The sequence below is a fragment of the Streptomyces sp. NPDC054932 genome, assembly GCF_053610205.1.
Genome location: NZ_JBSGXU010000027.1, coordinates 1 through 57,671, shown reverse-complemented (window position 1 = coordinate 57,671; position 57,671 = coordinate 1). Strand labels below are relative to the sequence as shown.

General features: G+C 72.1%; 43 protein-coding genes, 3 pseudogenes and 2 riboswitches (1 of these 48 running past the window's edge). Of the genes and pseudogenes, 27 read left to right on the top strand and 19 right to left on the bottom strand.

Annotated features, from left to right (window positions below):
- Positions 1-1,182 carry the 5' portion of a serine hydrolase domain-containing protein gene (locus ACWGE1_RS10780; protein ID WP_453420174.1) on the bottom strand. The gene continues 24 nt to the left of window position 1, outside the view, so 1,182 of the gene's 1,206 nt are visible here — the first part of the coding sequence; it begins with the start codon at positions 1,180-1,182; its stop codon lies off the left edge, out of view.
- 222 nt (positions 1,183-1,404) lie between these two features.
- Here ACWGE1_RS10780 and ACWGE1_RS10775 point away from each other — a divergent pair, with 222 nt between their 5' ends.
- Together ACWGE1_RS10775 and ACWGE1_RS10770 are read left to right on the top strand one after the other, a co-directional pair.
- Complete coding sequence (locus ACWGE1_RS10775) at positions 1,405-1,938, top strand: GNAT family N-acetyltransferase (protein WP_453420173.1); 534 nt, start codon at positions 1,405-1,407, stop codon at positions 1,936-1,938.
- 208 nt (positions 1,939-2,146) lie between these two features.
- The gene (locus ACWGE1_RS10770) at positions 2,147-2,566 is read left to right on the top strand and encodes a hypothetical protein (protein WP_453420172.1); all 420 of its coding nucleotides are present in this window, start codon (positions 2,147-2,149) and stop codon (positions 2,564-2,566) included.
- Between the two features lie 558 nt (positions 2,567-3,124).
- Here the strand turns inward: ACWGE1_RS10770 and ACWGE1_RS10765 are convergent.
- Positions 3,125-4,819 (bottom strand): annotated as a pseudogene (locus tag ACWGE1_RS10765) (discoidin domain-containing protein); the annotation flags it as partial.
- A 92-nt stretch (positions 4,820-4,911) separates the two neighbouring features.
- Positions 4,912-5,703 carry a type 1 glutamine amidotransferase domain-containing protein gene (locus ACWGE1_RS10760; RefSeq protein WP_453420171.1) on the bottom strand — a complete coding sequence of 264 codons (792 nt, stop codon included), beginning with the start codon at positions 5,701-5,703 and terminating at the stop codon, positions 4,912-4,914.
- A gap of 219 nt (positions 5,704-5,922) precedes the next feature.
- Between ACWGE1_RS10760 and ACWGE1_RS10755 the strand changes: the two genes are divergently transcribed.
- The 7 genes from ACWGE1_RS10755 to xdhC all read left to right on the top strand — a co-directional run bounded on the left by ACWGE1_RS10755 (position 5,923) and on the right by xdhC (position 17,410).
- On the top strand, positions 5,923-6,981 hold the full coding sequence (locus tag ACWGE1_RS10755; protein WP_453420170.1) for an AraC family transcriptional regulator ligand-binding domain-containing protein: 1,059 nt from the start codon (positions 5,923-5,925) through the stop codon (positions 6,979-6,981).
- A gap of 112 nt (positions 6,982-7,093) precedes the next feature.
- Positions 7,094-7,156, top strand: a riboswitch (guanidine-III (ykkC-III) riboswitch).
- A gap of 75 nt (positions 7,157-7,231) precedes the next feature.
- Positions 7,232-7,687: an Ohr family peroxiredoxin gene (locus ACWGE1_RS10750; protein WP_453420169.1), complete on the top strand. Its 456-nt coding sequence runs from the start codon at positions 7,232-7,234 to the stop codon at positions 7,685-7,687.
- Positions 7,674-8,129 (top strand): hypothetical protein, encoded by a 456-nt coding sequence (locus ACWGE1_RS10745; RefSeq protein ID WP_453420168.1) that lies wholly within the window; start codon positions 7,674-7,676, stop codon positions 8,127-8,129. Before ACWGE1_RS10750 ends, ACWGE1_RS10745 begins: the two co-directional genes overlap by 14 nt.
- Positions 8,130-8,402: 273 nt before the next feature.
- Positions 8,403-12,251, top strand: coding sequence for a hypothetical protein (locus ACWGE1_RS10740; RefSeq protein WP_453420167.1), 3,849 nt, complete (start codon positions 8,403-8,405; stop codon positions 12,249-12,251).
- Positions 12,252-12,682: 431 nt separating this feature from the next.
- Entirely contained in the window at positions 12,683-14,176 is a 1,494-nt protein-coding gene (locus ACWGE1_RS10735; protein WP_453420166.1) for a xanthine dehydrogenase small subunit, read from the top strand.
- Positions 14,173-16,542: a xanthine dehydrogenase molybdopterin binding subunit gene (gene xdhB / locus ACWGE1_RS10730; protein WP_453420165.1), complete on the top strand. Its 2,370-nt coding sequence runs from the start codon at positions 14,173-14,175 to the stop codon at positions 16,540-16,542. The genes ACWGE1_RS10735 and xdhB overlap by 4 nt, the downstream gene beginning before the upstream one ends.
- Position 16,543: 1 nt before the next feature.
- A complete protein-coding gene (gene xdhC, locus ACWGE1_RS10725) occupies positions 16,544-17,410 on the top strand; it encodes a xanthine dehydrogenase accessory protein XdhC (protein ID WP_453420182.1) in 867 nt (288 codons plus the stop codon).
- Positions 17,411-17,551: 141 nt separating this feature from the next.
- On the opposite strand, the gene ACWGE1_RS10720 is transcribed toward xdhC, so the two are convergent.
- From ACWGE1_RS10720 to ACWGE1_RS10705, 4 genes are all read right to left on the bottom strand, one after another.
- Positions 17,552-18,406 (bottom strand): NmrA family NAD(P)-binding protein, encoded by an 855-nt coding sequence (locus ACWGE1_RS10720; RefSeq protein WP_453420164.1) that lies wholly within the window; start codon positions 18,404-18,406, stop codon positions 17,552-17,554.
- Positions 18,407-18,490: 84 nt separating this feature from the next.
- On the bottom strand, positions 18,491-18,955 hold the full coding sequence (locus ACWGE1_RS10715; protein WP_453420163.1) for a hypothetical protein: 465 nt from the start codon (positions 18,953-18,955) through the stop codon (positions 18,491-18,493).
- A 150-nt stretch (positions 18,956-19,105) separates the two neighbouring features.
- Positions 19,106-19,627 carry a MarR family winged helix-turn-helix transcriptional regulator gene (locus ACWGE1_RS10710; protein ID WP_453420162.1) on the bottom strand — a complete coding sequence of 174 codons (522 nt, stop codon included), beginning with the start codon at positions 19,625-19,627 and terminating at the stop codon, positions 19,106-19,108.
- Positions 19,628-19,669: 42 nt separating this feature from the next.
- Entirely contained in the window at positions 19,670-20,278 is a 609-nt protein-coding gene (locus ACWGE1_RS10705) for a TetR/AcrR family transcriptional regulator (protein ID WP_453420161.1), read from the bottom strand.
- 95 nt (positions 20,279-20,373) lie between these two features.
- Here ACWGE1_RS10705 and ACWGE1_RS10700 point away from each other — a divergent pair, with 95 nt between their 5' ends.
- The 4 genes from ACWGE1_RS10700 (at position 20,374) to ACWGE1_RS10685 (ending at position 23,363) form a co-directional block, all read left to right on the top strand.
- Positions 20,374-20,802 (top strand): nuclear transport factor 2 family protein, encoded by a 429-nt coding sequence (locus ACWGE1_RS10700; protein ID WP_453420160.1) that lies wholly within the window; start codon positions 20,374-20,376, stop codon positions 20,800-20,802.
- Complete coding sequence (locus tag ACWGE1_RS10695) at positions 20,799-21,665, top strand: NmrA family NAD(P)-binding protein (protein WP_453420159.1); 867 nt, start codon at positions 20,799-20,801, stop codon at positions 21,663-21,665. The genes ACWGE1_RS10700 and ACWGE1_RS10695 overlap by 4 nt, the downstream gene beginning before the upstream one ends.
- 126 nt (positions 21,666-21,791) lie before the next feature.
- Positions 21,792-22,721, top strand: coding sequence for a 5'-nucleotidase (locus tag ACWGE1_RS10690; protein WP_453420158.1), 930 nt, complete (start codon positions 21,792-21,794; stop codon positions 22,719-22,721).
- 99 nt (positions 22,722-22,820) lie between these two features.
- Positions 22,821-23,363 carry a GNAT family N-acetyltransferase gene (locus ACWGE1_RS10685; RefSeq protein ID WP_453420157.1) on the top strand — a complete coding sequence of 181 codons (543 nt, stop codon included), beginning with the start codon at positions 22,821-22,823 and terminating at the stop codon, positions 23,361-23,363.
- Between the two features lie 42 nt (positions 23,364-23,405).
- Here the strand turns inward: ACWGE1_RS10685 and ACWGE1_RS10680 are convergent, their stop codons facing one another.
- On the bottom strand, positions 23,406-24,695 hold the full coding sequence (locus ACWGE1_RS10680) for a DUF2716 domain-containing protein (RefSeq protein ID WP_453420156.1): 1,290 nt from the start codon (positions 24,693-24,695) through the stop codon (positions 23,406-23,408).
- A gap of 145 nt (positions 24,696-24,840) precedes the next feature.
- Here ACWGE1_RS10680 and ACWGE1_RS10675 point away from each other — a divergent pair, with 145 nt between their 5' ends.
- A complete protein-coding gene (locus ACWGE1_RS10675; protein ID WP_453420155.1) occupies positions 24,841-25,077 on the top strand; it encodes a hypothetical protein in 237 nt (78 codons plus the stop codon).
- 311 nt (positions 25,078-25,388) lie between these two features.
- On the opposite strand, the gene ACWGE1_RS10670 is transcribed toward ACWGE1_RS10675, so the two are convergent.
- On the bottom strand, positions 25,389-25,784 hold the full coding sequence (locus ACWGE1_RS10670) for a RidA family protein (RefSeq protein WP_453420181.1): 396 nt from the start codon (positions 25,782-25,784) through the stop codon (positions 25,389-25,391).
- A gap of 136 nt (positions 25,785-25,920) precedes the next feature.
- Between ACWGE1_RS10670 and ACWGE1_RS10665 the strand changes: the two genes are divergently transcribed.
- The 8 genes from ACWGE1_RS10665 (at position 25,921) to ACWGE1_RS10630 (ending at position 39,442) form a co-directional block, all read left to right on the top strand.
- The gene (locus ACWGE1_RS10665; RefSeq protein WP_453420154.1) at positions 25,921-26,901 is read left to right on the top strand and encodes a helix-turn-helix transcriptional regulator; all 981 of its coding nucleotides are present in this window, start codon (positions 25,921-25,923) and stop codon (positions 26,899-26,901) included.
- Positions 26,902-27,137: 236 nt separating this feature from the next.
- The gene (locus tag ACWGE1_RS10660) at positions 27,138-27,842 is read left to right on the top strand and encodes a delta-60 repeat domain-containing protein (RefSeq protein WP_453420153.1); all 705 of its coding nucleotides are present in this window, start codon (positions 27,138-27,140) and stop codon (positions 27,840-27,842) included.
- A gap of 162 nt (positions 27,843-28,004) precedes the next feature.
- Positions 28,005-30,491 (top strand): SpoIIE family protein phosphatase, encoded by a 2,487-nt coding sequence (locus tag ACWGE1_RS10655; protein ID WP_453420152.1) that lies wholly within the window; start codon positions 28,005-28,007, stop codon positions 30,489-30,491.
- 85 nt (positions 30,492-30,576) lie between these two features.
- The gene (recQ, locus tag ACWGE1_RS10650; protein WP_453420151.1) at positions 30,577-32,613 is read left to right on the top strand and encodes a DNA helicase RecQ; all 2,037 of its coding nucleotides are present in this window, start codon (positions 30,577-30,579) and stop codon (positions 32,611-32,613) included.
- Positions 32,614-33,097: 484 nt separating this feature from the next.
- Entirely contained in the window at positions 33,098-33,337 is a 240-nt protein-coding gene (locus ACWGE1_RS10645) for a hypothetical protein (protein WP_453420150.1), read from the top strand.
- A gap of 99 nt (positions 33,338-33,436) precedes the next feature.
- Complete coding sequence (locus ACWGE1_RS10640) at positions 33,437-34,243, top strand: HlyD family efflux transporter periplasmic adaptor subunit (RefSeq protein WP_453420149.1); 807 nt, start codon at positions 33,437-33,439, stop codon at positions 34,241-34,243.
- Positions 34,240-36,531 (top strand): NHLP family bacteriocin export ABC transporter peptidase/permease/ATPase subunit, encoded by a 2,292-nt coding sequence (locus ACWGE1_RS10635; RefSeq protein WP_453420148.1) that lies wholly within the window; start codon positions 34,240-34,242, stop codon positions 36,529-36,531. The genes ACWGE1_RS10640 and ACWGE1_RS10635 overlap by 4 nt, the downstream gene beginning before the upstream one ends.
- A 49-nt stretch (positions 36,532-36,580) precedes the next feature.
- Positions 36,581-39,442, top strand: a complete 2,862-nt coding sequence (locus ACWGE1_RS10630; RefSeq protein WP_453420180.1) for an NHLP bacteriocin export ABC transporter permease/ATPase subunit — start codon at positions 36,581-36,583, stop codon at positions 39,440-39,442.
- A gap of 71 nt (positions 39,443-39,513) precedes the next feature.
- Here ACWGE1_RS10630 and ACWGE1_RS10625 read toward each other — a convergent pair whose 3' ends face one another.
- Together ACWGE1_RS10625 and ACWGE1_RS10620 are read right to left on the bottom strand one after the other, a co-directional pair.
- Positions 39,514-40,116 (bottom strand): HAD family hydrolase, encoded by a 603-nt coding sequence (locus ACWGE1_RS10625; protein WP_453420147.1) that lies wholly within the window; start codon positions 40,114-40,116, stop codon positions 39,514-39,516.
- A gap of 11 nt (positions 40,117-40,127) precedes the next feature.
- A complete protein-coding gene (locus ACWGE1_RS10620; protein WP_453420146.1) occupies positions 40,128-41,378 on the bottom strand; it encodes an MFS transporter in 1,251 nt (416 codons plus the stop codon).
- A gap of 170 nt (positions 41,379-41,548) precedes the next feature.
- Between ACWGE1_RS10620 and ACWGE1_RS10615 the strand changes: the two genes are divergently transcribed.
- Positions 41,549-42,319 (top strand): DeoR/GlpR family DNA-binding transcription regulator, encoded by a 771-nt coding sequence (locus ACWGE1_RS10615; RefSeq protein ID WP_453420145.1) that lies wholly within the window; start codon positions 41,549-41,551, stop codon positions 42,317-42,319.
- 7 nt (positions 42,320-42,326) lie between these two features.
- On the opposite strand, the gene ACWGE1_RS10610 is transcribed toward ACWGE1_RS10615, so the two are convergent.
- From ACWGE1_RS10610 to ACWGE1_RS10595, 4 genes are all read right to left on the bottom strand, one after another.
- Positions 42,327-43,088 (bottom strand): hypothetical protein, encoded by a 762-nt coding sequence (locus tag ACWGE1_RS10610; protein WP_453420144.1) that lies wholly within the window; start codon positions 43,086-43,088, stop codon positions 42,327-42,329.
- A 134-nt stretch (positions 43,089-43,222) separates the two neighbouring features.
- Positions 43,223-43,696 (bottom strand): nuclear transport factor 2 family protein, encoded by a 474-nt coding sequence (locus tag ACWGE1_RS10605; protein ID WP_453420143.1) that lies wholly within the window; start codon positions 43,694-43,696, stop codon positions 43,223-43,225.
- Complete coding sequence (locus tag ACWGE1_RS10600; protein WP_453420142.1) at positions 43,693-44,427, bottom strand: SDR family oxidoreductase; 735 nt, start codon at positions 44,425-44,427, stop codon at positions 43,693-43,695. Before ACWGE1_RS10600 ends, ACWGE1_RS10605 begins: the two co-directional genes overlap by 4 nt.
- 126 nt (positions 44,428-44,553) lie before the next feature.
- On the bottom strand, positions 44,554-46,602 hold the full coding sequence (locus ACWGE1_RS10595) for a UvrD-helicase domain-containing protein (RefSeq protein WP_453420141.1): 2,049 nt from the start codon (positions 46,600-46,602) through the stop codon (positions 44,554-44,556).
- A gap of 324 nt (positions 46,603-46,926) precedes the next feature.
- Here ACWGE1_RS10595 and ACWGE1_RS10590 point away from each other — a divergent pair, with 324 nt between their 5' ends.
- The gene (locus ACWGE1_RS10590; RefSeq protein ID WP_453420140.1) at positions 46,927-47,820 is read left to right on the top strand and encodes a hypothetical protein; all 894 of its coding nucleotides are present in this window, start codon (positions 46,927-46,929) and stop codon (positions 47,818-47,820) included.
- A gap of 261 nt (positions 47,821-48,081) precedes the next feature.
- Here ACWGE1_RS10590 and ACWGE1_RS10585 read toward each other — a convergent pair whose 3' ends face one another.
- Complete coding sequence (locus ACWGE1_RS10585; RefSeq protein WP_453420139.1) at positions 48,082-48,744, bottom strand: deoxynucleoside kinase; 663 nt, start codon at positions 48,742-48,744, stop codon at positions 48,082-48,084.
- Between the two features lie 540 nt (positions 48,745-49,284).
- On the opposite strand from ACWGE1_RS10585, the pseudogene ACWGE1_RS10580 reads away from it, so the two are divergent.
- Positions 49,285-49,771: pseudogene (locus ACWGE1_RS10580) on the top strand (DUF4430 domain-containing protein).
- A 70-nt stretch (positions 49,772-49,841) separates the two neighbouring features.
- Here ACWGE1_RS10580 and metE read toward each other — a convergent pair.
- Positions 49,842-52,166, bottom strand: a complete 2,325-nt coding sequence (gene metE / locus ACWGE1_RS10575; RefSeq protein ID WP_453420138.1) for a 5-methyltetrahydropteroyltriglutamate--homocysteine S-methyltransferase — start codon at positions 52,164-52,166, stop codon at positions 49,842-49,844.
- Positions 52,167-52,342: 176 nt separating this feature from the next.
- A riboswitch (cobalamin riboswitch) is annotated at positions 52,343-52,566 on the bottom strand.
- Between the two features lie 277 nt (positions 52,567-52,843).
- Positions 52,844-53,800 (bottom strand): MerR family transcriptional regulator, encoded by a 957-nt coding sequence (locus ACWGE1_RS10570; RefSeq protein ID WP_453420137.1) that lies wholly within the window; start codon positions 53,798-53,800, stop codon positions 52,844-52,846.
- Positions 53,801-53,986: 186 nt separating this feature from the next.
- On the opposite strand from ACWGE1_RS10570, the gene ACWGE1_RS10565 reads away from it, so the two are divergent.
- Complete coding sequence (locus ACWGE1_RS10565; RefSeq protein ID WP_453420136.1) at positions 53,987-55,624, top strand: carboxylesterase/lipase family protein; 1,638 nt, start codon at positions 53,987-53,989, stop codon at positions 55,622-55,624.
- Positions 55,625-55,694: 70 nt separating this feature from the next.
- Here the strand turns inward: ACWGE1_RS10565 and ACWGE1_RS10560 are convergent, their stop codons facing one another.
- On the bottom strand, positions 55,695-56,915 hold the full coding sequence (locus ACWGE1_RS10560; RefSeq protein ID WP_453420135.1) for an MFS transporter: 1,221 nt from the start codon (positions 56,913-56,915) through the stop codon (positions 55,695-55,697).
- Between the two features lie 368 nt (positions 56,916-57,283).
- Between ACWGE1_RS10560 and ACWGE1_RS10555 the strand changes: the two are divergent.
- Positions 57,284-57,671, top strand: a pseudogene (locus tag ACWGE1_RS10555) (saccharopine dehydrogenase); the annotation flags it as partial.

Sequence of the window (57,671 nt, the reverse complement as noted above, 5' to 3'; positions counted from 1 at the left end):
CAGGCGCTGGGCCACCGCCAGGGCACCATTGCCGGGGGACGACGACGTGCCGATCGCGTACACCGCGCGCCGGTTGAGGTCCGGGGAGGCGAAGACGCCGCTGCGGTATCCCGGATCGGAGCCCGTCTTGCCCCACAGGACCGATCCGTCGGGCAGCGGCACGGACATCAGGCCGACGCTGAAGCAGGCCGTACCCCTGGCGGGACCGGTGTTGCAGTTGGAGCCGTCGGCGTACGGCAGCGGCTTGCCGTCGGTGCCCTTCGGCACGGCGAACAGCTCCGCGGCCTGTTCCGGATGCAGCAGCCGACCGTCGAACAGGCCCGAGATGAAGCGGTCCAGGTCACCCGTGGTCGAGGTCATGCTGGCGGGCAGCCCGCCCTGCACGTTGACATCGACCGGCTCGCCGGTGCTCCGGGACATGTAGCCCGGCAGGTAGGGCGCGGGCACGGGCGTACTGCGGCCCGGCACGGCGGCCCTGGTTTCCCGCATCTTCAGCGGCTTCAGGATGCGGGCGGTCACCTCGTACTGGTACGAGTGCTTGGTGATCTCTTCGATGAGCTTGCCTGCGACGCGGTAGCCGAAGGAGTTGTACTCCTGCCGGGTACCCGGCAGGAAGCGCGGCCCCGGCGCCGGCCTGCCCACGGGGCGGAGCGTCTGCTCGATGACCTCGTCGAAGGAGAGATACTCGAGGCGGCGCTCGATCGCCTCGTCCGCCGAGGTGGCCGGGGAGCCCTCGAAGTCCTGGGGCAGGCCACTGGTGTGGTTGAGCAGCTGCCGGACGCTGATCGGCTCGGCGAACCGGTTCTCCGGCAGCAGCCCGGGCAGGTAGTGCTGGATGCTCCGGTCCAGGTCCACGCGTCCCTCGGCGGACAGTTGGAGGAGAATCACCGCCTCCATGGGCTTGCTGATACTGCCGATCCGGAAGTGCGCATCGGGGCTGATCGGCTTGCCTGTGGTGACGTCCCCGGACGTACCGCGCCACCTCTGCCCGTTCTTGCGCACGTCGGCCACGACACCGGCGGCACCGTCGTCCGGCTGCACGGCAATCGCCTTGCGCAGGGCGCCGCGGTCGAGGCCCGTGGCGGTATCGGCGTGCGCGGAGGCAGCGGAGGCGGCCTGCGCGGGGGCGATGACGCCGAACGCCAGGGCGGTGGTCAATAACAGGGCCGGGGAACGGCGCATGGGGGAAACTCCACTTGGAACGTGGTGATCAAGTTCAGGTGAGTCTGCCCGCCCGGGCCTGCCCTGTTCATCGGGGATCACCCTGGCCGGGCCCTGGTCGGACCCTGACTCCGCATCAGGGATCAGGGGTCGGTGCGACCGCCCGGCCCGAGGGACGCGCATGAATCACCGACCCTGAACGGTTCCGTGATCGATTACGGTTGCGCGATGTTCGAAGGAAACTTGGTAAGACTGCGTGCGCTGCGCGCTGAGGACGCGGAGCATCATCTCCGGTGGCGCAACGACCCGGAGGTGGTGCGCCTGGCCGCGGCCGGTGATCCGTGTTTCGGCCCGGTCACGGCGGAGGCGGTCGGGCTCGGCTTCGACACCATGCTGCGCCTGAGCCCGAGAGAGTCGGCCGTGTTCATGGTCGAGGACCTGGCCGGCGGAAGGGTGATCGGCATGGCCGACTACCGGGACCTGGACCCGTACGCCGGAGTGGCCACGCTGGGAATCACCATCGGCGAGCGGGAGTTCTGGGGTAGCGGCCACGGTAGTGACGCGTTGCGGCTGGTCATGGACCACCTGTTCGGCGCGTACGGCCTGAGCCGGCTGGAGCTGGACACCTGGAGCGGCAACGAGCGCGCCGTGCGCGCCTTCAGCAGGCTGGGCTTCCGCGAGGAAGGCCGCCGCCGGTCGGCGGTGCTGGTGGAGGGAGAGCGCTACGACCGTGTGCTCTTCGGGATGCTCCGCGAGGAGTGGGCGAACCCCGCGTGACGCCGTAGAAGTTCGACGGGCCCCGGCCGCGACCGCGACCACCCGGTTCGGATCCCCCTCGACGTCCGCCCGGTGCGGCCGAGGAACGTCTCCCCCGGACGGGGGAGCAGGCTCCCTCTGCCGCACGATGGCTGCTGCGCCCCCGGCACCTACGGTTCACGGCATGGGAAGTGAATCCGGACGTCAAGTGCGTTGGCCCGCTTGTGCAATGGCGGTGCTCCTTCTCGGCTACGGCATCGGCAAGGCCGTCTTTGCCGCGCAGGGCAAGCTGGGGTTCCCGGGCGGTCCAGCGGCATCCGCCGAAGACTACGAGAGCTTCGCCCGCGACATGATGGACGTGACCACGGCGCAGTGGCTCGCGGCGGCGAACGGCCTGCTGGGCGCCGTACTCGTCATGGCGACGGTGGTCGGCGTGGGACGCCGGGTGCCGCGCGTGCTGATGCTGACGGCCCTCGCGGTCACGTCGGTCGGCGTCGGCGCAGGCATGGTGATCATGATCGCGGACGGGTTCGTCGGCCTCGGTGCGGGCTGGCAGTGGTACCACGGTGTCCTCGGGATCGTCGTGCTGGGCCTGCTGATGACGTCTATCTGGTCCTACGTCCGGGCTCCCCGGCACGTCACGGCCTGAGTCCAGGCAGGGGGCCGGGCCCGCAGCCGGGGTGCCGCCAAGACACCCTCTGGGGGGCGGGGTGGGTGCTGCGGGGTGCGCAACCGGCTGCTCGCCCGCGACCCGCTGTGCGTGGCCGGAACACCGGAGCAAGGGTGCCCCCCGGGCCGCACGCGCCGGGGGGCACCCTTGCTCCGCGCCCTACGGCGCGGATGCCGGCATGGCGTGGCCGAGCAGGCCCTCCCTCACGTACGGCCCCTCGCAGTCGGGGCGGTTGGAGATGAAGTGGTCGAACACGGACGGTATGTAGCACCGGTAGAGGGGTACCGAGCCGGGCACCGCCCTGGTGTACACGTATCCGACCGCGCCGAGGGGCTGTTGGCCCTCGCACCCCGGGTCGGGCGTCAGCAGCGAGTGGTTCGCCACCTTGCACTCGTAGAGCCGGACGGTGCCCGGCGCCGGGTCCCGCAGTACCTTCCAGACCGCCTCGTGGGTGAATCCGGCGGGCAGGGGGCGTGAGGAGGCCAGGTGCCCGGCGTGCGGGCGGTAGCCGCGGACCAGCGGTGCGTAGGGGGTGGTGTGGCCGCGGGTGCGCTCCCACGTGCGCAGATAGCCCTCGGCACCCTGCATGAGCTCGTCCACCACGTCCTGGCCGCCGGTGACCCGGATGTCCTCGATCCAGTCCGGCACGAGGCCGTAGTGGGTACCGCCGCCGTCCGTGTTGACGTCCCAGACGCGCGATCCGGTGACCTGCCGGTCGAGGACCGAGCCGCCGTCGGGGCTGCGGAAGGGGTAGCGGACGGGATTTCCGGCCGCGGCCCGGGGGCCGGGGAGCCAGGCGAAGCCGTTCATGTCGGTGCCGATGCCGTATCCGGCGCCGTACTTGGCGCGCAGGGCGGCGTGTTCGCGCGCCTCGGCGGCGAACGCGGGGGCCTCGTACATGTGGCCGGTGATGAAACCGCCGAGGCGGTAGACCCGCTCGGTCCAGTTCTCGTCCATCCAGCCGTGGGTGGACAGGACTCCGGAGTAGCGCTCGGCCTCGAGCACGCGCAGCGCCTGGTTCGCCGCCTTGACGCTCATGTGGTCGATTTCCAGCATCATGTTGCGCTTCGTCATGCCCAGCACCGCGTACTCGCCGAGGGCGGTCAGGCCGCGGCGGTTGCACTGGGCCGCCTGCAGGGAGGCGCCGTACTGCGGGAGTTCGACTCCTTCCGGCAGGGCTCCGCGGATCCGGGCCTGCGCCTCGGCATCCGGTCCGGCGGTGAGCCCGAAGCCGATCGGGTTGTCGTGTTCGGCGCCGGGGCAGGGCTCCGTGCTCCAGAAGGTGCCCGTCGACAGGAACTGGCCGACGTTGATGGCCATGCCCTGGGTGCCCGAGTCGAACCGGACACCGCACAGGGCGTTGTCGAACTTGTGGCACAGGAACATGCTGCGCACGCCCAGGCGGTGCAGTTCGTCCAGGCCGCGGTCGATGTCGGCCATGGTGCAGCGGGCGCCGTCCAGCACCTGCTTGCAGCCGAACGGTTCGGAGGTCTCCACCCCGAGGACGACGGCGAGCTTGCCCTCCTCGATCACCCTGCGTGCCTGGTCGGGCTCGGTGACGACCCGGAACCAGCCCTTGCCCGCGCCGCCGTACATGGCGTCGACGTAGTCCTGGAGTTCGTAGGTCTTCTGGATCTGGAGCCTGATCGCGGTCATCTCGTCGCAGCCGCGGTCCTTGAAGAAGTAGAGCGAGCAGATGACTCCGTTGGTGACCATGTCGTTCACCAGGATCCGCTGGCCGCCCCGTCAGGCCCGCTCCACCCAGGCGTAGTAGGTCTGCTGGTGGGTGGCGGAGTCATGGGCCGGCCAGTCGCGGAACGCCGGCCAGCCGTTCGGGTCGTGCCGGCCGTCGCCGCCCTTGGTGATCATGTCGAAGAGGGCGAGGACGCCGTTCGGGTAGTGCTCGGGGCAGTCCTTGAGCGCGTCCGCCGCCCCCGCCGTGGAGAAGACCTTTCCGCAGACCAGGCGTCCTCCGAAGCCCTCGTTGGACATCAGGTGGACGTGCCCGTCGACGTATCCGCGGACCCGGCCCCGGTCGTCCGTCCCGGTGAACGGCTCTCCCGTGACGTTGATCTGCGAGTCCGGGGCCGGGCGCGCCACGGGCTCCCACCACTGCGGGCCCGCCGACGCGCCGGCGGCCGTGGGGCCGAGCGCCAGGGTGAGCAGCGCGAGGACCAGGCCGCACAAGAGGTACCGGCTTCGTCCGAAGGCTCTTCGTCGATTCATCCCCATCCCTTTCACGAAGCGTTCATGACACTGCGGAGATGGTCTGCGGCCCCGGGAGCCGGCCAGCGCGGTGCGGGCCTGCGCTGTGCCGGCCGGGCTCAGCCCGGGCGGTGCGCCGCTCCCGTCGCGTGCGCGCGGACCAGGGCCAGGTAGTCCGCCGCCAGGCGGTGGCAGTCGCCGGGCCACCGCGCGGAGACGTAGTTGCCGTCCTTGACGGTGAAGCCTCGTCCGGGCCGGGCGGCCGTGTCGCGGACGGGCAGCGGCGGACCCGCGAGGAAGTGACGGGGATCGGCGAGAGCCGCCGTGACCTCCTGCTGCACGGTGGTGCGGTACGTGCGGTAGTAGCGCCCCAGCCAGAGCCGGGTGAGGTTCCATCCGGTCAGCTCCAGCAGGGACGTCAGCGCCGTCGTCCGCCGGCCGTGGAGGACCGAGCGCCCGGTGGCGGGGTCCGTGGCCCGGGCGGCGAGCAGCACGCCGTGGCAGACGGCGCCCACCGGCAGCCCCCGGGTGAAGACCCGGGCGAACAGCCGCTGCGCGGTGGCGTCCTCGAGCAGCGTCCGCATGCCCGCCGCGTGGCCGCCGGGTACGAACAGGCCCGTGATCCCGGCCGGGTCCGCATCCGCGTCCTGCGCGTACTCCTCGTACGAGGAGGGGGCGAGGAAGTGCGGGTCCTGGGTGAGGCGCCGGTAGGCGGCCAGTTCGGCCCGGCGGGTCATCAGCCACGGCGACAGCCAGGAGAAACCGAGGTCCGTGAGCCTCGGGTCGGCGAGCGCGACCTTCCCGCCGGGAGTGGCGAACCGCACCTCGAAGCCCGCGTCCCGCAGTGCGGCCCAGGGCACCGCCGCCTCGGTGGGGTCGTAGTCGCCTGCGGGAAGCAGGAAGAGAATCACGGCGTACTCCTCTGAGCGGTGGTGGTCAGGGCAGCACGCTTCCCCGGCACTCCGTGGGCCCCTGATCCCCTCGGTGTCCGAAGGACGACCCTAGGAGCGGCCCGCGGCGCCGTCATTGACTCCGGCGGCCAAGGCGTTGACTCCCCGGACCCACCCCTCTCGGCCACCGTCCCGCGGAGGGTGTTGACGGGGGTGGTGCACCCGCATTGACTGGCCGCCGTGTCCCCCGCCGAGCCTCCCTCCGTCACCGCGTCCTACGCCCTCGCCGTCCTGAGCGCGGCGGCAGAGGGCAACGGCGGCAACGGCGGACCGTCCGGTTCCTGGGCCCTGCCCACGGACCGGCTCGAGTACGGCGAGATGCGCGCCCTGTGGGACGGGGTGCTGGGCGCCCGGGATGCCGGCCCGCACACCGGGCTCCTCGTCGGCGAGCGCATCCGGCCCGAGGGCCTGCACATCCTGGGCCATCTCGTCCTCACCTGCGCCAGCCTCGCGGACGCCGCGCAGGCGGCCGAGCGCTACCACCCCCTGGTGAGCCAGGCGGGCACGGTGACCCTGCACCGTGGTCGCGGCGGCTTCGGCCGGATCTGCTACCGGCCGACCGTCGGCCCGGCCGCCATGCACCCCCAGCAGGTGGAGGCGGTCGTCAGCAGCATGGTGCGGGCGGCCCGCTGGATCGCCGGCGACGACTGGACGCCCCTGTCCGTGTCGTTCGCCCATCCCCGCGCGGGCTCGCCCGAGCCCTACGCCCGCGTCCTCGGCTGCCCCGTCGCCTTCGACGCCCCGGAAAACGCGATCACGGTCGCCGACGAGGACCTCGACAGGCGCCGCCCCCTCTACGATCCGGCGCTCAACGCCCTGCACCGGGCCTACGCCGACCGGCTCCTGCACCAGCTGTCCGCGGCCGGGACCGTGGCCGTGGCCGAGCGCGTGCGGCAGTGGCTGGAGCGGGCCGCGCTCGAGGACGCGGGACCCGAGGGACCGGCCGGGGAGCTCAACCTCAGCGTCCGGACGCTGCGCAGGGCCCTGCACGCGGAGGGCACGTCGTGGCGCACGCTCCTCGACACCGCCCGCCACGGCCGGGCCCGGCTGCTGCTGGAGACCACGACCCTGCCGCTGGACCGGATCGGCCCCCTCGTCGGCCTGAGCGGCGCGACGGCCCTGGTCCGCGCCTTCACCCGGTGGGAGGGCATGCCTCCCGGGGCGTACCGCAGCCGGCACCGGCCCGCGCCCCCGGACCGCGACGGGACCGGCGCCGACGCCGGCGCGGGCGCCGGGTGAAGCGCCGGGTGAGGCGCCGGGTGAGGCGCCGGGTGAGGCGCCGGGTGAGGCGCCGGGTGAGGAACTTCACCGGGGGCCGGGACCCGGCAGGCTGCCGCCGTTGCTAGATTGTCCGGCGGCCGGTCCAAGGCCCCGGACGAGATGCGCCGTACCCGGTTACGCACGACGACGCGCGCGGTACTGCACGAGCAGCGCCGTCCGCTGTCCGCACCCGGGCGGCGTCCTCGTCGAGCAGGATGGACCCCACGTCATGACCGTGCCACTCACCCGCAGCCTGTACCGGACGACCGCGCACGCCGCGGGCGGCCGTACCGGATCCGTCCGCACGGACGACGGGCGCCTGGACGTACGCCTCGCCCCGCCGCGCAAGAAGGTGCCCGGCACCACCAACCCCGAGCAGCTGTTCGCGGCCGGTTTCGCCGCCTGCTTCACCTCCGCGCTCGCGGAGGTCGCCGCCGAGTTCGGGGCGGACGCCTCCGCCGCGCGCGTGGCCTGCGAGGTACAGCTCGGCACCACGGACACGCCCGCGGGATACGGCCTCGCGGTGGCCCTCACCGTCAGCCTGCCGGGGTGGCGGGCCGCGGACCTCCAGCCCCTGCTGCACCGGGCGGACGCGGTCTGCCCGTACTCGCAGGCCGTGCGCGGCAACGTACCGCTGACGCTCCTGGCCGTGGACGACGACGCTGCCGCCGATGACCGGGCCTGAGACCGGGCCGGCGGGGCACGCCCCGGGCGGCCCCGGCGTCCCGGTACCCGAGCACGGTGCCTGGCTGCGGCGCGGCATCAGCCGCAACGGCGGCCCCCTTCGCGAGGAGGGGGACCGCGAAGTGGTGTGGCTGCAGGTCGGCTCGTACTACGCCGACAGCCGGGGCTTCGCCGGTACGACGTCCTTCGACGGCTCGCAGGTCCGCTTCCACCACCTCACGGGCGAGCCCGGCGAGGACGTCGGCGCCTTCCGCCGGGAGGGTGCGAACCTCGTCGAGCGGGGCACCAACCCGGACGGCAGCACCTTCCTGGAGATCTGGACCCCCCTGCCCGACGCCGACGCCGACGTCGGCTCCTGGTCCGGTCCGGACCACCACGTGGTTCGCGTCGGCCGGCACGTGGTCCACGTCGATTCCCGCGCGGGCACGTACTGGCGGCTGTGACCTCGGCGGGCGTCAGTTCTGCAGCCACCAGATGACGTAGCCGGCCAGCCCGCCCCCAGCGGCGTAGCAAGCGCCGCGTACCAGACTGAACAGTGCGGCGCGGCCCAGGCGGCGAACGGTTCGTGTCGCTGTCTTCGGCATCTTCGTATCCCCCTACGGGTTCGCCCGGCCCCTGCGGCCGCGGCGTCCGTTCCAGATTCCGCGCCTGGAGGGGTTGTTGTCCGAAAGAGCGGGCGGTGCGGGAGATCCGCCGCTACGGTGCAGGTCAGCGGGGTGCCCGCACTGCCCGCAGCGGGCGGCGGGCAGGCCGGTGTGCGACGGGAGCGGGGGCGGGCAGTGCGGACGGACGGGTCTCGTGAGCTGTACGAGGCGCTGCGCGCCCTGGAGGCCAGGGCCGCCTCCGCGCGGAGGAAGAGCGGCGCTCCGGCCTCCCGGCGGGAGGCCGCCCGTCTCGCCGGGGAGGACAAGCTCGACCGTCGGATCTGCGAGTGGCTGCACAAGGACCCGGCCAGGGCGAAGGTGCCCGACACCTCCAGCAGCGAACAGCTCATGGCCGTCGTCCGGGTCTGGAGTGATTGGGCCGGGGAGGACCTCGACGAGCGCTACTGGCGGACCCTGCTCGACGACGCGCAGCCCGTACGCACCCCGAGGTCCCGCACCGGCCCGGGCGGTGCCGGACCCGATGACCCGCAGGGCGTGTTCCGCAGCCATGCGGCATGGACCGAGCAGTACGTCCTGCCCGCCCGGCTGCGCGACCGGGAGGGCGAGCTGCAGGAGCTGGAGGACTTCTGCACCGCCCCGGACACCGACGACGCCCCGGGGTACGCGTGGTGGCAGGCCGGGCCGTGGGCGGGCAAGTCCGCTCTGATGGCCGAGCTGGTGCTGCGCCGCCGCCCGGCGGGCGTGGACTTCGTGAGCTGCTTCATCGGTGACCACCTCGGCAACAACGACCGCGACTCCTTCCTGCAGACCGTGAACCGGCAACTGTCGGTTCTGGCCGGCCGGGGAACGCAGCCCGGCAACGGCCGCGCCGAGGAGGAGTTCCTGCTGCTGCTCACCGAGGCTGCCGAGGCCTGCCGAGGACGCGGAGCGCGGCTGGTTCTGGTGGTGGACGGGATCGACGAGGACCGGGGCTCCGGCCCCGACGGCCTGAGCATCGCGGCTCTGCTGCCGACGAGGCCGCCCGCCGGCATGAGGGTGATCGTCGCGGGCCGCCCCAATCCGCCGGTGCCCGACGGGGTCCGTCCGGACCACCCCCTGCGCGAGGTCGGCATCGTCCGGCTCCTGGCCCCGTCGCCCTTCGCCTCGAACGTCAGTGACCGGGCCCGGCGGGAGCTGCACAAACTGCTGAGCGGTGGGCCTGTCGGGCGTGATGTCCTCGGCCTGGTGACGGTCTCCCGGGGCGGGCTGACGGCCGAGAACCTGGCTCACCTGGCGGGCACGATTCCGCACGAGGTGGACGTGCTGCTGCGCGGCGTCACGGGCCGCGGCTTCCTCCCCGGGGACGGGGACCGGAATCACCTACCGGAACGAGTGACCGGCGGTGGCTCGCGGACGCGGGTGCTCGGCCACACGGAGTTGCACCGGGAGGCCCTCGCCCGGCTGGGGAAGGCCGCAGCAACCGGGTACGAGGCACGGCTGCACGGCTGGGCGGAGGAGTACCGGGCCAAGGGCTGGCCCCCCGAGACGCCTGACTACCTGCTGTACGACTATCCGCGCATGCTCCGGCGCATGGAGGGCGCCGACTTCGCCACCGAGCGGCTGACGGCCCTCGTACTCGATCCGCGCCGCCGGCGGGCCCTGCTGGGCCGCGCATCCCTCGATGCCGCGGTGTCGGAGGTGGAGCAGGCGACCCGGCTGGTGGAACGGGACGCCCCGGACGACCTCGCGACCCGTGCGGCGCTCGCGGTCTGCCGGGAGGTGCTCACGCACAGCGCCCGGGGGCTCCCGTCGGACATCCCGGTGGGGTTCGCCAAGCTGGGGCAGTGGCGGCGCGCGACGGACCTCGCGCTCGCCGCCCCGTACCCGGAGGACAAGGCATGCGCCCTGGCGAAGGTGGCCCGTGCGCTGGTGGGCGTCGATGACGAACGCGCCGTCGAGACCGCGCGGGAGGCCGCACGCTGGGCCGATCGGGCCCGCGAGGAAGCGGCGCCGTCGAACGGCGACACGTCCGACGCCGAGTTCGCCGCGGCCGAGGCAGCCGTGGCGCTGATCGCGACCGGGCAGGAGCGGCAGGGGCGGGACCTGCTCGGTACTCTCCAGCCCTACGCCGTGCTCGATGACGGCGCGTTCCCGTGCACGACGACGGCGGAGGCAGCCGCGGCTGCCCGTCCCCGGAACCCGGAGCTGGCCGAGGAACTCCTCGACCGCGCCGAGAGCCTCGCCGAGGAGCTGCGGACCGACCGGGACGCGGAGCCCGCCACCCTCGTTGCAGCGTGGTCGGCCATCGCCAGGGCCGCGGGAGCACCCGGCTCCGCACGAGCAGCCAGGTTCCACGCGCGCATCAGCGACTGCGCCCGCACCGCTCCGGCCGGTCCGGAGTCGGTCGCCGTGTGGGCGAACGCCGCCCTGGCGCTGGTCGGCGTACGCCCGGACGAGGCGGCGGGTCTGGCCCGGCAGGCCGGCCGGACGCTGAGGTCGGCACTCGGCTCGCAGGCGGACACGGCCGGATCGAACGCCTACCCCGAACTGATGCTGACGGACGTGGCGTACGCCCTGATGGCCACCGGCGCGGTGGACGACGCCAAGCGGCTCGTCGAAGCCGTGCCCGACGGCCTGGCGACGGGCTGGTTCGGTTTCGACCTGCTCGCCGGCGCGCGGGCCGCGATCGAGGGGGTACCGCGAGGAGTGGGGACGACGCGTCCGGAGGCGCTGGCCAGGGAGGCCTGTCGACTCACGGAGCGGGGGGAGCCGGGTGAGGCTCTGCGCCGACTGGACGAGGCACTGGAGGCCTTTCTCCTGACCCGCCATGGCGGCATCTCCGAGACGAAACTGGTGATGCTGTCCGCTGCGCTCGCCGCAGTGGGCCTGCCCTCCGACGGAGCACGGCTCGCGCGGAGTCTGCGTACCCCTGCCGAACGGGCGCGGGCCCTCGCAGCCGTGGCCGTCGCCCTGGCCGACTCCGGGAACCTCACGCTCGCGCGCCCCCTGGCACACGAGGCCGCGGCCCTGATCCGGGCGACCCCCGAGAAGGACGGCTCCGGCCTCAAGCACATCGCTTCCAACTGGACCGTGGGACATGCCAAAAGGGCGGCTGCCCATGCCCTGGCGTGTGCGGGGGACGGCGCACGTGCTCTGGAGCTGACCGCGGAGCTGGGCGGGCCGGAAAGCTCCGGAAGGCGGCGTGCGACCGTTCTCGTGGCAGCGGGGTTGCGCCGGCACGATCCCGTGCTGGCGGCGGAACTCATCGACGCGGAACGAGCACGCCTCATGGCGCAGGCCGCCTCGCAGTCCGAGGCCAGGGGCCGCATCCCCGCACTCGGAAACATGATCGCGGCGATCCGGGATGCGGACGGTGCGTGCAGGGCGAGGCTCCAGCAGGCCTTCGACGAGGCATGGTCCCTCCGACGGGCGCCAGGAGGAGAGGGCTTGGACTGGCAGGATCTGCTCATGGTGATCGTCCTGGAGGGCAGGAACGAGCAGCAGAACGCCCTCCGGATTCTGGAGGCGTGGGAGCGCAACAATCGGAACGTGCCTCCATGGGTGCTCCCGACGGCGGGCATCGCCCTCGGGTACGAAGTGCTCGGGGAGCACGACGCCTCACGGCGGGTCGCGGCGAGCCACAACGTCCCCGGTGACAGGGCGGAGGCGTACGCGGCGGTCGCCGGGTACCTCGTGGGAGCCCCGGAGAACGGGCATCTGACGTCGTGGAATGAGGACACCGCCTTCACCGAGATGCTGCGCTCGGTCGCCGTGTCACAGTGGCCCCCGGCCGCTCCCGGGGCCGTGGAGCGGGCGCGCGGACTCGTGGCGGAGGTCCTCTCGGACGGCGGCTGGCACCACGCCCTTCCGGCACTGGTCCGCATCGTGCCGGAGGCGGTGGAGCGGATCCGGGACGTCGTCTTCGGCCACCTGCACCTGGAAACGGGGAGCTCCGAAGGGGAGGCCCGCCCCGGGCGGTGAAGGCGGCACGGGATCCGCGGAGCCCCACTGGATTCCCGTACGGGAGGCGGCCGCACGGTGGGGGCTTCCTTCGTGGAATCCACCCACATCCGCTTGACCGATGAACCTGCGGCGACGTAACTTCGACCGCACCTACTCGTGAGCTGCTGGAAGGAGGCGAAGCCGGATGTCGACCATCTCCGGGCTGCTTCGCCTCGCACACCAGATCGCCTGGGCTCCGGGTCGGGTAGCGCACGGCTGCTGAGCAGCCCCCTTGCCGGCGTGCCCGATTGCGGCCGCGGCACCTTTCCAACTCTTTCACCGTTTACGGTACGTCGTTGCGTGCCGATTTATTGCGCTCTGGGTTCTCGAGCTGCGCCACCGAAATAGAAAGCTCCTGAAATGGCGACTAGGACAGTCAGATCGACCGCGCGCCGAAATGAGGACGTGCCATGGTAGCGGCGCGAATCACGGTCAATGGGAAAGAAACACCGATTTCACCGGCCGCACCCCACACCACGGTGCTGGATTTCCTGCGCGAGCGCGGCCTCACCGGTACCAAGGAGGGCTGCGCCGAGGGTGAATGCGGCGCGTGTTCGGTGCTGGTGGCCCGTCCCGGGGTGGACAAGCCCACCGACTGGGTGGCGGTCAACGCCTGCCTGGTCCCGGTCGCGGCGCTCGACGGTCAGGAGGTCGTCACCTCCGAAGGTCTCGCCACCGTCGACGCATCCGGTACGCCGACCGCACTGCACCCCGTACAGGAGGAGATGGCCGTCCGCGGCGGCTCCCAATGCGGTTACTGCACACCGGGATTCATCTGCAGCATGGCCGCCGAGTACTACCGGTCCGACCGCTGCGCACACGCGAAGGCTGACTCGGACTCGGCCCCGGACGCGGCCGGGGGCGGCGACGCCGAGCACGGTCCGAACGGCTTCGATCTGCACGCACTGAGCGGAAACCTGTGCCGTTGCACCGGTTACCGCCCGATCCGCGATGCCGCGTTCGCCGTCGGTGCGCCCGCCGAGGACGACGCCCTGGCGCAGCGGCGCGAGCAGTCCCCGCCCGAGCCGGTCGCCACCGCATACACCCGGGACGGCAGCACGTTCCTGCGGCCGGGCACCCTCGCCGAAGCGCTGCGGCTGCTGCGCGAGCGGTCCGACGCGGTGGTGGTCGCCGGCAGCACCGACTGGGGCGTGGAGGTGAACATCCGCTCCCGCCGGGCCGATTGCGTGGTCGCGGTCGACCGGCTGCCCGAACTGCGGGAGCTGCGGGTGGAGTCCGACCACATCGAGATCGGGGCGGCGCTGACGCTCACGGAGATCGAACGCCGCCTCGACGGCAGCGTCCCGCTGCTCGCCGAGCTGTTCCCGCAGTTCGCGTCCCGGCTCATCCGCAACGGTGCGACGCTCGGCGGCAACCTCGGTACCGGCTCGCCCATCGGTGACAGTCCGCCGGTACTGCTCGCGCTGGAGGCGTCGGTGGTGCTCGCCGGCTCCGAAGGTCAGCGCGAGGTCCCCCTCTGCGACTACTTCACCGGCTACCGGCAGAGCGTGCGCCGTCCGGGCGAGCTGATCCGCGCGGTGCGCGTCCCGCTGCCGCTGTCGCCCGTCGCGGCCTTCCACAAGATCGCCAAACGGCGCTTCGACGACATCTCCAGCGTGGCGGTCGCCTTCGCTCTCGACATCGAGGACGGAAGCGGGATCGTCCGAAAGGCACGCATCGGCCTGGGCGGTGTGGCAGCCACCCCGCTCCGAGCCCTCGCCACCGAGGCGGCCCTGGAGGGCAGGCCGTGGGCGGCGGAGACCGTCGAGGCCGCGGCCCGGGTGCTGCAGGCCCAGGGCACGCCGATGGACGATCACCGCGCCAGCGCCGGCTATCGCTCCGCGATGCTCGGCCAGAGCCTGCTGAAGCTGTACGCGCGAACCACCGAGGCGGTGTCGTCATGAGTCATCTGTCCGAGCGCCCCGAGAAGCCGGTCGTCGGCGTCTCCATGCCGCACGAGAGTGCCACCCTGCACGTCACCGGCGCCGCGCTCTACACCGACGACCTGGTCCACCGCACCAAGGACGTCCTGCACGCCCACCCGGTCCAGGTGATGAAGGCCCACGGCAGGATCACCGCGCTGCGCACCGGTCCCGCACTCTCCGTGCCGGGCGTGGTCCGCGTACTGACCGGTGCCGACGTACCCGGTGTCAACGATGCCGGGATGAAGCACGACGAACCGCTGTTCCCCGACGAGGTCATGTTTCACGGCCACGCGGTCGCCTGGGTGCTCGCCGAGACCCTGGAGGCGGCCCGTCTCGGTGCGGCGGCCGTCGAGGTGGAACTCGACGAGAAGCCCTCCGTGATCACCCTGGGGGAAGCGATCGCGGCGGACAGTTTCCACGGCGCCCGGCCCGTGCTGCTGACCGGCGACGTCGATGCCGGCTTCGGCGACTCCGCGCACGTGTTCACCGGCGGGTTCCAGTTCTCCGACCAGGAGCACTTCTATCTCGAGACGCACGCGGCGCTGGCCCACGTCGACGAGAACGGGCAGATGTTCGTCCAGAGCAGCACCCAGCATCCCTCGGAGACGCAGGAGATCGTCGCGCACGTGCTCGGCCTGCACAGCCACGAGGTGACCGTGCAGTGCCTGCGGATGGGTGGCGGATTCGGCGGCAAGGAGATGCAGCCGCACGGGTTCGCGGCCGTCGCCGCGCTCGGCGCCCGGCTGACCGGCCGCCCGGTGCGGGTGCGGCTCAACCGGACCCAGGACCTGACCATGTCCGGCAAGCGCCACGGCTTCCACGCCTCCTGGAGGATCGGCTTCGACGCGGAGGGCCGTATCCAGGCCCTGGACGCCACCCTGACCGCGGACGGCGGCTGGAGCCTGGACCTGTCCGAGCCGGTGGTGGCCCGCGCGCTGTGCCACATCGACAACACCTACTGGATCCCCAACGCGCGCGTCACCGGCCGCATCGCCAGGACCAACAAGGTCTCCAACACCGCCTTCCGCGGCTTCGGCGGACCGCAGGGCATGCTGGTGATCGAGGACATCCTGGGCCGGTGCGCGCCGCTGCTCGGCCTGGACCCGGTGGAGCTGCGGGAGCGCAACTTCTACCGGCAGGGCCAGTCGACCCCGTACGGACAGCCGGTCCTCCACCCCGAACGGATCTCCGCCGTCTGGCGGCAGGTGCAGGACGACGCGGGCTTCGCCGATCGCCGGACCGAGATCGCGGCCTTCAACACCGCGCACCCGCACACCAAGCGGGCGCTCGCCATCACCGGGATCAAGTTCGGCATCTCGTTCAACCTCACCGCCTTCAACCAGGCCGGTGCGCTGGTGCTCGTCTACAAGGACGGCTCGGTCCTGATCAACCACGGCGGCACCGAGATGGGACAGGGCCTGCACACCAAGATGCTGCAGGTGGCGGCGACCACGCTGGGCATTCCGTTGCACAAGGTGCGGCTGGCCCCGACGCGTACGGACAAGGTGCCCAACACCTCTGCCACCGCCGCCAGCGCCGGGGCGGACCTCAACGGCGCGGCGGTGAAGAACGCCTGCGAGCAGATCCGCGAGCGGCTGTTGCAGGTGGCCGGCACCCAGCTGGGTGCGAACGCCGCGGACGTGCGCATCGTCGAGGGCGTCGCGCGCGTCCTCGGCAACGACAAGGAGCTGGCCTGGGACGATCTGGTGCGCACGGCGTACTTCCAGCGGGTCCAGTTGTCGGCGGCCGGTTTCTACCGGACCGAGGGGCTGCACTGGGACGCGAAGGCCTTCCACGGCTCCCCGTTCAAGTACTTCTCCTACGGCGCCGCCGCGGCCGAGGTGGAGGTGGACGGCTTCACCGGTGCGTACCGGATCCGGCGGGTGGACATCGTGCACGATGTGGGCGACAGCCTCTCCCCGTTGATCGACATCGGTCAGGTCGAGGGCGGTTTCGTACAGGGCGCGGGCTGGCTGACGCTCGAGGACCTGCGGTGGGACGCCGGCGACGGGCCGCACCGCGGCCGGCTGCTGACCCAGGCGGCGAGCACGTACAAGCTGCCGAGCTTCTCGGAGATGCCCGAGGAGTTCAATGTCAGGCTGATGGAGAACGCCACCGAGGAGGGTGCGGTCTACGGGTCCAAGGCGGTCGGCGAGCCTCCGCTGATGCTGGCCTTCTCGGTACGGGAAGCGCTGCGGCAGGCCGCCGCGGAGTTCGGGCCCGGCGGTGTCGGCGTGGAACTCGCCTCCCCGGCGACTCCGGAAGCGGTGTACTGGGCGATCGAAGCGGCCCGCAGGGGCGGCAGCGGGGTCTCCGCCGAAGCAAGTGCATTGAGCAATGCCTGACATGACATGGGTGGCCGCGGTCGCGCGGTTGCGGGCCCGCCGGGAACCCGGCGTGCTCGTGACCGTCGCGAACGTGCGCGGCCATGCGCCCCGCCGGGCCGGTGCCAAGCTCGTCGTGGGACGGACCGAGACGTGGGGTTCGATCGGCGGCGGCAACATCGAGGCCGTCGCCATCGACCGGGCGCGCGAGCTGACCGGCACGGCCGATCCGGAGCCGGAGCTGATGGAGTTCGCCCTCAACGACAAGGTCACCGGCCGGCACGGCGTGCAGTGCTGCGGCGGAGCCGTCACCGTACTGCTCGAACCGCTGCCGGTGGTGCACGCGGTGGCCGTCTTCGGCGTCGGGCACGTCGGGCTGGAACTGGCACGCATCCTGGCCCGCCACGACCTCGATCTGTACCTGGTCGACACCCGCCCCGACGTACTCACCGACGGACGGCTCGGCGTGCTCGCGGACGCGGTGGCGCAGATCCATGTGCGCCACACGCCGCTGCTTCCGGAGGAGGTGCTCGCGGAGCTGCCGGCGGGCACCCACGTCCTGATCATGACCCACGATCACGCCGAGGACGCGGCACTGTGCGACGCCGCCCTGCGCACCGCGGGTCTCGGCCCGATCGGTCTGATCGGCTCGTCCGCGAAATGGGCGCGGTTCCGGCAACGCCTGGCCGTCGAGGGCGGTCACGACGACGCCGCCATCGACCGGATCAGGACCCCGATCGGAATCGCCGGGATCACCGGCAAGGAACCCGCCACGATCGCGGTGAGCGTGGCGGCAGACCTGCTCCGGTCCTTCGAACAGGAGCGCCTCGGGGCAGTGCCCCAGCCCGTCGCCGCGGGCCCGTACGCTCCGGCGGCCGGCGGCGCGTGAGAACGGGGTGGCTCCACCGCCCTCGTCGTCGGCGGCCACTCGATCGAGTGGTCGCCGACGGCGTACGCCCTGCGCACCTGCACAGTCTCTACGGGCGGCATCACCCGGCCTGATGTCCGGGTCGGCGGGCGGGCTGCCGCCCTACTGGCGGAAGTGGTCGCGGTGTTCGTGGAGAAAGGCGTCGAGGGTACGGGGCCCGCGGCCGAGGATGTCGGCGACGGTGTCCGTGGGGGCTTCGGGTCGGGCGACGGCGAGTTGCTGGATCTCCGTCACGTGGCCGGCGAGCCAGGCGGGCATCCGGGCACGGTGGATGAGGTGGTCGCGCAGCTCGTCCGGGGTGAGGTCCACGTAGCGGATCCGATGACCGGTCAAGGCGCCGAGCCGGAGGGCGAGTTCGGGATGGGAGACGGTCTCCGGTCCGGTGAGGACGTAGCGGCCGCCGGCGATGTCGGGCCTGGTGAGCGCGGCGGCGGCGACATCGCCGATGTCCCGGCAGTCGATGTAGTTGCAGGGTGCCTCATCCATCGCGCCGAGGACGACGCCCTGGGCGACGCTCGGGGCCAGGCGCAGGAGGTTCTGCATGAACGCGTAGGGGTACAGGACGGTGTGCTTCATCCCGCGTGCGCGCAAGTGCTCCTCCACCGCGTGGTGTCCACGGGATATGGCGACCGGCGAGTCGGGTTCCGCGGCGGGCGCGGAGATCTTGACGATGTGTTCCACGCCGGTGCGGGCGGCCATGTCGATGACGCGGGTTTCGAGTTCGACCTGGGCGGGGCTGTTGGCCATGGCGAGGAAGAGCTGACGCGCGCCCTCGAAGGCGGTGCGCAGCGAGTGGGGATCTGCGGCGTCGGCGTACCGGACCTGAAGGGCGGGGCGGGGCGCGCCGGTGACGCCGGGGATCGGCCGGTTCGGGGTACGGGTCAGTGCGCGGACGGGTGCGCCGAGTGCGAGGAGGCTGTGGAGCAGGGCATTTCCGGTTGCTCCGGTTGCTCCCATGACGACGATCATCGGGTGTCCTCATTCCTGGTGGGTTGGCTGGTGACGGCTCCGGTGCGGGCACGGCGGGGCATGGGCACGGGCTTATGCCCGCGGTGCCACGGTGGTGCTGCGCCGGCGCAGGGCGACGATGGTGGTGGCGAGGGCCGCGGAGACCGGCAGGTCGACGCGCAGGCGCTCCAGTCGGGCAGTGGCGGGTATGGCGGTGTGGGCGGGCAGCCACTGTGCGGCGAACCACCCCAGCACGGCGGCCGCACCGGTGACGGCGATGACCAGTAGGACGATCGTGGCGGCACCCGGTACGGCGGTGGCCCCCGGCCGGGGCTGCCCGATGCGCCGCAGTCGGGCGCCGACCAGCAGCGCGACCAGGGCGGAGGTGCCGGCGATGGAGGTGCAGGCGGCCACGGCCAGGTCCCGTCGGCCGGTGACGACTCCGGCGGTGCCGGCCATCAGTGCGGGGGCGGCGTAGGCGGTCAGCACCTCGCGCCACAGGACGAACGGACGGGGGGTGGCCCGGCGTCGGTCGGTTCTGTCCTTCGTTGCGGGCATGGCGGCCTCTTTCTCGTTCGCGCGAGGTGGGCGAAGGGTTGTCGCGGGATGGTTCGCGGACCCACCCCGCCAATGTAATTAGCTGGCTAACTATCAGGCCGCGAAAAAGGCCCTGCCCGAAGGGCGGGGCCGAACCGGCCGGGAGTCGGATCAGTCGTCGGCGGCCAGAGCCGCACTGCCGCGCACCACGCGGGCGAGCAGATCGAGGAACACCGCGCGCTCCTCGACGGAGAGCCCGCCCACCATCGCCTCCAGCCGCCCGAAATGCTCGGGCGCCATGTCGCGCAGGCGCTGCGCACCGCGCGCCGTCAGGATGGCCACCGTGCCGCGGCCGTCCTCGGCGGACGGGCGCCGGGCGATCAGACCCTCGCGCTCAAGGCCGTCCAGCAGGCCGGTGATCGTGGCCCTGGAGACGTCGAGGTCGGCCGCAAGGCGCGAGGGGGACTTCTCCCCGCCATGGGCTTCGAGGTCGGCGAGCAGACGGTAGCGTCCCGTCGACAGGCCGAACCGGGCGAAGTGCGCCTCGGCCGCCCGCCCCACCCTCGCGCCGGCGGAGATCAGCCGCACCGCGACCAGTACCGCCTGCGGATCGGCCTGCAGGCCGTAGTGCTCGACCTGCTGCCGCGCCTGGTCGAGCGTGGGCACCTCGCCGTCGACCCCGTTCCTCGTCATGCACATAATATGGCAGCTAACGATTCCGATGTCCAGGCGATATCAGCGCCCGCCGGCCGGCCCCCGCCGGGTGCGGGTGTCGAGGATGCCGGCGGTGAACTCCGCAAGCTGCAGGCGCAGTTCCTCACGGGGCACGCCCCTGTCGCCGGCCAGGTGGGCGACGAGGTCGGCCCGGGTGGCGGCAAGCAGGGCGTGGGCGGTGAAGCCGGTGTCGGCCGGGCCCGGGATCTGCTCCAGCAGGTCCCGGAGCAGGGCGTGCCACCGCTCGTAGTGCGCGGTCCGGTAGGGACTGTCCGCACCCGTTCCCTCCAGGGCCAGGGCGAGGTGGCGGTTGTCGAGCTTGAAGCACAGGACGGCATCCAGCAGGGCGGGTACACGCCGGAGCGGCGGGGTGGCGGGGCCCAGCGGCGGCGGACCGTCCTCGACTGCGGCCCTGATCGGTTCGAGCCGCGCCTCGTACAGCGCACCGATCAGCCCGGTGCGGTCGCCGAATGCACGAAAGAGCGTCCCCTTGCCGACACCGGCCGCCGCCGCGATGTCGGCCATGGTCACGTCCTCGGGGCTCCGACAGTCGGCGAAGAGGGCGTCGGCGGCAGCGAAGACGGCCGCCCGGTTGCGGGTCGCGTCCTTGCGGGGGCTGCGTTCGGGCATCGGAATCCTCCGGTTGCGATACGGACCGGCGGTCCGTATCGTTCACGACGGAAGAAACGGACCGCTGGTCCGTATCGTACGGGACGGAGTGCCTCATGCCCGCAACCACCTCACCGGCGGAGCTGTACCGCCACAGCCTGCGCCTGCTCCTGGCCAAGGACATACCCGGCTGGGTCGGCCTGTGGGCCGATGACGGCGTGATGGAATTCCCCTTCGCTCCCCCGGGTTGGCCACGACGACTGGCGGGACGGCAGGCCGTCGCCGCCTACATGCGCGACTACCCCGACCACATCGACCTGCACGACTTCCCCGACGTGCGGATCCACGAGAGCACCGACCCGGGAACCATCGTGGTCGAGATGCGCGGAGTGGGCCGCCTGGTCGCGACGGGCAGCCCTTTCGACATGACCTACATCGCCGTCGTGACCGTCCAGGACGGACGCTTCACCTCCTACCGTGACTACTGGAACCCCCTCGCCGTCCAGGCGCCCGGGATGGACTTCGCGGGGAGCGGCGCCCGATGACCCTCACCGGAACCGTCCTGGTCATCGGCGCCACCGGCACCACCGGCAGCCGGACCACCGCACAGCTGATCGCCGCCGGCCACCGCGTCAGGGCCGCCGGCCGCCGGGCCACCCCGCTCCACGGTGCGGAACCGGTGCGCTTCGACTGGTACGACCCCACCACCTTCGGCGCTGCTCTCGACGGAGTCGACCGCGTCTACCTGGTCCCGCCGATCGGCGACCCGGACCCCTCCGCGGTCATGCTGCCCTTCCTCCGGCAGGCCCGTGCCGCCGGCGTACGTCGCGCCGTGCTCCTCAGCTCCTCCGCCATTCCCGAGGGCGGCCCGGCGGTGGGGGTGGTGCACCGGGCCCTGCCCGGCCTGTTCGACCAGTGGGCGGTCCTGCGGCCGTCCTGGTTCATGCAGAACTTCACCGGTACGCACGCGCACGCCGACAGCATCCGTACCGAAGGGGCCATCCGGACGGCGGCCGGGACCGGCCGGGTGGGATTCGTCGACGCCGACGACATCGCCGCCGTCGCCGTACACGCCCTGACGGACGACCGGGCACCCAACACGGACCTGGTGCTGACCGGGCCGGAGGCACTCAGCCACGACGACGTCGCCGCGATCGTCACCCGGGTCACCGGCCGCGCCGTGGTGCACCACCACCTGACCCACGAGGAGATGTGCGACCGTCTGGCCGCGGTGATACCGCCGGAGTTCGCCGCCATGCTGGCCTCCATGGACCGCGCCATCGCCGAGGGAGCCGAGGACCGCACCACCGACACCGTCCGGCGCCTCACCGGCCGCCCGGCGAACCCGTTCCGGGCGGTCGCAGAACGGGAACTCCAGCCGGTTGCGGAAGCCGGCCCGCCCCTCTAGGAGGGACGACCGCGCGGTTTGGCCCTCCTGGCGGCCACGCCCTCCGCCGCCTCCCGTCCGGCTTGCGGCGCCAACGGCCAGGGAAGAATCGCATCCAGTGGTGCACGCACGTCGGCGGGGGGCGTCATGAAGTACGACCTGTCGGGTCGCCTGGTGGTGGGGATCGCCTCCAGCGCCCTGTTCGATCTCACCGACTGCGACGCGGTCTTCCGGGAGCGGGGGGAGGACGCCTACCGGAACCACCAAGAGGCCCATGTGGACGATGCCTTGGCCAAGGGGGTGGCCTTCCCCTTCGTCCGGCGCCTGCTGTCGCTGAACGACCTCGCGGATCCGTCCGATCCGTTGGTCGAGGTCATCATCCTGTCGCGGAACAACCCGGACACCGGCCTGCGGGTGATGCGTTCGATCACAGCGCACGGCCTGCCCATCAGCCGGGCCGTCTTCCGGCAGGGCCGTTCGCCCCACCGGTTCATGCCGGCGCTGAACATGTCGTTGTTCCTGTCGGCCAACGAGGCGGACGTCCGCGAGGCGGTGGCAGCCGGGTTGCCGGCGGGACACGTGCTCGAGACGGCGCGGGTCGACGACGAGGCCGACCCCGAACTCCGCATCGCCTTCGACTTCGACGGAGTGGTGGCGGACGACTCCGCCGAGCGGATCTTCCAGAGCGCCGGCCTGGACGAGTTCCGGGCGCACGAGGTCCGCCATGCGACCACCCCTCACGATCCGGGACCGCTGAGCGAGTTCCTCGCCGGCATCAACCGCATCCAGCGCCGCGAGGAGGAGGAACGCCGCAGGAATTCCGGGTACCGGCCCCGTCTGCGGGTGTCCCTGGTCACGGCGAGGGACGCCCCCTCGCATGAGCGTGCCGTGCTGAGCCTCAACCAGTGGGGCCTGCGGGTCGACGACGCCTTCTTCCTCGGCGGCATCGACAAGGCTGCCGTGATGCGTGCACTGGATCCGCACATCTTCTTCGACGACCAGGTCTCCCACCTGAACGGCACCGCGCCGGCCACCCCCAGCGTTCACATACCGTTCGGAGTCGTCAATGCGGGGTGAGAGGTGTGCCGCGACCACCGAACCGGGGACCGCTCCGCCGCCCTGCGACGACCGCTAATTGGTTTGCCGCCGCTCAGCCCGGCCCGGTAGGAACCTCGCATGCTAAGAGGCAGCAAGGTCGGGCTCAGGGCCCGGCACGAGGAAGACATCCCGATCCTGCAGACCGAGCTCTACGACGACGTCGCCAACTACTCGCGGTCCGAACTCCGGCCGTGGCGACCGGTCACGCCCGGCTCGAAGGAATCGCGGCTCGTGGTGGACGACAAGGAGCAGGGGCACGTCTCGTTCTCCGTGGTGGAGCTGGAGGGCGGCACACTGGTCGGCACCGCGACCCTGTGGGGCATCGACAACCACAACCGGTCCGCCCACATCGGACTGGGGCTGCGACCGTCCTGTCGCGGCAAGGGCTACGGCACCGACGTGGTCGCGGCCCTGTGCCACTACGGCTTCACCGTGCGCGGCCTGCAACGGCTGGCGATCGAGACGCTGTCGGACAACGCCGCGATGCTGCGCGCGGCTGAGCGCAACGGCTTCGTCCGCGAGGGCGTGCTGCGCTCCTCGGCCTGGGTGATGGGCCGGTTCCTCGACGACGTACTGCTCGGACTGCTCGCCCGGGAGTGGAAGCCGGGTCCGAACGTCTAGCCAGTGGACCGGGTGACGTCGGGTCGCGCCTGCAGGCCGCCCTCAGGCGCGGCGCCCGACCGGTTCCCCGAGGAGGTCGGTCAGCTCCGCCTCCACTGCGGCGAGCAGCCTCGGTCCCCAGACGGTGAGGGTCTGCTCCCAGGGGTGTCCGAAGGTACCCAGGCGCAGGTCGTCGGTGAGCTGGAGGTAGTAGTCGCCGTTGGGCCAGGTGCCCTCACCGGGCCGGGGCGGCCGTCCGGGGAGGTCGATGCGGCGGGGGTCGTAGCGGTAGCCGTTGTGCTGCCAGTCCAGCCAGTACACGAACTCGCCGGGCTCGGTGGCGGCGAGCAGTCCGCGGCGGACGATCGCGTCGAGCTCGGCCGGGAGGTCCGGGACGAGCCGGTGGTGGGAGTGCAGGTTCCAGACGGCCGAGGGTGAGGGGTACGTGATCGCGGGCCCGTGGGTCGTGCTGGGCTTGAAGTCGAAGTCCGCGTAGAACCGGTCCCACAGCGGGCCGTCGTCGTGGAGCCAGTCGAGGAACTGTGCGGGGCGGGTGGCCTCGGGGGTGCCCGGCGGGCACCAGTGGTGGGAGCGGACCGTGGTGGCCTCGGTGAAGCCGGTCTCGAGGAGCCGTGCACGAAGGGGCCCGTCAGCCTCGGCGAGGAGCGCCGTGCCCCGCCAGCGCCTGCGCCATCCGTCGGTGCAGGCCCTGACGAAATCCGCGTCGTCGCGGGTCAGACCGCCCACGACGGCGAAGGGGCGGCCTTCTTCGGCGTGCATCCAGGCGACGGCGACGGCGAGGCCGTCCTCCAGCAGGACCTCGATGAACACGTCCCCGTCGTCCGAGGCGCCGTCCGCGATCATCTCCGCGTAGGGCATCGCGTGGGGGCCCGGGGACCCGACGGCGACCTGCCACGCCCGCTCGGCCTGGTCCCGTACGGCGTACAGGTTGTGCACGCCCTGCCGGGGCGGCTCCGTCGCGCGGTCGGGTGCCTCGGACGGCAGGGTGCCGTGGTCGTCCTCGGCGCGCAGGGGGCCGGCGATCAGCACGGAACGCTCCCGGCCCGCGGTGAACCCGGCCGCCGTCAGCGCCGGACCCAGGTCCGGGGAATCGTGCCCGTAGACCTTCCACTCCACCGGCTCACCGCGCTCCGCGAAGGCCTCCTGCTGGCGGCGCACCAGTCCGGCGATGTCCGTCCCGGGCGCGAGGGGGGCGTGCTCGGCCGTGCCGTGCGTCCCGTAGTGCCGGCGCACGACCGGCCCGTCGGTCCGGACCACCACCCCGACGGGATGCCAGACGGGGGCCCGCCCCCGCAGCCCTTCGTGCGCTTCCCACCGCTCCGCCATGTCCATGGGCGGAAGCCTAGACGGGCCCGGAAAGGCCCGGCGACGGGCTCGGGAACGGTCCGCACCAGGTCAGAGGGTCGCACGAACGTACGGACGCGCCGAGGCGGGTACCGGCTTGCACGGGAAATCGAACAAGTGGCCTAATCGAGTCATGGCGCGAACAGTTTTCCCCGACGATCTCCTCCGCACCCAGGTCCGGGTGATCCAGACCTACGCCGCTCTCGCCCACTCCCCCGACGGCCGCACCACGCATCTGCGACACCAGCTGCTGGAGGATCTCCGAAAGCTCTACGCCCACCCCTACTGGGTGCAGCCCGGCCACTCCTACGCCGACCTGGTGGAGCTGCGCCGCGCGGCCAGAACGCGCGCGTGGGTGGAAGCGGCGTAAAAGCGGCCGGACCGGTCGCGGATCCACGGGCCGGGCAGGGCAGGGCAGGGCAGGGCAACCGCAGCACGCGAGCCGCCCGGCCCCGGTATCCCCGCACCGGAGCCGGACGGCTCATGGGTTGCGCGACAGCCGACCGGCACCCGGTCGCAGCGGTCCGTACGCCTGCGGTGGGACCGTGCGCTCGACCCGGGCGGTGTTCAGTTCACCGCCCACGAGCCCACGAGCCCGCGTGCCGCCGGTCCGCCGTCCGGCTCCTGACGCGGCCCCGACGGACGGACCTCGGCATCAGCGGCACGGGCGGCGAGGCCGCGTCACGCGACGGCGGTCCCCTCGAGTTCGACCAGCTGGCCGGGGATCGCGAGCCGCGTCACCCCGAGCATCGTGGTGGTCGGCGCCACCGCGGCGGCGCCCAACCGCGACGCCAGTACGCCGTAGTGCTGGAAGAGCAGGTCGACGTCGGTGGTGTAGACGTTGAGCCGGACCAGGTTCGCCAGAGACATGCCGGCCTCGGCGAGCACGGCCTCCAGATTGTCCGTGCTCAGCGCCAACTGCGCCGCCATGTCGCCTTCGTGCTGGGGCTTGCCGTCGCCGCTCATCGCGGTCTGCCCCGAGATGTACAGGGTCCGTGTCTGCCCCGAGACGACCTCACCCTGGTTGAATCCCATCTCCACCGACCACGTCACCGGGTTGACCGCCGTGCGTTCCACTGCCACTTCAGCTCCATTCGATTCATCGGGAGTACGTACGCCCATGGGCTCGGCAGTTGCCGGCTCCGACGTCGTGTCAACGAGCCTCCCAACACATCACGACACCTCCTGTCATGTATTCCGATAACGTTCTCGTATGCGCGCCGACCGGCTGATCTCACTGGTGCTGTTGCTGCGTCGGCGCGGTCGGCTCACAGCGGACACGCTCGCCCGCGAGCTGGAGGTGTCCACCCGCACCGTGCTGCGCGACATCGAGGCGTTGTCCGCGGCCGGCGTCCCGGTATACGCCGAACGCGGCCGGCACGGCGGTTTCGCGCTGCTGCCCGGTTTCGAGACCGAGCTCATCGGACTGAACCACGACGAGGCCCTCGCCCTGCTCACCGCCGGATCGGGGCGCGGCGAGCAGGTGTTCGGCCTCGGCTCGGCCCTCGCCTCGGCCATGCGGAAGGTCGTCGACGCGCTGCCCGAAGGCCACCGGACCTCTGCGAGCGACGCGGCCCAGCGCTTTCTCGTCGACCCCGAGACCGACCTGCTCTCCCGCCGGGCGGTCCTCGAGGAGGTGTCCGGCAGCACGATGATCGTGGTCAGGCGCGCGGTGCTCTCGGGGCACAAGCTGCGCATCCACTACGCGGCCGCGGACCGGGCACCGCAGTGGCGCACGGTGGACCCCATCGGCCTGGTCACCGTGCGCGACAAGGGCTACTTGCTGGCCACGAGATCCGGTGCGGACCGCACCTACCGGCTGTCGCGGGTGCTGGCCGCCGAGGAACTCCCCGAAGCGGCGGAGCGGCCGAACCGGGTCGATCTGGACCGGATCTGGCAGGACCGCTCCGCGCAGTTCCTCTCCGGCGGCGACCACATCACCGTGCCGGTACGGGTGAACCCGGCGCGGCGCGAGGAGTTGCTGGACACCGCGCTTGCCGTCCGCGCGGAAGAGCCCGACGCAGACGGCTGGTTGCGGCTGGAGGTGACCTTCCAGGACTCCCGGCACGCCGAATGGGCGCTGTGGCAGCTCAATACGGACGCGGAAGCCCTGGCCCCGCAGTCGTTGCGCACGTCCCTGCGTCGCCGCGCCGCCGCGATCGCCACCCGCTACACAGACTCGCCCCCCGGGTGAGTCGCCTGGTTTCCTTGATGACACGCCAGCCGTCACAGCCCCGGAAGAAGCGGACAGCTTCGGGCTGTTCGTGATCGCGGTGTGTTGCGCGTCTTGTACGGCGGTCGGGTGGAACCACCCTCTCCGGCGGCGCACCTCCGGCGAGCCGCCGGGGGCCCGCTGCTGCGGTGGCCGGAAGCTGTGGCCCGTCACGAGGGGTGACCGGAGGCAGGGCGAGCAGCGGCAGAGGGGTCTGCATGTCGACATTCGCGTGGGGTGCGCGCAGGGTTCGGGGACGGGTCGCGCGGGCCGGCCGCCGGCGCCGCGCCGACCGGATCGGCATCGTGGTGGCCCTGGGGCTGGCGGTCGCCGTGGCCCTGCCCGGAGCGGCACTGGCCGCGCCGGGCGATCTGGATCCCTCGTTCGGAGGCGGCGACGGGATCGTGACCACCGACCTCGGCGACTCCGAAGCCGCCGCCGACATGGTGGCGCAGCCCGACGGCAGGACCGTCGCCGTCGGCGGTGACGCGGCCGACTCCGCCGGCAACTTCGCGGCGGTGCGTTACAACGCGGACGGCAGCCCGGACACCACGTTCGGCGACGGCGGAAGGGTGTCCACCGACATCGCCGGAGGCTCCGACACGGCCAAGGGCGTCGCCCTGCAGGCCGACGGCAAGATCGTCGTCGCCGGCACCAGCGAGAACCTCGAAGGCGGCATCGCCTGGTTCACGGTGGTCCGGTACAACCCGGACGGCAGCCTGGACACGACCTTCGACGGCGACGGAAAGGCGGTCACCGACTTCGGGGGCGGTGGCGCCGACCAGGGCTCCGACGTGGCCGTGCAGGCCGACGGCAGGATCGTCGCGGCGGGCGGTGTCGGCGGCAACGACACCGCGAACGGCGGCCTCGGCACCGACACCTGCACGACCGACCCGGGCGACACCCGCATCAGCTGTCCGTAGGCCGTCTCCTTCGGATCCCACCGGGCCCGCGCCGTCCGGGCAGCGCCCCGCCGATCACTGCCGGCGCCCGGAGCGGGACCGGATGGCGCAACGCCCGCTGGCTCTCACTGCGGACATCGACCAGCATGAGGACAGCGGGACCGGCGGACGAGATGGGCACGCATGCGCGCCACCGAGAGCAACCAGGACTATCCCTTCGCTGTCACGAACACGGCCGCGGCACTGCTGGATGCTGCCGGGACGGTCGTCGCCTGGACCGCGGCCGCCGAGGCCCTCCTGGAGCGCCGGTCCGCCGACGTGTGCGGCCGGCCGGCCCGGGACCTGCTGGCCGACGCGGGCGGCTGGGAAGCGGTTCTGGCCCAGGGCGGTCAGGGGCGGCAGGAGGACTGGGAGGGCCGTGCCGCACTGCGGCACGGCTCGGGCCGCGAGCTGGAGATCGGCTTCCGCGTCATCCCGCTGAACGACGGCGGGGCCGCGGCCCACTGCCTCGTACTCGGCGCACCCCTGGAGCTGGTCGCCCGATGGCGGCAGGACCACGCCTTCACGCAGGAACTGTTCCTGCAGGGCCGCGTGGGCCTGGCCGTCTTCGACGCGGACCTGCGCCTGCTGCGGACGAACTCGCACCTGTTGCCGTACACCGGGGTGCCCGTAGAACTGTCGGGCCGGCGCCTCGCCGACTTCCTGTGGGCGCAGGACGCGCGGGCCATCGACGACCGGCTGCGGGAGGTCCTGCACAGCGGGATCCCCCTGACCGGCTTCAACACGACCGTGCGCACCCTGGACGACCCGAGGAGCGGCCGGGTCGTGACCGTCCAGGCGTTCCGGCTGCAGGAACCCGACGGACATCCGATGGGTGTGGCGACGGTGTTCACCGACGTCACCGACCACGAGCGGTCGCGCGGGCGCCTGGACCTGCTGTACCGCGCGACCGGAGCGCTCGGTGGTTCGCTGTCCGTGCTGCGCACCGTGGAGGACCTGGTCGCGGTCCTGGCGCCCGCGTTCGGCGATCACGCCGCGGTGGATCTCGCGGAGACCGTTCTGACCGGCGGTGAACCACCCGCCGACGGGCATCTCGCACTGCCCCTGATCCGGATGGCCGTCGCCGGAGGGGAGCCGGACGTGCTCCGTACGGGGACGGCCCAGTGCACGGCTCCGCTCGCCGCGGCCGTTCCCCACCCGCCCGCGACCGGAGCGGACGTGCCCGCACCGGTCCCGCCCGGGACGCGGGAGTGCCGGGGCGAGCTGATCACCGGCCTCAGAGCGCGGCGCACGGAAACGGAACCCGGGAACGACGCGGTCCCGGAGTGGGCCACGGCCGTCCCGGGTGCGCATTCGGCGATGACTGCGCCGCTGTGCGCGCGGGGCATCAGGTTCGGCAGGCTCACGCTCTGGCGCACGGGGGACGCTCCTGCGCCGGAGGAGGACGACCTGGCGCTTCTGGAGGAGATCGCCGCCCGTGCGGCCCTCGCCGTGGACAACGCGCGGCGGTACACCAAGGAACGCCGCACCGCCGTGGGCCTGCAGCGCAGCCTCCTGCCGCCGGCCACCTCGGACACGCCCGCGCTGGAGGCCGCCTGCCTCTACCTGCCCGCCGACGCGGACAGCGGAGTGGGCGGCGACTGGTTCGACGTCATCCCCCTGTCATCGGCCCGTGTCGCCCTGGTGGTCGGGGACGTCGCAGGTCACGGACTGCACGCCACGGCCATGATGGGACGCCTGCGCAGCGCCGTACGCGCGATGGCGGACCTGGAACTGGAACCCGAGGAAGTGCTGGCGCACGTGGACGACATGGTCCTGCAGGTCGCCGCCGAGGCCGAGCGCGACGACCCGGACGACGGCGACGCGGGCACCCCGATGCCCGGCGGACCGGTCGGGGCCACCTGCCTGTACGCCGTCTACGACCCGATCGCCCGGACGTGCGTCATGGCCAGCGCCGGACACCCGCCTCCGGCCGTGGTCGGCCCGGACGGAACCGTGGAATACGTCGAACTCAGTCCCGGACCGCCCCTGGGCGTCGGCGGCTGGCCCTTCGAGCCGGTCGAACGCGAACTGCCGCCGGGCAGCGTCCTCGCCCTGTACACCGACGGCCTGATCGAACGCGGAGAGGGGGACATCGACCAGGGCATGAGCGACCTGGCGGACCGGCTGCTGCGCGCGGACGTGCTGGGCCGGCCGCTGCGCCGGGCCCGGCACGACATCGTGCAAGGGCTGCCGCCGGGCAGGCTGAAGGACGACGTCACCCTCCTGCTGGCCCGTACCCGGGCGGTGGAAGCCGGCTCCATCGCGACCTGGCAGCTCGACACCGACCCGGCGCGCGTCGGTGACGCGCGCCATCTCGTCCTGGACCAGCTGACCGCCTGGGACCTGGACGAGCTCGCCTTCAGCACGGAGCTCATCGTCAGTGAGCTGGTCACCAACGCCATCCGCCATGCCGGTGGATCGGTCCGGCTCCGCCTGATCCGGGCGGACACCCTGACGTGCGAAGTCTCGGACTCAAGCAACACGCAGCCGAGGATGCGGCGTGCGAGGAGCTCCGAGGAAGGCGGTCGCGGCCTGTACATCGTCGCCCAGCTCTCGCACCGCTGGGGCAGCCGCTACACCGGGGAGGGCAAGACCGTCTGGTCCGAGCAGAGCCTGCCTCCCGCCTGACCACCGCCCGGGTTCCGGCGGTTCCCGGCTTCCGGGTTCCGGCGACCGGAGCCGGGGTGTCGGCGGGTGCCGTTAGGCTTCTCGGATGGCCCTTCCGGACACTTCCCCCGATACCTCCGACGCTCTGCAGGTACTGCACCGCGTGTTCGGATACAGCTCCTTCCGCGGTGAGCAGCAGGAGATCATCGAGCAGGTCACGGGCGGCGGCGACGCCCTCGTGCTGATGCCGACCGGCGGCGGCAAGTCGCTCTGCTACCAGATCCCGGCGCTCGTCAGGGAGGGCACGGGCGTCGTGATCTCGCCGCTCATCGCCCTGATGCAGGACCAGGTGAACGCGCTGACCGCACTCGGGGTGCGGGCCGGATTCCTCAACTCGACGCAGGACCCGTACGAGCGGCAGGCCGTCGAGCAGGCCTTCCTCGCCGACGAGCTGGACCTGCTGTACCTGGCCCCCGAGCGGCTGCGCACCGAGAGCGCCCAGCGGCTGCTCGACCGGGGCAAGGTGTCGGTCTTCGCGATCGACGAGGCGCACTGCGTCGCCCAGTGGGGTCACGACTTCCGGCCCGACTACCTCGCGCTGTCCATGCTGCACGAGCGCTGGCCGAAGGTGCCGCGGATCGCGCTGACCGCGACGGCCACCGAGGCCACCCACGCCGAGATCGTGGCGAGGCTCGGTCTGGAGGAGGCCCGGCACTTCGTCGCCAGCTTCGACCGGCCGAACATCCAGTACCGCATCGTCGCGAAGAGCAACCCGCTCAAGCAGCTGCTGGAGCTGATCCGGACCGAGCACGCCGGGGACGCCGGAGTCGTCTACTGCCTCTCCCGTGCCTCGGTGGAGAAGACCGCCGCTTCCCTGGTGGAGCACGGCATCGACGCCGTGCCGTACCACGCCGGTATGGACGCCCGGGCGCGCGCGGCGAACCAGGCGCGCTTCCTGCGGGAGGAGGGGGTCGTGGTCGTGGCGACGATCGCCTTCGGCATGGGCATCGACAAGCCGGACGTGCGCTTCGTGGCACACCTCGACCTCCCGAAGTCGGTCGAGGGCTACTACCAGGAGACGGGCCGCGCCGGCCGCGACGGCGAGCCGGCGACGGCCTGGCTGGCGTACGGCCTGCAGGACGTGGTCCAGCAGCGCAAGCTCATCGACGGTTCCGAGGGCGACGATGCGCACCGCCGCTCCCTGGGCATGCACCTGGACGCCATGCTCGCGCTGTGCGAGACGGTCGACTGCCGCCGGGTGCGGCTGCTGGAGTACTTCGGGCAGTCGGGCACGGCCTGCGGCAACTGCGACACGTGTCTGACGCCGGCGGAGTCCTGGGACGGGACGGTCGCCGCGCAGAAACTGCTGTCCACCGTGTGGCGGCTGGCGAAGGAACGGCGGCAGAAGTTCGGCGCCGGGCAGATCATCGACATCCTCCAGGGCAAGAAGACGGCCAAGGTCATCCAGTTCGACCACGACGCGCTCTCGGTGTTCGGTGTCGGGTCGGACCTGGGCACGGCGGAGTGGCGGGGCGTCGTGCGCCAGCTGCTGGCGCAGCGGCTGCTGGCGGTCGAGGGCGACTACGGGACGCTGGTGCTGACGGAGGACAGCGGCGAGGTGCTGGGAGGACGCCGCAGCGTCCCGATGCGGAAGGAGAAGGCGCCCGCCGGACCCGCCCGCAAGGAGTCCGGGTCGCGCTCGGGGAAGGGCGCCCGGGTGCCGGTCGACCTGCCGGCCGCGGCGGAGCCGGTCTTCCTGGCCCTGCGCGCCTGGCGGGCCGGGACCGCGAAGGAGCAGGGCGTACCCGCGTACGTCGTCTTCCACGACGCGACGCTGCGGGAGATCGCGACGCGGCTGCCCGCCACGGCGGAGGAGCTGGGCACCATCGGCGGCGTCGGCGAGGCCAAGCTCGCCAAGTACGCCCAGGGTGTCCTCGACGCCCTGGCGGAGTGCGGCGCTGCCGTTCCCGGCCCGGCCGCCGCGCCCCCGGCCGAGTCCCTCACCGCGGTCCCCTCGGGGCCGGCTCCGGCTCCGGCCCGCCCGGTGTTCCCGTCGGCGGCACGGCCCTCGGCGCCGGACCCCGACGAGCCGCCGTTCGACCTGGACGAGATGGATCCGCCGCCCTTCGACGACTGGCAGTAGCCTCCCGTCGTCACAGCAGCCGTACGTCTGAACCACAGCCGACCGAAAGGGCCGGGTCGTCAACCGACGACCCGGCCCTTTCCGTACGCGCACCGGGCGTGATCGGCCGGTCACGCCACGCGCCCTGCGGAAACCTGCACATCGTGTCCGCGATCTCGACAGGCGGCCTCCCCCACTCCTCGGTATGACGGGTATGCCCCATCCACCATGTGGCGATTTGCCCCGTTCGGTTCCGTGCCGGCAGGGCACGGCCCGTATCTGTTACTCGATCTCGTGAAGAAGTCGCCACCATTCGGTGAATCAAGCTGCACGTCCGTCGTCAGAGGTGATCGTCCGCCCGTGATGGGCAGTCAACGAGATTGGGTGGGCGCCTCGTTCACGTGCTTTCATCGTGCACGTCGCAGCAATCGGGCACACCGGCCGGGATTTCGGTCCGGCCGCCATCGCGGCGATGAATTCCTCCCCCCAATGAAAGGTGCGCGCCATGCGTAACGACATCGAGACCCGTGAGATCGACGACACCGAGCTGGACGCCGTCTCCGGCGGCATCATCAGCGTGTCCGGCGGCCTGGCCGGCGCCGTGACCAGCGATGTCACCAACGTCGTGGGCGTCGTGGGCTCCCTCCACACCGTCCAGGCGGCGACGGGCATCGTGTCCCACGTCCCCGGCCTCGCCACGGGCATCACCGGTGTTTCGGTGAACGCCGGTCGCGCCGGTATCTGATCGGGATATCCCGGTGAACCCCGGAGCATCCCCCACGGCTCCGGGGTTCACTGCTGTCCCCGCGCCCGACCGATACGAATGCAGCTGAAGGAATCGTCCGTGCAGTTTCGCCAAAAGGCCCTTTCCAAGCTGCAATCGCCCGAAGAACTCGACCTGCCCGTACGCTTTGCGCGCCCGCAGGGGCGGCTCGTCCTGGCCGTCACGGTCATCGTCATGGCGGCCGCGAGCCACTGGGCCCTCACGGGCACCGTGTCGTCCCGGCTGAGCGCACCCGGCATCCTCACCCGCGCCGAGGGCAGTTACGTGCTGCAGACGCCGGTCGCGGGACAGGTGACCGGAGTCCTCGCCGAGGAGGGCCAGTTGCTGGCCGCCGGCGCGCCCCTGCTCAACGTCCGTACGGAGCAGGGGGAACGGCCCGTGCGCGTGGTGACCGGCGGTCGGCTGACCACGCTGGCGGCCGAGGTGGGTTCGGTCATCGCCACCGGTGCGGACGTGGCCACCGTGGAACGCGTGAAGGATCCGGAGGACCCGCTCGTGGCCGTGCTGTACGTGCCGGGCGCCAACGGCTCGGCGATACCCGTCGGCGCACGGGTCGACCTGAGCGTCCAGTCCGTCCCGCAGCAGCGGTTCGGCATGCTGCGCGGGCGCGTCACGGCCGTCGGCCGCGCACCCCTGACACAGGCACAGATCGGCGGGTTCCTCGGCGACAGCGGGCTCGCCGAACAGTTCTCCCGCCACGGCAGCCCGGTGGCCGTGGTCGTACGGCTCGAACGCTCCTCCTCCACCCCGTCGGGCTACCGGTGGTCCTCCGCGGACGGGCCCCCGCACGCCGTCGAGTCGAGGACACCGGTCACCGGCGCCGTCCACCTCGCCGCGCAGCGTCCGGTCGACTGGCTGCTGCCGTGACCGCCCGGCAGACCGGGGCGCCGCAGCAGGCACCGCACCTCCCGCCCGCCGGACACCGGCGCCACCGCCCCGCGCCGAAGGGCGGCGCACGCCGCAGACCCGCATCCTCACCCACGTCCGCGCCCAGGGGCCGGACACCGCGCCCCGTACGCACCCCCACCGTGCTGCAGATGGAGGCGGTGGAGTGCGGCGCCGCCGCCCTGGCCATGGTGCTCGGCCACCACGGCCGCTTCGTCCCCCTCGAAGAACTGCGCATCGCCTGCGGCGTGTCCCGCGACGGATCCCGCGCGAGCAACCTCCTCAAGGCCGCCCGCGGGTACGGGCTGAAGGCCAGGGGCATGCAGATGGACCTGGCCGCGCTCGCCGAGGTGAGCGCCCCGGCCGTCCTCTTCTGGGAGTTCAACCACTACGTCGTCTACGAGGGCACGACCCGGCGGTTCGGCCGCAGGGGCGTGTACGTCAACGACCCCGGCAAGGGACGCCGGTTCGTCCCCATGGACGAGTTCGACACCAGCTTCACCGGTGTCGTCCTCACCTTCGAACCCGGTGACGGCTTCTGCCGCGGTGGCCGCCGGCCGGGCGTCCTGGGCGCCATGCCGGCCCGCCTGCGGGGCACTTCGGGCACCATGGCCGCCGCCGTGCTCGCCAGCCTCCTCCTGGTCGCCGTCGGTGCGTCGGTGCCGGCCCTGAGCCGCACGTACATCGACATGTTCCTCATCGGGGAGCAGACGTCCCTGCTGGGCGTGCTGTTCGCCTCGATGGCCGTCGCGCTCGTACTCACCGCGACCCTCACCGCGCTGCTGCAGGCCAACCTGCTGCGCGGGCGCATCATCTCGTCGACCCTGGGCAGTGCCCGCTTCTTCCGGCACCTGCTCCGGCTTCCGGTCACCTTCTACGCCCAGCGCAACCCGGCCGACCTGGTCCAGCGCCTGCAGTCCAACGACGCGGTCGCCGAGACCCTCGCCCGGGACCTGACCGCCGCGGGAGTGGACGCCGTGGTGGTCGTGCTCTACGCGGTGCTGCTGTGGACGTACGATCCACAGCTCACGCTCGTCGGCGTGGCGGTGGCCCTGCTCAACATCGCTGCCCTGCGGATCGCGATCCGGCTGAGGGCCACCGGTACCCAGAAGCTGCGCGCCGAGAGCGCCCGGCTGACCAACACGTCGTACGGCGGGCTCCAGCTCATCGAGACGATGAAGGCCACGGGCGGCGAGAACGGCTTCTTCCGCCGCTGGGCCGGACAGCACGCGGTCACCCTCGACGTGCAGCAGCAGCTGGGCGTGCCCAGCGCGTGGCTGGCGATCGTCGCGCCCACGCTCGCGGCGTTCAACAGCGCGCTGATCCTGACCATCGGCGGCCTGCGGGCGGTGGAGGGCCACCTCACCGTGGGGCTGCTCGTCGCCTTCCAGGCCCTGGTGACCAGCTTCACCGCGCCGATCTCCCGACTGGGCGGCGTCGCCGGCCGGATCCAGGACTTCGCGGCCGACGTCGCCCGGCTGAGGGACGTCGAGAACTTTCCGGTCGATCCGGTCTACGCACGGCGTGAGCCCGCCGCCTCCACCCGACGCCTCAAAGGGCATGTGGAGCTGGACGGCATCACCTTCGGCTACAGCCCGCTGGACGCCCCGCTGTTCAAGGACTTCTCGCTCTCGGTCGGACCGGGGCAGCAGGTCGCGCTCGTCGGCGGCTCCGGGAGCGGCAAGTCCACCGTCTCCCGGCTGATCTCCGGCCTGCACACCCCCTGGGCCGGGGCCATCCGTATCGACGGGATGCGACTGGAGGACATCCCGCGCGGCGCGCTGGCCGCTTCCGTCTCCTTCGTCGACCAGGACGTCTTCCTCTTCGAGGGCACCGTCCGCGACAACGTCACGCTGTGGGACCCCTCCATCCCGGACGAGGCCGTCGTCGCCGCCCTGGAGGACGCCGCCGTGCACGAGGTGGTGGCCCGCCGCCCCGGCGGCATCCACAGCCGCGTCGAGCAGGACGGCCGCAACTTCTCCGGCGGCCAGCGCCAGCGCCTGGAGATCGCAAGGGCGCTGGTGCGCCGCCCCAGCGTCATGGTGCTCGACGAAGTGACCAGCGCCCTGGACGCGGTGACCGAGCAGGTCATCATCGACAACCTGCGCCGGCGCGGCTGTGCCTGTGTGGTCATCGCGCACCGGCTGAGCACCGTGCGCGACAGCGACGAGATCGTCGTGCTCGACCGGGGCACGGTCGTGGAACGCGGCCGGCACGAACAACTGGTCGCCGCGCAGGGCCCGTACGCCTCGCTGGTCAAGGAGCACTGAGGTGACACACCCGCACGGCACCACTGCCGCCGCCACGACCGCCGCCACCGTGCACGGGCCGGGCGGGGCCCCGGACCCGGTCGTCGCGGCCCTGGGTGCACTGGGTACGCCCGTCGACTGCGCGGGCCTGCGCAGCCTGTCCCTGGAAGGACCGCTCGTCCTGTGGCTGGTCGTACAGGGCGGGCTGGACCTGTTCGCCGTGGACGCCGCGCAGGCCGGGCACTGGCACTTCCTGGGCCGGCTGGAGCCGGGCACCCTGCTGCTCGGTCCGGCCGAGGGCCCCGATCACACCCTGGTCGGAAGGCCCCTGCAGGGGTGCCGGCTGCGCCGCATCGAACTGCGGGAGCTGTACCGCCCGGAGCACACGGAGTACCCGGGGTACGCAGACCAGTTCCACGGCGGGCCGTGGTACGCCGGCGAAGGACAGTACGGCGCCGCTTCCGCGGGAGGGCCGAGCCCGCTGGAGGACGCCTTCGCGCGCGGCATCGGCCGCGGCCTGCGCGTGCTCTACCAGGCACCGCTGGACGCCGTCGCCACCACCGGTCACGGCGGAGCCGACGACGACATCCTGTGGATGCGGATCACCCCCGGCACCGTGCAGTACGGCGCCGTGTACGAGGCGGAGGCGGTGGGCACCCTCCTCGTCGACGCGGCGATGTGGCAGGGCATGGTCGACCAGCAGTACCGATTGTTGTACGCCCTGGACGGCTGGATCGAGCAGCTCGAGCGTGCGCACGAGGACCGCACGGCCGCCGGGATCGAGGCCGGCCGGGCAGCCCGTACCCAGGCGGACCGGACGCTGCTGGCGTCCATCGTCCGGTCCGGCCGCGATCCCCACCGGGGCGGGGGCGTCGACGCGACCTTCGCCGCGTGCCGCGTCGTCGCCGGCGCGGCCGGCATCACCCTGTCCCCACCGGGCGGGACCGGCACCGCGTCCGAGCAGCTCGATCCCGTCGAGAGCATCGCGCTCGCCTCGCGGATCCGCACCCGCGTGGTCGGGCTCGGCGGACGCTGGTGGCGGGAGAACTGCGGTCCGCTGGTGGGCCGGCGCGAGCAGGACGGCACGCCGGTCGCCCTGCTGTGGCGGCGCGGCCGCTACGAGGCGGTCGACCCCGCCACCGGCACGCGCGAGCGCGTCGGGAAGAGCAACGGGGCCGCCTTCGAACCGCGCGCCGTCATGCTGTACCGCCCCCTGCCGGACGGGCCGGTGGGCCTGCCGGCGCTGCTCCGCTTCAGCGTGCGCGGCACCTTCCCCGAGCTGCGCAGCCTGATGCTGGGCGGGCTGGTCTCGGTGGTCCTGGGCGCGCTGGTGCCGATCGCCACCGGCCAGGTCCTCGGCCGGTACGTCCCGCAGGCGGAGAACGGCCTCATCGTGCAGACCGGGCTGGCCCTGATCGCGACCGGCATCGTCTCGGCCGCCTTCATGCTGCTGCAGAACACCGCCCTCCTGCGCATGGAGGGCCGCATCGAGGCCACCGTGCAGCCGGCGGTCTGGGACCGGCTGCTGCGGCTGCCGGCGAAGTTCTTCGCGGGCCGCTCCACCGGCGAACTGGCCGGCGCGGCGATGGGTATCAGCGCCATCCGCCGCGTGCTGTCCGGCATCGGCCCGGTCTGCGTGCAGGCGGGCGCGGTCGGCGTGGTGAACCTCGTGCTGCTGCTCGTCCACAGTGTGCCGCTGGCGATGGCGGCGCTGGCCATGCTGGTCGTCATCGCGGGGATCTTCCTGGGCCTGGGCCTGTGGCAGCTGCGTTACGAGCGCCGGCTGAACAGACTCGGCCACCGGTTGAACAACCAGGCCTTCCAGACCCTGCGCGGCCTGCCCAAGCTCCGCGTCGCCGCGGCCGAGAGCTTCGCGTACGCCGCCTGGGCACGGGAGTTCGCCCGTACCCGCGACCTCCAGCAGCGCATCGGCCGGATACAGAACGTCATCACGGTCCTGGGGGCCGTGTACCTGCCGCTGTGCACGCTGGTGATGTTCGTGCTGCTGGCCGGACCGGCACGCGGCAGCATGTCCGCCAGTGAGTTCCTCACCTTCAGCACCGCGCTGACGATGCTGCTCTCGTCGGTCACGCAGCTGACCGGGGCGCTCGTCTCGGCCGCCGCGGTGCTGCCGATGTTCGAGCAGATCGAGCCGGTGCTGCGGGAGACCCCCGAGGTGGACCGCTCCCGTACCCGGCCGGGCGAGCTGACCGGCGCCCTCGAAGCGAAGAACCTGTCCTACCGCTATGCCGACGACGGCCCGCTCGTGCTCGACGACGTCAGCCTCCGGGTCGGGCAGGGCGAGTTCGTCGCGATCGTCGGGGCCAGCGGCTGCGGCAAGTCGACGCTGCTGCGGCTGCTCATCGGCTTCGACAAGCCCCTCTCGGGCAGCGTGCTGTACGACGGCCAGGACCTGGCGGCGCTCGACCGGGCGGCCGTGCGCCGCCAGTGCGGCGTCGTCCTGCAGAACGCCCAGCCCCTCACCGGATCGATCCTCGACTGCATCCGCGGCGCCGGGACGTTCTCGCTCGAGGAGGTGTGGGAGGCCGCCGCGATGGCGGGCCTGGCGCAGGACATCAAGGCCATGCCGATGGGCATGCACACCATCCTGTCCGACGGCGGCAGCACCGTCTCGGGTGGCCAGCGCCAGCGGCTGATGATCGCCCAGGCCCTCATCCGCAAGCCGCGCGTCCTGTTCTTCGACGAGGCCACCAGCGCGCTGGACAACGAGACCCAGCGGGTGGTCATCGAATCCACCCGCGCCCTGCGGGCCACGCGCCTCGTGATCGCCCACCGTCTTTCCACGGTCATGGACGCCGACCGCGTGATCGCCATGGCGGACGGGCGGATCGTCCAGCAGGGCCCCCCGGCCGAACTGCTCGCCGACCCGGCCGGCCTCTTCCACGGCCTGGTCCGCCGCCAACTGCGCTGACGGTCCACCCCCGAAGGGTGCGCCTCGGCAGGAGGGGGTGCCTCTCGGCCGGGGAGGGTGCCCGCGCGCCGTCACGTCAACGCCGTCTCCAGCGCGTCCCACAACCCTGCGGGCGAGGTGAACACGTGCCCCTGGAGGCCCAGTCGGCGTGCGGCGTGCACGTTCTCGGCCCGGTCGTCGACGAACAGGATCTCCTCGGGCGGCAGTCCGAGCCCGCGGATGCACCACTCGTAGGCGGCGGGCTCGGGCTTGGCGCTGCCGATCCGGCAGGACAGTCCGCGGACGGCGAACCGTTCCAGCCAGGGATGGGTGGCCTCGTAGCGGACGGCCAGGTCCTCGGGGATGTTGGAGAGGAGGCCGAGCACGATTCCCCTGTCGGCCAGGAGGCCCAGCAGGTCCACCATGCGCTGGTCGATCTCGCTCCAGCCGGCGAGGTCGGCGGCGGTCAGCTCCTCGGTCAGCCGCCCGTCGAGCGGGATGCCCAGTTGCGCGCAGACCGCCTGCCAGTAGCCGGACCCCGTGACCTCGCCGCGGTCGTAGGGCGGCCGCAGCGACCAGTACGCCGCCCAGAAGCGGTCGGGGTCGCCGCCGGCGGTGCGTTCCAGGAGGGCCATGGACTCGGGCGATTGAACTCGCGCGATGACACCGAACATGTCGAAGAGGACGGCTTTCATCTTTCGGTTCCTCACGTTCTGCGGGCTCGGGGTGCGGTGACGGAGTCTGTACGCCCGGAGTCGCGCGGGCCGGGCACGCCGCCGGGGTCGGGGGCCTTGCGGGTCAGCCACAGGCTCAGCGCGCCGCAGCCGACGGCGAGCAGGAACAGCAGGAGCGGCACCGTCCTCACCTCCATCGTGTCGATGACGGCACCCAGCAGGGGTGGGAAGGCGACTCCGCCGATCATCGAGGCGGCGATCACGTAGGCGCCGGCGGCGGCCACCGCGGGCACGGCGCGGTTCAGCCAGGGCAGGCAGGTCGGGAAGATCGGCGCGATCATCAGGCCGACGCCGAAGTACGCGTACGGGGCGAGGGCCGGGACCGTCGCCAGGAGGAGGAAGCCGGCCATGCCGACGCAGCAGACGAGGAGGATCGACGGGGCGGACCGGCGCAGGCTGATCGGCACGGCGAGGAACCGGCCGATGGTCATGGCGGCCCAGTAGGCGGAGGTGGCCGTCGCGGCGGTGGCGGCGCCGTATCCGACGGCTTCGAGGTGGGTGGGCTCCCAGCCGCCGACGCCGGTCTCGATGGCGACGTGCAGGACGTAGATCCCGATGAACCCCGCGATGACCGGAAGCACCCGGGCGCGGGCTCCGGCCGCCGGGGCGCCCTCCGCGGGGGCGGGGGCGGGCTCCCGGGCGGCCACCCCGCCGAGGGTGAAGAGGATCAGCAGGCTGACGAGGCCGGTGCCGACGAAGATCTCCGGGTAGCTGTCGGCCCCGAACCGGCCGATCAGGGCGGGGCCGGCGATCGCGCCGATGCCGAAGTGCCCGTTCAGCAGGTTGAGCATGGCGGTGCTGCGGTGGCCGAACCCGACGGCGAAGAGCCGGTTGAGGCCGTAGTCGATGCCGCCGAAGCCCAGGCCGATGACGAACGTGCCGGTGAGGGCGAGGGCCCAGGTCGGGGAGAGGGCGAAGAGGGCCGCGCCGGCGGCCATGAGCACGTAGGAACCGCCGAGCAGCACCCGGTTGTTCAGGTGGCCCCGCAGGAGGTGGTAGATCAGCACGCCGAGGAGGGCGCCGGCGAAGTGCGCGCTGAGGCTCAGCCCGGCCACGGCCGGACCGATGCCGTACTGGTCCCGCAGGGCCGGGATCGCCGGACCGTAGAGCGCCTGGAGTGCGCCGATCACCACGAACGCCAGGCACGAGGCGATGATCGCGACGGTGGTGAGGAGGGGCTCCCCCCTTTCCGGCAGTTGTTCGGCCCCAGTGGTGGCGGTCACGGCTCTCCTCATCCATCACGGTTGAACGAACGCGATGAGCGTTCAGAACAGGTGCAAACTCACACCGCTTCACTCACTCTAAACATGCTGGATGTTCATATCAACAGCATCGATGTGCGAAACGCTCGGCAGGGCTTCCCGCCGACCCCATCTGTGCTAAAAGCAGACACATGAACGTGATGGAGAGGCACAAGTTCGTCGTGGGACTGCTGATGCAGCAGAACCGCGCGACGGTGGCCGAGCTGGCCCAGGCCACCGGGGCGTCCGAGATGACCATCCGCCGGGACCTCGAGGTACTGGAGTCCCGGGGAGCGCTGCGCCGGGTGCGCGGCGGCGCGGTGAGCAGCCTGCCCGGCGGCGTCGAGCCCCCGTACGCGATCCGGGCCATGTCCGCGGCGGCGGCCAAGGAGCGGCTCGCACGGGCCGTGGTCGGACTGCTCACCGACGGCGAGACCGTGGCGCTGGACACGGGCACGACAGCTGTCGCCATCGCCAAGGCCATGGCGGACCGCCAGTTCACCGTGGCACCCCTCTCCCTGCACGCGGCCTTCGCCCTGTCCGCGCACCCGGGCATCCAACTGGTGCTGCCCGGCGGCCAGGTGCGCCCCGAGGAGTTGTCCTTCCACGGCCACGCACCGGTGCAGACCTTCAAGGACCTGTGCTTCGACACGTTCGTCCTGGGCTGCTGCGGGGTCGATCCCGTCCAGGGCGCCACCGCCTACAACCTCGACGACGTCCAGGTGAAGCGGGCGGCGGTCGCCGCGGCACAGCGCGTGATCCTCGTCGCGACCGCCGACAAGATCGGCCGCGTGGCGCTGGGCCGCATCTGCTCCATGGAGGAGATCGCCCTCGTCGTCACGGACGCCCCCGCGGACTCCCCCGCGGTCGAAGTACTGCGCGACCAGGGCGTCGAGGTGGTCCATCCGGCGGACGGCCAGTGACCTCCGCTCAATGTTTCGTCAGACGCAGCCCTGGAAGCGCGATGACCGGAGCCGTCCGGTTGCCGCCGACGATGCGCACCCGGGTCTTCGGTCCGCCCGGGGTGCACGCGAGCGCGTCCTCACGATGTAGCCACATCTGGACCGAAGTCGACATCTGCGGGTGGCCGAAGACCCAACTGCCCTGTTCCGTGCACGTCCCGACCCGCAGGGTGTACTGGCCGCCCTGCCCGGACTCCGCCTGCCCGGTCAGGGTCAGGGACGCGGCGTCCTTCGAGGCGGTCCACACTCCCGGATAGTCCGTGTACGGCCCGGAGCAGGAGCCGCAGACCGACACCACCAGTGCGACGACGGCGATTGCGGCTGCGGCGCGGGACGGCTGGACCGACAGCCCCGCCGGGCTGCCGGTGCACAGGACAGTGGCCGCGCACGAGGCGGCCATCGCGACGGCGCACCAGACGGCCCAGGGCCCCACGCCCGCCCTGACCAGCACGACGAGGAGCGCGAGCGCGAGGATCCACGAGGCGGCTGCCCGCCAGACGGCGGTGGTGTTCCGCGGGTTGCGCAGCGCCAGCACCACGACCACGATCGGCAGGACCGCCAGGATCATGGCGAGGAACATTGCGCACATCAGGACGAGAGTGCCCCCGTATTCCGGCACCAGCACGGTGGTGTCCGCCAGAGCCAGCGTCCCCAACAGTCCCGCGGCCTCGACCGCGAGCGCCGCCCACTGCACGACGGCGAGCCGGCGGCCCGTCGTTTCTTCCCCCACCGAAGCCCCCATGAATTGAGCACGTTCAATTATTGGGGTGCATGGTACTGGAACCGGCCACCCCGCCGAGCAGCCGACGCCGGTGGCAATGCGTGCCGGGCCCCGCCGGGCAGACGGGACTTTGCGGACACCCCCTAGCCGAGGCCCTGCGGCGCCTCCTCCCCGTCCGTCCACCAGACGCCCAGCCGCTGGCGGACCAGGAGCCAGCCGACCTCGGGATCCCGGCGGAACTCCCAGTCGTACGGACCGCCCATCGAATAGGGCGAAGAGGTCTGCCCATTTCCGGTCACGGCGACGAACCACATGTACCCGATGCCCGTCGCACGGTCGTCCTTCACCTGGAAGTCCATGTTCAGGATGTGGTGCTGCATGCTCGGGAAGTGCGCCTCCGCCTGCTCCACCTTCGCCCGGACCGACTCCCTTCCCCGGATCTCTCCCCACGGCCCGAAGTCCAGCACCCCGTCCTCGGCCCAGCACTCGATCCAGGTCCGCCAGTCCTTGCGGTCCAGCGCCCGCCAACCACGGATCATGAGCGTTCGCAGCGCTTCCTTGTCCTCCAGGACCCGCAGTCGAAGCAGCAGGTCCTCGTACGCCGCCCCGGCACTCACTGCGCACTCGCAGCAGGACGCACGACGATCTCGTTGACGTCGACCCCGGCAGGCTGTGCCACGGCGTGGGCAATGGCCCCGGCGATGGCGGACGCCGGCAGCGCCACGGCGCGATAGGCCCTCATCGCCTCCCTCGCGGCAGGATCGGAGATCCCGTCGGCCAGCTCGGACTCGGTCACGCCCGGAGAGACCAGAGTGACCCGGACGGAGCCGTCCGACTCCTGTCGCAGCCCCTCGGAGATGGCGCGGACGGCGAACTTGGTGGCGCAGTAGACAGCTGCCGTGGGCGACACCTCGTACGCACCCACGGAGGCGACGTTCACGAAGTGCCCGCCGCCCTGGGCGCGCATCACGGGCAGGCCGGCGGCGATCCCGTGCAGCACACCCCGTACGTTCACGTCGATCATCCGGTCCCACTCGTCGACCTTCAACGCGTCCAGCGGCGAGAGCGGCATCACCCCGGCGTTGTTGACCAGCACGTCCACGCGGCCGTAGTGCTCCCGGGCCGCGGCCACGAACGCCCGTACATCCGCGGCGTCGGTGACATCCAGCCGCCGGAAGGCCGCGGTGCCGCCCGCCCCGTCGATCTCCCGGCTCAGCGCATCGAGCCGATCCGTGCGCCGCGCGCCCAGAAACAACCGGTGGCCGTCGGCAGCGAGCCGACGGGCCGTCGCCTCCCCGATCCCGCTGCTGGCTCCGGTGATGGCCACGACCTTGGCTTCGTTCCTCATACCTGTCCTGTCCTACTCCTCGTTCGAAGCGGATCGCTCCGCCCGACCGAGTCTGGGCAAACCGCGGCCGGCCAACCAGGACGCACCACACCCAGGCAGAACGAGAACGCTGCCGGGGGGCCGCCCCTACCTGGTGACGCTGCCGAGCCAGAGCAGGTCACGGGCCCGGGTCATCGCCACGAAGAGCCGGCTGCGCAGCAGTTCCCCACGCTCCCGGGCCGTCTGCGCGCTCTCCGTACCGACCGCCGTGTCGGCCGGCGTGCCGTTCGCGAACACCGCATCGTGCTGGGGCAGGAAGACGTTCTTGAACTCCAGGCCCTTGGCCCTGCGATAGGTGCCCAGCTTCACCGCGTCGACGGCACGACCGTCGTAGTGCTCCAACTGGCACACCGGGATGCCCGCCTGGGTGAGCATCCGCTGGTAGTGGCCGATGGCGCGCAGGGAGGGGCACAGCAGGGCGGTGTCGGCGAGCGCGCCTTCGGGCAGGGAGCGCAGGGCGTCCAGGAGTTCCCTGTCGTGGGCGTCCGCCGTAGGCCTGGTGACGCGTACGACGTCCCCGTCGTGGTAGGTGAGGTCGACGTCGCGGCGGCCCGGGGTGCGCATGCCGTCGAGGTCCTCGAAGGCGTCGTCGGCCACGACGGTGAGGGCCGCGTCCAGGATCTGCTTGCTGTTGCGGTAGTTGGTGCGCAGCACCTGCCCGCGGTCGCCGCGGATGTCGATGCCCGCGTCGGTGAGGCGGAAGCCGCCCGGGTACACGGTCTGCTGGCCGTCGCCCACGAGAAGCAGACCGTTGGGCACGTCCCCGACGAGCGCGTGCAGGAGGCGCACGCCGACGAGCGTGAGGTCCTGGACCTCGTCCACGATGACGGCCGCGTACGGGGGCCGTTCGCGCCGGCGTGACGCCTCGGCCAGGGCGAGGGAAAGGATGTCGTTGAAGTCGTGGACGCCGCGCTCGCCGCGCAGCGATTCGTACGCCTCGTACAGCTCCCACACCGCCTGTCGGTGCGTACGGTGCAGGCTCGCCTTCCGTCGCCGCCGGTGGACGGCCGCGTACTCCTCGAAGCGGGTGAGGCCGCGCCCCTTGATGACGTAGTCGATCTCTTCGTGCCAGTAGGTGGGGTCCGGGTCGAGCTCGGCCAGCCGGCCCTCGCGGCCGACGTGTTTCCAGGCGAGGCTGAAGGCGGTCCCGGCCTTCTCTCCGTGCAGCCGCACCGGCACGCCCCGCTCCTGCAGGAACTCCTGCGCCCAGGAGTGGAGGCTGCGGAAGTCCACCCGGTCGGCGACGGCCGGGGCCATGGCCCTGAGGAAGGTGCTCTGCACGCGGGGCAGGTTGTTGGCGAAGGTGACGTACAGGATGCGGCCGGTCGTCCGCCTGGCCAGGTGGGCCGCGCGGTGCAGGGCGACGACCGTCTTGCCGGTGCCCGCCGGTCCGCTGATGCGTGCCGGGCCCGACCAGTTGCGGCGCACCAGCGCCACCTGATCGGGGTGGAGGAAGGTCATCCACTGCTCGATCGGCGCCTGCATCGCCCCCTCCAGGGCCGCGTCCCGCAGCCCTGCCAGGTCGAACAGCCCGTCCGGGGAGCCCGGTCGGTGGCGCTCGGGCGCCGACGGCGTCTGCTGGTCGACCGCCACCCCCGCATGGCCCGGGAACACCCGCTCGAGGTGGTCGGCGATCGCCCGGACCGACTCCACCCGCAGCCTGTGCCGCTGCGACAGCAGCACGGGGCCGATCTCGTGTTCACCCAGGAGCCGTATCCGGCCGAGTTCTGCGTCGCGGCGCTGCCCGGCGAACACCATGAACGGCTGGACCGCCACCGGTGACATTCCCAGGGACGCAACCGCGCTCTCGGCGGCCTTCGTGGCGGCGAGCAACTCGGTCGCGCGTTCGTCCACCGGCCCGCCGCCGGCCGTGACGTCGATGACGAAGACACCGCCGGGCCCCACCAGCAGCATGTCCGCGTCGGCGGTCCGCGTCCTGCACCACTGCCGGTCGACGAGCAACCGCCAGCCGCGCGCGGTCAGCACCAACAGCTGGGCGAGAAGCCGCTGTTCGCCCTCGCCCGCCGCTTCCCACCGAAGGGCCTGCCGGCGGGCGGCCTGCCACTGCTCCCGGAGTAATCGCTCCTGCCGCCGCGCGTCCTGTGCCCGCTGCGATGCCGCCCCGCCTGCCCCCATACCAGCCCCCTCGTACGCGGAGCAGCGATCATAGGACGGAACGCGACCGGAACGGCAGGGCGCGTGCCGGGATGCGGTGGCGCTGCTCACCGGTTCGACCGAAGGACCTGTCGGTCGGCATCGAGAACCCGGCCGATCTGAAGGCCGACCTGGAGGCGGGGCTCCGCGCCGCGAAGAAGGCGTCCTGAACCCCGGCGCGCGGGGCCGCTGGCCCTGGAGGCGGGCGGGGCGCTCCCGCGGGTGCGGCTGGCCTTCGAGACCTGGGGGCGGCTCGGCCGCGGGCCGGTTCGGTGCCGCGGGCCGGGTACGTGGCATCCTGTGGGCATGACGTCCGAGGTCACGGCCGCGGAATGGGCGGCGCGACAGGTCGCCGGGGTCCGCGACGACCCGGCCGGGCGGGCGGCTTTGATGGGGCGCTGCTATTCCGGCCCGTTCGGCAAGGCGCCCCAGCACCTGCCGTTCCGCCGGGCCGCGCTGTCGTTCATGGGCTGGCAGGTACGGCGGGGCGTGCTGCGGCCGGAGTCCGGCGGCGACGGCCGGCCCGGCAGTCCGTGGTGGCGCGCGGTGAACGAACGCATCCTCCGCGACGGCTGCGAGGCGGTCGCCCTCAGCGGCGGACTTCCCGGACCGTCCTCCTCGCCCACGGTCGACCACTGGCTGTCCTTCGCGATGCACCCCACCGCCCGGGCCTGGTACCGGGCGCACAACGGGAGCGTGGTCGCCGCCTACCTCGAGAACCGCGCCCTCGCGGAGGCGGAGAACGAGAGCGAGCGGTTCTTCATGAACGTCGTCCTCTGCCGCGTGCTCTACGCCCACACCCTGGTCGCCGCGCCCCGGATCTCACTCGGCCCGCTGCGTCCGCTCGCCCCGTTCCTCGGCGACCCGAGGCTGGGCATGACCGGAATCTTCCTGCAGCTCTCGCGCGTGCTCCCCGACGAGTACCCGCTCCGCGGCACCGTGCAGTACCACCTCGACAGGGAGATCGGGTTCGGCCGCCTCCTCGATTTCGGGGTGATCGTTCCGCGACTGCAACAGCTCTACGAGTGGTCGGCCCGCGAGCTCCCGGCGCCGGGCCTGCTGGGCTGCGTCCGCGACGGAGCCCCGGTCTACGCCTGGCCGTTCGACGACCGGCGCGTCTGGCAGCCTCCGCGCTCGTTCGCCCTCCGCCTGGTCCATCGGACGCTCCCGCCCGCCCGAACCGCCCCGCCCGGTCCGTAGGGGGGGTGTCCGCACCTCCGCCGCTCGCGCCCGCGAGCCGGACGTCTCCGAGCACCCGCGGGCTCCGTGCGCGACCGGCCGGGCCACGGGCGGAGCGCCTGCGCGAAGGCCCCGCGGGTTCAGGGCTCCTCAGGCGGGCACGCCTGTCGGCACGGTGCTCGTGCCGGCGGACACCTACTGGCCGTCGCCTCCCGGGACCTCACGGTCCCAGTGCGTATGACGGCGGTCGTTCCCGCTCGCCGCTGCCGGGCAGGCCGGGCTTCAGCCCCGGCGCCGGGCTGCCGTCAGGGCGTCCTTGACCTCCTGCACCACGCGGGCCGCGTCCTCGGGGCGGTTCACGACATCCGTGTGGTTCATGTCGATGACGAGGACGTCGCTGGCCGAGTAGTGCTTGTGCACCCAGTCGTCGTAGCCGGACCACAGCGTCCGGTAGTACTCGACGAGGCTCTCGTCCTGTTCGAAGTCGCGGCCCCGCAGCCCGATGCGGTGCAGTACCGTCTCGAAGTCCGCCTGGAGGTAGACCATGAGGTCGGGTGCCTTGCGGTACGGCAGGCCGTCGATCTCGCGCATCATCTCCCCGAGCAGCCCCTCGTACACCTGCATTTCGAGGGAGCTGATCCGGCCGAGGTCGTGATTGACCTTGGCGAAGTACCAGTCCTCGTAGATGGAGCGGTCGAGGACGTTGTCGCCCTGCTTGTACGCCTCCTTGATCGAGGCGAACCGCGTCTGCAGGAAGTAGAGCTGGAGGAGGAAGGGGTAGCGCTTCGCCTGGATCTCCTCGGGGCTCGCCGTGTAGAAGAGCGGCAGGATCGGGTTGTCCGTCACGCTCTCGTAGAAGACTTCGCTGCCCAGCTCCTTGGCGAGGAGTTCGGCCACGCTCGTCTTGCCGATCCCGATCATGCCTCCGACGCAGATCACTGACATACCTCGCTTCTCCCTGGGGGTCTTCCGTTCGCGGGCGGGTGGACCGGGCACCCCGCACCAATGAGACGCGTGTCGGTGACCATTCGATTCCCCAGGACCTTCATGATCGGCATCACGTGGTCCTGCGGCCGGACCGGGGCCCCGACGCAGGACGCCCTCCTCGACCGGCCGGACCGACCGTTCCGCAGGTGCCGCGTACAGCGACGCGCCACCGCCCCGCGGCCGCCTTGAAGCATAAATGACGCCTCGGCCCGCGTCGGCCAGAGCGCCGGCGGCCCCGGTCCCGTGCGGGTCGCGGCAGAGTGTCGGGGGACACCTTCGCGCCGGACAGTGGCCACTGGTCAGCACGCTGTCACGGCCGTACGGTGCGTGTGCCCGGTCGGACCGGGCCGTTTCCCACTGTCACGGTCTGCAGCGCGGAGCCTTGGTTCGCCGACTCGTCGGCAGTCCGTTCCCGCTGCTCCGCGGGCCACGGCACTGGTGGCGGACGCCGGGGTGGACGGGGTGGTGCTGCGCGCCCGCCCGCTCGCAAGGCGCCTCATGCGTCCGAACCCCGTCCGTCGCACGCTGGTCACGACGGCCGCCCTCGGACTCGCGCTCGCTACAGCGCCCGCCGTCGCCCACGCCAAGCCGGTCCCGAACACGAACGCCCCGGTCAAGGTCAACCTCACGGTGCAGGGCCCGAGCGGGCTGCTGTTCAAGGGCAGGATCAAGACCAAGGGCCACGACGTCACCACGGCGACCGGCGGCACGCACAAGTGCGACGGCACGAACGGCTCGGCCGGCCCGAGCGCCGTACCGACGCCGACCGCCGCCCTGGACGACGCCGCGAAGAAGAAGCACTTCACCTGGGACGGCACCTGGTACGCCTCGTTCGACGACTTCTCCGTCGACACGATGAAGAACGTCAGCGGTGGCGGCTCCGCCTACTGGAGCATCTCCGTCAACGGCATCCCGACCCCCGTCGGGATGCCGGTTCAAGCTGAAGGCCGGCGACCAGGTCGCCTTCACCTGGACCGCCTTCTGACGAACCGCCTCGGCCAGGGCCGCGTTCGGGTCGGAACATCCGCTCACGGACGTTCCGACCCGACTGCGGATCAGGCGGTCGCGGTGCCGGTCTCCGCGCGGACCTCGCGAGCCGCCGCGACGAGGTTCTCCAGCGACGCCCGGGTCTCCCCCCAACCGCGGGTCTTCAGGCCGCAGTCGGGGTTGACCCACAGCCGCTCTGCCGGGATGGCCTCCAGCCCCTTGCGCAGGAGCGCCGCGGCCTCGCCGGTGGAGGGGATGCGCGGGGAGTGGATGTCCCAGACCCCGGGGCCGGCCTCGCGCGGGTAGCCGTGCTCGGCGAGCTCGGTCGCGACCTGCATGTGGGAGCGGGCGGCCTCCAGGCTGATGACGTCGGCGTCGAGGTCGTCGATGGCCTGGACGATGTCACCGAACTCCGCGTAGCACATGTGCGTGTGGATCTGGGTCTCCGGCCGCACGCCCGAGGTCGTCAGCCGGAAGGACTCCGTCGCCCAGGCCAGGTAGTCGGCGTGGCCGTCCGCGCGCAGCGGCAGCGTCTCGCGCAGGGCGGGCTCGTCCACCTGGATCACCAAAGTGCCGGCCGCCTCCAGGTCGTTGACCTCGTCGCGCAGGGCGAGGCCGACCTGGCGCGCGGTCTCGCCGAGCGGCTGGTCGTCGCGTACGAACGACCACGCCAGCATGGTGACCGGGCCGGTCAGCATGCCCTTGACCGGCTTGCTCGCCCGGGACTGGGCGTACGTCGTCCAGCGCACGGTCATCGGCTCCGGACGGGAGATGTCCCCGGCCAGGACCGGCGGCCGCACATAACGGGTGCCGTACGACTGGACCCAGCCGTGCTGGGTCGCCAGGTACCCCGTCAGCTGCTCGGCGAAGTACTGGACCATGTCGTTGCGTTCGGGCTCACCGTGCACCAGCACGTCGATGCCCGTCTTCTCCTGGAAGGCGAGCACCTCGCGGATCTCGTCCTTGATGCGCTCCTCGTACCCGGCGGTGTCGATGCGCCCGGCCCGCAGGTCCGCGCGGGCCACGCGCAGCTCGTCGGTCTGCGGGAACGAGCCGATGGTGGTGGTGGGCAGCAGCGGCAGCCCCAGGTGGGCGCGCTGGGCGACCGCACGGTCCGCGTACGGCTGGGCGCGGCGGCCGTCCGCGTCGGTGATCGCCCCGGTGCGCGCCCGCACCGCGGGATCGCGGGTGATGGGAGAGCCGGCGCGGGAGGCCAGATCGGCGCGGTTCGCGGCGAGTTCGGCGGTGATCGCATCCGTGCCCTGGGCGAGGCCGCGGGCCAGCGTGGTGATCTCGTTCGTCTTCTGGCGGGCGAAGGCGAGCCAGCGGCGCACCTGCGGGTCGATGTCGCGCTCGACGCCGGCGTCCAGAGGGACGTGCAGCAGGGAACAGGACGCGGAGACGTCGACCCGGTCGGCGAGCCCGAGGAGGGTCCCGAGCGTGGTCAGCGACTTCTGGAAGTCGTTGATCCAGATGTTGCGGCCGTTGACCACGCCCGCGACCAGGCGCTTGCCCGGGAGCCCGCCGACGGCGGCGAGGTCGGCGAGGTTGGCGGCGGCCGCATCGGTGAAGTCGAGGGCAAGGCCCTCCACGGGAGCCTTCGCCAGCACCGGGAGTGCTTCACCGAGCCGGTCGAAGTAGGAGGCGACGAGCAGCTTCGGGCGCTCCGTGAGGGCGCCGAGCTCCCGGTAGGTGCGGGCCGCGGCGTTCAGGTCGGCCGGGGTGCGGTCCTGGACCAGGGCCGGCTCGTCCAGCTGGACCCACTCGGCGCCCGCCGCGCGGAGCTCGGCCAGCACTTGGGCGTAGACGGGCAGGAGCCGGTCGAGGAGCGTGATCGGCTCGAAGTCGGCGGCCACGCCCGGGGCGGGCTTGGCCAGCAGCAGGTAGGTGACCGGACCGACCAGTACGGGCCGCGCCGCATGCCCCGCGGAGAGGGCTTCGGTGAGTTCGGCGACCTGCTTGGTGGAGTCGGCGGTGAAGACGGTGTCGGGGCCGAGTTCGGGGACGAGGTAGTGGTAGTTCGTGTCGAACCACTTGGTCATCTCCAGCGGCGCCACGTCCTGCGTGCCGCGCGCCATCGCGAAGTAGCCGTCCAGGGCGTCGGCTTCGACGGCGGCCCGGTGGCGGGCGGGGATCGCGCCGACCATCACCGTGGTGTCCAGCACGTGGTCGTAGTACGAGAAGTCGCCGGTCGGCACCTCGCTGATGCCGGCCTCGGCGAGCTGGGCCCGGTTGGCCCGGCGCAGGTCCCGGGCGGTGTCCCGGAGGGCGTCGGCGCTGACTCGGCCCTTCCAGTAGCCCTCGATCGCCTTCTTCAGTTCGCGGTTCTGGCCCTGGCGGGGGTAGCCGTACACGGTGGCCTGTACTGCCGCGGCTGCGGACTCGGTGGTCACGGAACTCTCCTTCGCGAGCGTGTCTCCATGGACCCGGTGACCGGGGTCGAGGACGCGAAGGGTGCGAGAGCAGGCGGACCGCCGGGTTCACGTACGACTGCGGTACGCGAACGGACGGATCCGCCTGATGCACGCCGACCCGCCCACGAGGTCACCGAGGAAACCGGGCGCGGTCGATCGCGCACGGGCAACGGGCAGGTCTTCGGACTCGCGGGCACGCCTGCCGGTTTCCCGGCGGGCACCTACTGGCCGTCGCTTCCCAGACCCGTCCCGGGTCCAGTGCGTATGACGGCGGTCGTTCCCGCTCACCGCTGCGGGGCAGTCCCGGATTCCCACCGGGTTCCCTCTTACGACGCATCCCGCCTGGCGGACGGGGCGAACCAGCTGCAGGGCCCACACTAGGCGGCCGAACTGGAAAATGGACAGAGTGTTCCAGATATCGGACCCTGCGATGAGACGCGGTGGGGGAGGACGAGACCGTTCGAGGCGTCGGAGCCGTGGATCACCCGCTCTTGAACACCGGGTACGGAACGTACGTCTGCCGATCGGGGTCGACCGCGAGGCGCCCCCCGGCCGGCGGCCTGGCCCGCTGGGCACAGTCGCACCGCGCGCGGACCCGGCACGGCGCCCGTCCTCAGGGGAAGCGGCGGACCGGCCGTAGGAGCGGCGCTCCTCGTTCAGGGACCGCACGCGGGAGTTCGTGAGCCCCTCGACGCCGGGGGCGGGTTCCCGGACGTCGAGATCAACAGTCCGTCCGTCAGCCATCGATGAGCCACCGTCATGTTCAGCACGCGCCCGCCGGTGGCGGCGGCGACCAGGCTCCAGTACCGCTGCAGGCGGGGATCGAAGCCGGACGACCTCGACACCAGCCCGTGCAGGTAGGCGCGGAAGGCGGGGGTGTCCGACTCCCGCCGGGCTCGTGCGTGGGCGGACACGAAGGCGTTCACCGCATCCCCGGCGCTGGGCGGCAGACCCTGGGCCAGCGCGTCGGCGGTCAGAGCCGCAGCCTCGTCGATCTCCGCGTAGAAGGCCGGACCGTCCCTCATCTCTTCGTCGTGGTCCCGGGTCCAGCAGGTGAAACTGGGCGTGGAGACGAGCAGATGAAGCTCGGCGTAGGCCAGGGCCGAAGCGGGATCGGGGTCCTGGGGCGGGGCGGGTGACAGCATGGCGATCATGATGTCGAGTCGGCGCCCGGGCATGGCCGCGGACAGCTCGCGGTACCAGTGATCGGTGAGAGTGCGGTGCGCCTCCGGGAGCCGCTGCACGCGGGAGAGTATCTCCAGACGCCGGAGCCGCTCCTCGCTCGTGCAGTCGTCCAGGGACTGGAGCGTGGCCTGGCGCCACCGCAGCTCGGTCAGCCGTTCCTGCACCACTTCGAGCTCGGTCGCCACCAGTTCCCCGAGGGAGCACTCACCGGTGACCACCTGCGTGATGGTCGCGATCGGGGTGTCCAGCGCCCGTAGGCGTCTGATGAAACGGATCCGCTCCCACGCCTCGGGACCGTAGCGCCGATGGCCACCGGCGCTACGGCCGGCCACGGGCAGCAGACCGCTGTCGGAGTAGTAGCGGAGGGTCTTCACCGGAACTCCCGTCCCGGCCGCGAGCTCACCGATGCTCCACGTGTCGTGCGTCACAGTCTCTTGAACCTCCAGCGCGCGGGAGGTCCTAGCGTATTGATCACTGACCGCTTCGGTCCGCACCGATCCCCCGACCAAGAACGGTGGGTACGCATGTCCCCGACCCCTTTCTCGACCCCGACCCCGACCCCGACCCCGACCCCGGCAGCGCCGCGTCCATGGCGAAGGGCCGGGATCCGCTCGGTGCTCTTCCCCTTGCTCTGCGCGGTGGCACTGCTCACGGCCACCGCCGTACCGGCGACCGCTGCACCACCGGGCTCCCCGCAGACCGTCGTCCGGACCGACCACGGCCTGGTACGCGGTGTGTCGCACGGCTCGTACACCACCTTCGACGGCATTCCCTACGCCGCACCGCCGACCGGACCGCTGCGCTGGCGCGCTCCGGTGCCCGCCGCCGCATGGCGCGGTGTCCGGGATGCGACGGCGGCGGCAGAGCGCTGCGTGCAGATGCCGACACCGGGTGCGGGCGCGGTCCTCGGCTCGGAGGACTGCCTCTACCTCAACGTCACCGTGCCGACGCCGACGCCGACGCCGAAGTCAAAGCCGGCCGGACAGAAGCGGCCCGTGCTGGTGTGGATGCACGGCGGGGCGTTCCTGGGCGGCTCCGGCAGTGACTACGGCGCCGAACAGCTGGCGGTCCGGGGCGACACGGTCGTCGTGACGGTCAACTACCGGTTGGGGATCTTCGGTTACTTCGGCCACCCCGGACTGGGCTCCGCCCCACCGTTCGGCCTGGCGGACCAGCAGGCCGCCCTGCGCTGGGTGCGGGCGAACGCGGAGCGCTTCGGCGGCGATCCGGGCAGTGTCACGCTGTTCGGCGAGTCCGCAGGCGCTCTCAGCATCTGTGCGCACCTCACCTCGCCGACGGCCGCCGGACTCTTCCGGCGGGCCGTGCTCCAGAGCGGTTCCTGCCTCATGTCCTTCCCGAGCGGCGCTCTCGGACCCGGAACGCCGGCGTACGAGCCGTTCGCCCCGCAGCGCGATGTCCAGTCGGCCGGTGCGGAAGCCGCCCGGCAGCTGGGCTGCACGGCTGCCGGCGAAGACGAGGTGGTGGCGTGCCTGCGCGGGCAGAGCACCGATCGCCTCGCCACCGCGCAGCTGATGCAGTCCTTCAACCGGCCCGCCTTCGGCAATGCGCTGCTGCCCGTGGCACCGGACCGGGCGTTGGCATCGGGACGCTTCCACCGCGTGCCGGTCGTCCTGGGCACCAACCACGATGAGATGAGGATGTTCGTCGGCCTGTCGCTCGCCGCGTTCCCGATCCGTACCGAGACCGACTACCGCGCCCGCCTCGTGGACGCCTTCGGGGTCGCCGCCCCGGCCGTCGAGGCGCGGTATCCGGCATCGGACCACCCCACGCCCGCACTGGCCTGGGCCGCGGTGCTGACGGACCGTTCCCTCACATGCACCACACTGGCGGCCGGCCGGGCCCTCGCCACCCATGCCCCCGGCCTGCCCCTCTACGGATACGAGTTCAGCGATGCGGATGCTCCTGTCCTCACCGGCCTGCCTGCGAACCCGGGCTTCCCCTACGGTGCGGCGCACGGCTTCGAGATGCCGTTCCTGTTCTCCTCCTTCCCCACCGAGCGACCGCTGACCGACGCCCAGCGCGCCCTGTCGGACCGGATGGTCGGCTACTGGACGAACTTCGCGCGCACCGGCAACCCGAACACCTCCGACGCACCGCTCTGGCCCCGCCTCCGTCCTTCGTCACCGCTCGCGGGGTCCGTGCAGTCATTGGCTCCCGGACCGGGCGGAATCCACCCCGTCGATGCGCATTCCGCACACCACTGCTCGCTCTGGGACGGCCTGCCCCGGTGAGTCGCTCAGCATGAGGGGGACGTCGTGCTCGTCGGCAGGTCACCGACCCGCCAACGATCGTTGCGACGGTTCACTCCCGCTCCCGGGCCTGGGCGCGTCGGCGTACGACGGTTGCCGACAGCAGTCCGGCGCCGGCGGCCGTGACGGCGAGCAGCACGAAGCCCCATGCGTAGTCGTCCGTGATGCTCTTGACCAAGCCCATCACCAGGGGCGGGAAGAAGCCGCCGAGTCCACCGGCGGCGCCGACCACGCCGGTGACCGCCCCGACCCGCTCCGGTACCACCAAGCGGGCGACCAGCGCGAAAACGGCTCCCGATCCCGCGCCCAGGCCGGCTGCCATCCCGAGGAAGGCGACCGTGCCGACCGGGACCAGGGCCACCTCGAACGCCGCGACGAGCGCGCACGCACATACCGCGGCGTATGTGCCGACGAGCACGGGGACGGGGTGCGTCCGGTCGGAGAGCCACCCTCCGACCGGGCGCATGGCCACGGCCAGGACGACGAAGCCCGCGGTGCGCAATGCGGCATCGGAGCGCCCCAGTTCGTCGGCGATGGTGAGGTAGGTGGGCAGGTAGACGCTGAAGGCGACGAAGCCACCGAAGGACATGGCGTAGAGGAAGGCCAGAAGCCAGGTGTCGGGCATCCGCAGGGTCGCCGTCGTCCGCGCGAGCATCGACCCGGCGGCGATCGCCCGCCCGGGTTTGTCCCGCAGGAGCAGGTGGGCGGCCAGGGCGTACACGGCCAGGGCGGCGGCGACCAGGTCGAAGGGAAAGCTCCGCCCGACCGCGTCGGCCAGCTGGACGGTGGTGAACGACGACAGTGCGGTGCCGCCGGTGCCGATACCGAAGATGCCCAGGGCCAGCCCGCGCCGCTCGGGCGGGTACCAGGCGTTGACGAACGGCACACCGACGGCGAAGGCGGTGCCACCCAGCCCGAGGAAGAAGCCGCCCGCGAGTACTTCCCCGAGCGAGTCGGCCACGTGTCCCACGTACAGCACGGGCAGGATCGTCAGGGCCGCGACGATCGGGAACATCCGGCGCGCGCCCCAGCGGTCGGTGAGCGCGCCGACGGGGATACGGCCGATCGATCCCACGATGACCGGTACGGCCACGACCAGGGACTGCTGGAACGAGCTGAGGTCCAGATCATCGCGGAGCGCCGGCCCGAGCGGTGCCAGCAGAGCCCACGCCCAGAAGCAGAGCGTGAATCCGATCGTGGCCAGGGACAGCATCCGAGCGGGCTGCCGGGATGCCTCCACGGCATCCCTTCGTCTGTCTGCGCCCGGCATCATCACACTCCTTCGCGACCCGGCTCTCTGTGAACGTCGCTGCGGATGCGGACGTCCGCGACGGCCGTGCCTCCGCGGTCGACCGGGAACTGCCGTCCGTGACCGGCGCCGGGGGCTCTGGACCAGCATCACCCGCGAGGCACTCCCGGTGGCCCCGCGACTCGCCCTGCGGGGGATCAACAGGCTGAACGGGGGGACGGACCCCGTCCGCCCGCACCGGGTGAACAGCGCCGGCCGGATCCCCAGTGCTGCTGTCCTGCCACCGCGCCAGCCGGCCGGTGAACCAGGTGGTCCCGGCGTTCCCCCGGCGCCGCCCCGGACACGGGCGGAGGGAGGTCGCATTTCTAGGTCACCTGACCTAAACTCTGGCCATGACCACCGAACTGCGCGACGAGCTGCGCCCGGATCCCTCCGGCCCTGTACTGATCACCGGCGGATACGGCACCGTGGGCGCCGAGATCGCCCGCATCCTGGGTGCGGACACCCCGACCCTTCTCACCGGCCGCAACCCCGGCCGGGGCCAGGCGCTGGCCGCCGAGGTCGGCGGCGAGGTGCGCGCCTGGGACCTGGCGGACCCCGCCCCCTTCCACGCCGGCGTCCGGGCCGTCATCAGCTCGGTCAACGACCCCGAGGACCGGGTGCTGCACGCCGCCGCGGCCGGCGGCGTGCCCTACGTCGACATCACCCGGTGGACGGGCCGCCTGCAGCGGGCCGTCACCGTCGCCGCCCTGCTCCGGCCGGCCGCCCCGGTGCTGCTGT

Excerpts from the sequence above, each read along its gene's own strand:
- ACWGE1_RS10735 (WP_453420166.1), top strand. The coding sequence starts at position 12,683 with ATGGTAGCGGCGCGAATCACGGTCAATGGGAAAGAAACACCGATTTCA.
- ACWGE1_RS10745 (WP_453420168.1), top strand. The coding sequence starts at position 7,674 with ATGACCGGGCCTGAGACCGGGCCGGCGGGGCACGCCCCGGGCGGCCCC.
- ACWGE1_RS10660 (WP_453420153.1), top strand. The coding sequence starts at position 27,138 with ATGTCGACATTCGCGTGGGGTGCGCGCAGGGTTCGGGGACGGGTCGCG.
- ACWGE1_RS10685 (WP_453420157.1), top strand. The coding sequence starts at position 22,821 with ATGCTAAGAGGCAGCAAGGTCGGGCTCAGGGCCCGGCACGAGGAAGAC.
- ACWGE1_RS10645 (WP_453420150.1), top strand. The coding sequence starts at position 33,098 with ATGCGTAACGACATCGAGACCCGTGAGATCGACGACACCGAGCTGGAC.
- xdhB (WP_453420165.1), top strand. The coding sequence starts at position 14,173 with ATGAGTCATCTGTCCGAGCGCCCCGAGAAGCCGGTCGTCGGCGTCTCC.
- ACWGE1_RS10625 (WP_453420147.1), bottom strand. The coding sequence starts at position 40,116 with ATGAAAGCCGTCCTCTTCGACATGTTCGGTGTCATCGCGCGAGTTCAA.
- ACWGE1_RS10665 (WP_453420154.1), top strand. The coding sequence starts at position 25,921 with ATGCGCGCCGACCGGCTGATCTCACTGGTGCTGTTGCTGCGTCGGCGC.
- ACWGE1_RS10720 (WP_453420164.1), bottom strand. The coding sequence starts at position 18,406 with ATGGGAGCAACCGGAGCAACCGGAAATGCCCTGCTCCACAGCCTCCTC.
- ACWGE1_RS10585 (WP_453420139.1), bottom strand. The coding sequence starts at position 48,744 with ATGTCAGTGATCTGCGTCGGAGGCATGATCGGGATCGGCAAGACGAGC.
- ACWGE1_RS10615 (WP_453420145.1), top strand. The coding sequence starts at position 41,549 with ATGAACGTGATGGAGAGGCACAAGTTCGTCGTGGGACTGCTGATGCAG.
- ACWGE1_RS10705 (WP_453420161.1), bottom strand. The coding sequence starts at position 20,278 with ATGCCCGAACGCAGCCCCCGCAAGGACGCGACCCGCAACCGGGCGGCC.
- ACWGE1_RS10700 (WP_453420160.1), top strand. The coding sequence starts at position 20,374 with ATGCCCGCAACCACCTCACCGGCGGAGCTGTACCGCCACAGCCTGCGC.
- ACWGE1_RS10695 (WP_453420159.1), top strand. The coding sequence starts at position 20,799 with ATGACCCTCACCGGAACCGTCCTGGTCATCGGCGCCACCGGCACCACC.
- ACWGE1_RS10715 (WP_453420163.1), bottom strand. The coding sequence starts at position 18,955 with ATGCCCGCAACGAAGGACAGAACCGACCGACGCCGGGCCACCCCCCGT.
- xdhC (WP_453420182.1), top strand. The coding sequence starts at position 16,544 with ATGACATGGGTGGCCGCGGTCGCGCGGTTGCGGGCCCGCCGGGAACCC.
- ACWGE1_RS10690 (WP_453420158.1), top strand. The coding sequence starts at position 21,792 with ATGAAGTACGACCTGTCGGGTCGCCTGGTGGTGGGGATCGCCTCCAGC.
- ACWGE1_RS10590 (WP_453420140.1), top strand. The coding sequence starts at position 46,927 with ATGACGTCCGAGGTCACGGCCGCGGAATGGGCGGCGCGACAGGTCGCC.
- ACWGE1_RS10595 (WP_453420141.1), bottom strand. The coding sequence starts at position 46,602 with ATGGGGGCAGGCGGGGCGGCATCGCAGCGGGCACAGGACGCGCGGCGG.
- ACWGE1_RS10675 (WP_453420155.1), top strand. The coding sequence starts at position 24,841 with ATGGCGCGAACAGTTTTCCCCGACGATCTCCTCCGCACCCAGGTCCGG.
- ACWGE1_RS10560 (WP_453420135.1), bottom strand. The coding sequence starts at position 56,915 with ATGATGCCGGGCGCAGACAGACGAAGGGATGCCGTGGAGGCATCCCGG.
- recQ (WP_453420151.1), top strand. The coding sequence starts at position 30,577 with ATGGCCCTTCCGGACACTTCCCCCGATACCTCCGACGCTCTGCAGGTA.
- ACWGE1_RS10770 (WP_453420172.1), top strand. The coding sequence starts at position 2,147 with ATGGCGGTGCTCCTTCTCGGCTACGGCATCGGCAAGGCCGTCTTTGCC.
- ACWGE1_RS10750 (WP_453420169.1), top strand. The coding sequence starts at position 7,232 with ATGACCGTGCCACTCACCCGCAGCCTGTACCGGACGACCGCGCACGCC.
- ACWGE1_RS10655 (WP_453420152.1), top strand. The coding sequence starts at position 28,005 with ATGCGCGCCACCGAGAGCAACCAGGACTATCCCTTCGCTGTCACGAAC.
- ACWGE1_RS10680 (WP_453420156.1), bottom strand. The coding sequence starts at position 24,695 with ATGGACATGGCGGAGCGGTGGGAAGCGCACGAAGGGCTGCGGGGGCGG.
- ACWGE1_RS10710 (WP_453420162.1), bottom strand. The coding sequence starts at position 19,627 with ATGACGAGGAACGGGGTCGACGGCGAGGTGCCCACGCTCGACCAGGCG.
- ACWGE1_RS10600 (WP_453420142.1), bottom strand. The coding sequence starts at position 44,427 with ATGAGGAACGAAGCCAAGGTCGTGGCCATCACCGGAGCCAGCAGCGGG.